The 57671-nt window shown below is 37.6% G+C and carries 39 protein-coding genes (1 of these 39 running past the window's edge); 14 read left to right on the top strand and 25 right to left on the bottom strand.

The window, feature by feature from the left end:
- On the top strand, positions 1-431 hold the final stretch of the coding sequence (locus GVN22_RS16045) for an alpha/beta hydrolase fold domain-containing protein (protein ID WP_370520424.1). Its footprint begins 574 nt before the window's first position; the window shows 431 of its 1005 coding nt (coding positions 575-1005); its start codon lies off the left edge, out of view; it ends in the stop codon at positions 429-431.
- A gap of 83 nt (positions 432-514) precedes the next feature.
- On the opposite strand, the gene GVN22_RS16040 is transcribed toward GVN22_RS16045, so the two are convergent.
- A complete protein-coding gene (locus GVN22_RS16040; RefSeq protein WP_166552026.1) occupies positions 515-1942 on the bottom strand; it encodes a gluconokinase in 1428 nt (475 codons plus the stop codon).
- Between the two features lie 39 nt (positions 1943-1981).
- The gene (gnd, locus tag GVN22_RS16035; RefSeq protein ID WP_166552025.1) at positions 1982-2878 is read right to left on the bottom strand and encodes a phosphogluconate dehydrogenase (NAD(+)-dependent, decarboxylating); all 897 of its coding nucleotides are present in this window, start codon (positions 2876-2878) and stop codon (positions 1982-1984) included.
- A gap of 613 nt (positions 2879-3491) precedes the next feature.
- Between gnd and GVN22_RS16030 the strand changes: the two genes are divergently transcribed.
- From GVN22_RS16030 to GVN22_RS16020, 3 genes are all read left to right on the top strand, one after another.
- Entirely contained in the window at positions 3492-4376 is an 885-nt protein-coding gene (locus GVN22_RS16030; RefSeq protein ID WP_166552024.1) for a helix-turn-helix transcriptional regulator, read from the top strand.
- A gap of 38 nt (positions 4377-4414) precedes the next feature.
- A complete protein-coding gene (locus GVN22_RS16025; RefSeq protein ID WP_166552023.1) occupies positions 4415-5932 on the top strand; it encodes a gluconokinase in 1518 nt (505 codons plus the stop codon).
- A 434-nt stretch (positions 5933-6366) separates the two neighbouring features.
- Positions 6367-7335, top strand: a complete 969-nt coding sequence (locus GVN22_RS16020) for an NAD(P)H-quinone oxidoreductase (protein WP_166552022.1) — start codon at positions 6367-6369, stop codon at positions 7333-7335.
- A 353-nt stretch (positions 7336-7688) separates the two neighbouring features.
- On the opposite strand, the gene GVN22_RS16015 is transcribed toward GVN22_RS16020, so the two are convergent.
- The 8 genes from GVN22_RS16015 to GVN22_RS15980 form a co-directional block, all read right to left on the bottom strand.
- On the bottom strand, positions 7689-8849 hold the full coding sequence (locus GVN22_RS16015) for a glycosyltransferase family protein (protein WP_166552021.1): 1161 nt from the start codon (positions 8847-8849) through the stop codon (positions 7689-7691).
- Positions 8850-8886: 37 nt separating this feature from the next.
- On the bottom strand, positions 8887-9690 hold the full coding sequence (locus GVN22_RS16010; RefSeq protein ID WP_166552020.1) for a UDP-2,3-diacylglucosamine diphosphatase: 804 nt from the start codon (positions 9688-9690) through the stop codon (positions 8887-8889).
- A gap of 504 nt (positions 9691-10194) precedes the next feature.
- Entirely contained in the window at positions 10195-10881 is a 687-nt protein-coding gene (locus GVN22_RS16005) for a response regulator transcription factor (RefSeq protein WP_095163658.1), read from the bottom strand.
- 269 nt (positions 10882-11150) lie between these two features.
- The gene (locus tag GVN22_RS16000) at positions 11151-12227 is read right to left on the bottom strand and encodes an alkaline phosphatase family protein (protein ID WP_166552019.1); all 1077 of its coding nucleotides are present in this window, start codon (positions 12225-12227) and stop codon (positions 11151-11153) included.
- A 163-nt stretch (positions 12228-12390) separates the two neighbouring features.
- Positions 12391-12960, bottom strand: a complete 570-nt coding sequence (locus GVN22_RS15995) for an HD domain-containing protein (RefSeq protein WP_166552018.1) — start codon at positions 12958-12960, stop codon at positions 12391-12393.
- Between the two features lie 280 nt (positions 12961-13240).
- The gene (locus tag GVN22_RS15990; RefSeq protein ID WP_166552017.1) at positions 13241-14713 is read right to left on the bottom strand and encodes a SusD/RagB family nutrient-binding outer membrane lipoprotein; all 1473 of its coding nucleotides are present in this window, start codon (positions 14711-14713) and stop codon (positions 13241-13243) included.
- A 162-nt stretch (positions 14714-14875) separates the two neighbouring features.
- A complete protein-coding gene (locus GVN22_RS15985; protein ID WP_205690924.1) occupies positions 14876-18139 on the bottom strand; it encodes a SusC/RagA family TonB-linked outer membrane protein in 3264 nt (1087 codons plus the stop codon).
- A gap of 281 nt (positions 18140-18420) precedes the next feature.
- On the bottom strand, positions 18421-19716 hold the full coding sequence (locus GVN22_RS15980) for a DUF5690 family protein (RefSeq protein ID WP_166552016.1): 1296 nt from the start codon (positions 19714-19716) through the stop codon (positions 18421-18423).
- A gap of 487 nt (positions 19717-20203) precedes the next feature.
- Here GVN22_RS15980 and GVN22_RS15975 point away from each other — a divergent pair, with 487 nt between their 5' ends.
- The 4 genes from GVN22_RS15975 (at position 20204) to thiD (ending at position 24288) form a co-directional block, all read left to right on the top strand.
- The gene (locus tag GVN22_RS15975) at positions 20204-20944 is read left to right on the top strand and encodes an HAD hydrolase-like protein (RefSeq protein ID WP_166552015.1); all 741 of its coding nucleotides are present in this window, start codon (positions 20204-20206) and stop codon (positions 20942-20944) included.
- A 148-nt stretch (positions 20945-21092) separates the two neighbouring features.
- Complete coding sequence (locus tag GVN22_RS15970) at positions 21093-22247, top strand: TIGR03364 family FAD-dependent oxidoreductase (RefSeq protein ID WP_166552014.1); 1155 nt, start codon at positions 21093-21095, stop codon at positions 22245-22247.
- 581 nt (positions 22248-22828) lie between these two features.
- Positions 22829-23353: a hypothetical protein gene (locus GVN22_RS15965; protein WP_166552013.1), complete on the top strand. Its 525-nt coding sequence runs from the start codon at positions 22829-22831 to the stop codon at positions 23351-23353.
- A gap of 140 nt (positions 23354-23493) precedes the next feature.
- Positions 23494-24288, top strand: coding sequence for a bifunctional hydroxymethylpyrimidine kinase/phosphomethylpyrimidine kinase (thiD, locus tag GVN22_RS15960; protein WP_166552012.1), 795 nt, complete (start codon positions 23494-23496; stop codon positions 24286-24288).
- A gap of 138 nt (positions 24289-24426) precedes the next feature.
- On the opposite strand, the gene GVN22_RS15955 is transcribed toward thiD, so the two are convergent.
- From GVN22_RS15955 to GVN22_RS15945, 3 genes are read right to left on the bottom strand one after another with little or no spacing between them, the layout of a single operon-like run.
- Entirely contained in the window at positions 24427-25107 is a 681-nt protein-coding gene (locus GVN22_RS15955; protein ID WP_166552011.1) for a hypothetical protein, read from the bottom strand.
- A complete protein-coding gene (locus tag GVN22_RS15950; protein ID WP_166552010.1) occupies positions 25104-27335 on the bottom strand; it encodes a hypothetical protein in 2232 nt (743 codons plus the stop codon). Before GVN22_RS15950 ends, GVN22_RS15955 begins: the two co-directional genes overlap by 4 nt.
- Before the next feature lie 40 nt (positions 27336-27375).
- On the bottom strand, positions 27376-27774 hold the full coding sequence (locus GVN22_RS15945) for a hypothetical protein (RefSeq protein ID WP_166552009.1): 399 nt from the start codon (positions 27772-27774) through the stop codon (positions 27376-27378).
- A 712-nt stretch (positions 27775-28486) separates the two neighbouring features.
- Between GVN22_RS15945 and GVN22_RS15940 the strand changes: the two genes are divergently transcribed.
- Positions 28487-28876 (top strand): RDD family protein, encoded by a 390-nt coding sequence (locus tag GVN22_RS15940; RefSeq protein ID WP_166552008.1) that lies wholly within the window; start codon positions 28487-28489, stop codon positions 28874-28876.
- Positions 28877-29179: 303 nt separating this feature from the next.
- Here the strand turns inward: GVN22_RS15940 and GVN22_RS15935 are convergent, their stop codons facing one another.
- Both GVN22_RS15935 and GVN22_RS15930 read right to left on the bottom strand, forming a co-directional pair.
- On the bottom strand, positions 29180-30049 hold the full coding sequence (locus GVN22_RS15935) for a DMT family transporter (protein WP_166552007.1): 870 nt from the start codon (positions 30047-30049) through the stop codon (positions 29180-29182).
- Between the two features lie 237 nt (positions 30050-30286).
- On the bottom strand, positions 30287-30853 hold the full coding sequence (locus tag GVN22_RS15930) for a Crp/Fnr family transcriptional regulator (protein WP_166552006.1): 567 nt from the start codon (positions 30851-30853) through the stop codon (positions 30287-30289).
- A gap of 155 nt (positions 30854-31008) precedes the next feature.
- Here GVN22_RS15930 and GVN22_RS15925 point away from each other — a divergent pair, with 155 nt between their 5' ends.
- Positions 31009-31635 (top strand): chloramphenicol acetyltransferase, encoded by a 627-nt coding sequence (locus GVN22_RS15925; protein ID WP_166552005.1) that lies wholly within the window; start codon positions 31009-31011, stop codon positions 31633-31635.
- A 64-nt stretch (positions 31636-31699) separates the two neighbouring features.
- Here the strand turns inward: GVN22_RS15925 and GVN22_RS15920 are convergent, their stop codons facing one another.
- The 3 genes from GVN22_RS15920 to GVN22_RS15910 all read right to left on the bottom strand — a co-directional run bounded on the left by GVN22_RS15920 (position 31700) and on the right by GVN22_RS15910 (position 34626).
- A complete protein-coding gene (locus GVN22_RS15920) occupies positions 31700-32047 on the bottom strand; it encodes an L-rhamnose mutarotase (protein ID WP_166552004.1) in 348 nt (115 codons plus the stop codon).
- 162 nt (positions 32048-32209) lie between these two features.
- Positions 32210-33487, bottom strand: coding sequence for an L-fucose:H+ symporter permease (fucP, locus tag GVN22_RS15915; RefSeq protein WP_166552003.1), 1278 nt, complete (start codon positions 33485-33487; stop codon positions 32210-32212).
- 374 nt (positions 33488-33861) lie between these two features.
- Entirely contained in the window at positions 33862-34626 is a 765-nt protein-coding gene (locus GVN22_RS15910) for a TerC family protein (protein ID WP_166552002.1), read from the bottom strand.
- Positions 34627-35005: 379 nt separating this feature from the next.
- Here GVN22_RS15910 and GVN22_RS15905 point away from each other — a divergent pair, with 379 nt between their 5' ends.
- From GVN22_RS15905 to GVN22_RS15890, 4 genes are all read left to right on the top strand, one after another.
- Entirely contained in the window at positions 35006-37831 is a 2826-nt protein-coding gene (locus GVN22_RS15905; RefSeq protein WP_205690923.1) for a TonB-dependent receptor, read from the top strand.
- A 207-nt stretch (positions 37832-38038) separates the two neighbouring features.
- Positions 38039-39799, top strand: a complete 1761-nt coding sequence (locus GVN22_RS15900; protein WP_166552001.1) for an Ig-like domain repeat protein — start codon at positions 38039-38041, stop codon at positions 39797-39799.
- Positions 39800-39891: 92 nt separating this feature from the next.
- The gene (locus GVN22_RS15895) at positions 39892-40446 is read left to right on the top strand and encodes a hypothetical protein (protein ID WP_166552000.1); all 555 of its coding nucleotides are present in this window, start codon (positions 39892-39894) and stop codon (positions 40444-40446) included.
- 499 nt (positions 40447-40945) lie between these two features.
- Positions 40946-41485 (top strand): SRPBCC family protein, encoded by a 540-nt coding sequence (locus GVN22_RS15890; protein ID WP_166551999.1) that lies wholly within the window; start codon positions 40946-40948, stop codon positions 41483-41485.
- Between the two features lie 172 nt (positions 41486-41657).
- On the opposite strand, the gene GVN22_RS15885 is transcribed toward GVN22_RS15890, so the two are convergent.
- From GVN22_RS15885 to GVN22_RS15855, 7 genes are read right to left on the bottom strand one after another with little or no spacing between them, the layout of a single operon-like run.
- A complete protein-coding gene (locus GVN22_RS15885; protein WP_166551998.1) occupies positions 41658-43481 on the bottom strand; it encodes a RagB/SusD family nutrient uptake outer membrane protein in 1824 nt (607 codons plus the stop codon).
- A gap of 38 nt (positions 43482-43519) precedes the next feature.
- Positions 43520-46723, bottom strand: a complete 3204-nt coding sequence (locus GVN22_RS15880; RefSeq protein ID WP_166551997.1) for a SusC/RagA family TonB-linked outer membrane protein — start codon at positions 46721-46723, stop codon at positions 43520-43522.
- Positions 46724-46760: 37 nt separating this feature from the next.
- The gene (locus tag GVN22_RS15875; RefSeq protein ID WP_166551996.1) at positions 46761-48218 is read right to left on the bottom strand and encodes a fasciclin domain-containing protein; all 1458 of its coding nucleotides are present in this window, start codon (positions 48216-48218) and stop codon (positions 46761-46763) included.
- Positions 48219-48245: 27 nt separating this feature from the next.
- Positions 48246-49901 carry a fasciclin domain-containing protein gene (locus GVN22_RS15870; protein ID WP_166551995.1) on the bottom strand — a complete coding sequence of 552 codons (1656 nt, stop codon included), beginning with the start codon at positions 49899-49901 and terminating at the stop codon, positions 48246-48248.
- A 35-nt stretch (positions 49902-49936) separates the two neighbouring features.
- Positions 49937-51442 (bottom strand): RagB/SusD family nutrient uptake outer membrane protein, encoded by a 1506-nt coding sequence (locus GVN22_RS15865; protein ID WP_166551994.1) that lies wholly within the window; start codon positions 51440-51442, stop codon positions 49937-49939.
- Positions 51443-51472: 30 nt separating this feature from the next.
- Positions 51473-54751 (bottom strand): SusC/RagA family TonB-linked outer membrane protein, encoded by a 3279-nt coding sequence (locus GVN22_RS15860; protein ID WP_166551993.1) that lies wholly within the window; start codon positions 54749-54751, stop codon positions 51473-51475.
- A 44-nt stretch (positions 54752-54795) separates the two neighbouring features.
- Complete coding sequence (locus GVN22_RS15855) at positions 54796-57060, bottom strand: fasciclin domain-containing protein (protein ID WP_166551992.1); 2265 nt, start codon at positions 57058-57060, stop codon at positions 54796-54798.
- Positions 57061-57671: the final 611 nt, after the last annotated feature.

Genomic DNA, 57671 nt, shown 5'->3' with positions numbered 1-57671 from the left:
ACGAAGGTGTTACGGGTGTTTCGAGCGATGTACAGGCGATTGTTGACATAGATGGTATTGTAGCATTTATTCATCCAGAATCGGGGGAAGGAGACGATTCCAAAAGAACCTCAGCCGCTACCTACTGGTTTGGATACGGTAAGGACGAAAATCCTGCGCTTTGGAAAGAGGGCTCAGCCTTGAGTTATACTGGGAAAAATACGCCACCAACCTTGTTTATCAATAGTAGTGTAGAGCGAATGCACGCAGGAAGAGACGATTATCGTAAAATTTTGGAGGCTAATCATATTTATTCAGAAGTACATACTTTTAAAGATTCTCCTCACTCTTTTTGTTTGTTTACCCCATGGTTTGACCCAACGGTTGAGTATGTTGACCATTTTTTGAAAAAGGTTTTCAAGAAACACAAAGATGTGTTGGCATTTAGATAAAAATATAAAGGCTTAATCGTGAGATTAAGCCTTTTCGTTTATTAGGGGGATAGATAGTGATAGCTAAGTTTGTAAAAAGGTTTTTAAGTTATCGCAATGTTTAGAAATTGCATGTAAACATTTTTGAATCGCTCAAACCCTTGTTGATAGACATGATTATACTGCGTGTTGGGATAAAAAACGATTTCGTTTTTTATATCGTTGTGGTACTCCATCTCGAATGATTGGAAACCTAGTAACACAGCGCCCCATGCCGAACTTTCTATGGTATTACTGACTTCTACTTTCATTTGAAAAATATCAGCAGTCATTTGTAACCAAAAATTACTTTTGGCAAAGCCTCCACTGACCATCAAAGTCATATTGGATAACTTTTCTTTTTGAGGGACTAGTACCTCTGCAATTTGTTTTAACCCAAATAGAATACCTTCCATACTGGCTCGAATGATATGCCCTTGGGTATGTTGCATGTCTAAGCCAATCATGAGTCCTTTGGCTTTGGCATCCCAAATGGGTGCTCTTTCTCCCAAAATATAAGGCACAAATAACAATCCTTCAGAACCAACTGGTACTTTAGAGGCTTTTTCGAATAATTCTTGGTAGGTTTCGGTAGACTCAAGAATATTATTTTTGAGCCATTGCAAAACTACTGCACCATTGTTTACCGCCCCTAATTTGAGATACTCCGTACCATATAAATGATAGCATTGTGTTCTCATCTGGGCGTCGATAAAAGGTTGATTTGAAACCACTCTCACTGCCCCACTTGTGCCTATTGTAAGCGCCATTTTGTCGGGAGTAATTGCTCCAGAGCCTAAATTAGCCAGAATTCCATCGCCGCCACCACTTACTAATTCAAGACCATATTGCTTACAATAAGCTCGATGGGTTGATTTTACTATTATAGACAATTGTGTTTTTTGGATACTAAGATAGTTCAAAATTTCCTCCGACCATTGCAGCGAATGTATATCCATCAAGCCAGTTCCTGAAGCAAGGGTCGTATCAATTGTGTATTCGTGGGTCAGGTGATACCAGATATATTCTTTGGCGCTAATTAGTTTATGCGCCGAAGCTAGTAATGCTGGTTCATGTTCCTTAAGCCATGCAATTTTGGTCATGGGCGAAAAGCTATGAATCGGTATTCCCGAAATGTCATAAAACCGCTGACCAGTTGCATTTTGTTTTAGGTTATCTGCAATATCTGCTGCTCGATTGTCCGCCCAAATCATACAGTCTGTTAAAGCTTGATGTTGTTCATCGACCAATATCAAACTTTGCATTGCTGCGCTGAAACTAATAAAACGTACTTCAAATCTAGCAAGAATATCTTCTATACAATCTTTTGATGCTGTGAGTAAATCTTGAGGGTTTTGGGTGCTCCATTCTGGTTGGGGGTGATACATCGGGTATTCCCGACTCACCTGATACAAAACGTCCCCTTTTTGATTAAAAACTACAGCTTTTGTGGCAGTAGTGCCCAAATCAATACCCGCATAATAATGCGCCATAAGCATTCAAATTTTAAATTCTACGGATGCTTATCACGACTATTTTTTCTCAACGGCATGTCCTCCAAACTCGTTGCGAAGTGCTGCGACTACTTTTCCTGAAAAAGTATCTTCCATTTGAGAGCGATAACGCATCATCACTGAGAGCGCAATTACAGGCGTAGGAACACCCATATCCAATGCCGTTTCAAGTGTCCATTTACCTTCGCCTGACGAGTGCATTACGCCTTTTATCGCATCCAATTGTGGGTCTTTTGCAAAAGCATTGGCTGTCAATTCCATCAACCAACCTCTTACAACTGAGCCATGATTGAATAATTCAGCCGTTTTCTGAAAATCAATATCAAATTGCGAACGCTCAAATACTTCGAAGCCTTCTGCAATGGCCTGCATCATACCGTACTCAATACCATTATGAACCATCTTGGTAAAGTGTCCGCTTCCTGCTCGTCCAGTGTGTAAATAACCGTTTTGGATAGATATTTTTTGAAAAACTTCTTCTACATATTTGAAGACATCGGTATCTCCTCCAATCATGGTACAAGCGCCTTGTAATGCACCACTGGTGCCGCCCGAAGTACCACAGTCAAGGAAGTCGATACCCTTGTCTTTCAAATGTGTGTAACGACGCAAAGAATCTTTGAAAAAAGAGTTTCCGCCATCTATTATTATGTCTGAAGGGTTCAATAAAGGAATTAATTGCTCAATGACAGCATCTACAATTTCGCCTGCTGGTACCATCAACCAGATTACCCTGCGTCCTGAAAGCTGTTTAGTTAAATCTTCTAAGCTAGAAGCTGTAGAAATTCCATTTTGAGCAATTTGTGTTACAAAATCAGGGTTTACATCGTTGGCTATTACCTCAAATCCATTTCTATGTAAATTTAACGCAAGGTTAAAACCCATTTTGCCTAAGCCTACCAATCCAATTTGCATAAGTTTATTTGTTAAAAGTTTCGGGATATTTTGTTTATAAAAATAAGGTGTACTGTACTCAGTAATTTGTAAAACGTTATTCGTGAATTGTATATCCGTTATAAGTATTAGTGCAGAATTATGAGCTGTGAATTGTGAATGTAAAATTTTAATTATAAATACCTTACATCTTTAATTGATTGAATATTATTCTGCACGATTACTTAGAAGAAGTACATATTCATAGTCTGTAAAAGTGTTTCAAAATCCTTTTAACACTCTTTGCCTTGTGCCTGTTGCCTAGTGCCTCAACACATAACTTTAATCTTATTCTGCACGATTACTTAAATCTATAGATCAAATTTCTTGGATTATTTTGCTTAAAACTTTCATTTTTTTTCGGTGTAAAATATTTGAAATATTTCTTTGGAAACTTTTCTATAATTGAAACCTGAACTCTTTAGAAATGAGGGTTTTAGAAAAAACATACTGTAATCTATTGCTTGAAGAATGATGTTTTCTTTCATTTTTAGTAGAAAAGTAAAAAATTGTGCCTCATTGCTGTATCCAAAACCAATGAACCTACCTAAATTACAAGATGGTTTTTTTCTCCGCCATATCTTGTGATTAGCTCATGAATTCCAACTTTTACTATATACAAAACGAATCGCTCGAATTAAAGGAATTTCCTTTTTTGTCTTGTTTGCTTTCTCAGAAAGTACAACAAATCATTCTTGATTCTTGGGAGGTTGGTTTGCGTACGGGAATAGGGATTTTTAGCTTTACCGAAGGCAAATACGAGTGGAGTCTGGAGCATAAAACCTACCCATTATATCCCAACGATTCGTTGATAGTTCAGCCTTGGCAGGCACTTGGCAATCCGAGGGGATATCTGGAGATAGGCGCATTTATGCAACTCAGTATTTTGCCCAACCATTGGACCAAAGATGGACATTTAATTTTGGGCGATTGGAGCAAAATCTCTTACAGTGAGCAGGTGGTTATTTCAAAGCTGTTTTTGTCGAATGCCAAGCCAATCATTCCTCGTAACCCTGCAATCGGTCAGCTAATCATGGAATTGGGGCAGGAGGTACAAGAACAAGCCTTTGGGTATCGTACCAGAGTGCCTCAAATCGTGGATGAAATTTTGATTACTTGGGCGAGAACCTTGGGTAAAACCGAGCGGAATAACCAAGATTTTTCACAGACTTTTCTGCAATTAGAGCAAACCTTGAGAGCCAATTTGGAACACCCTTGGACCTTGGAAGAAATGGCAGGACTATCAGGATTAGGAAATACAGCTTTTTCAGAAAAAGTAAAACGCTTTTCGGGTTTTTCACCTCTCAATTACCTCATCAATATTCGAATAGCAGAGGCTAGTAGATTGCTTAAAAGTAGCGATAAGTCATTGACAGATATTGCTTTGGAAACTGGTTTTTATTCATCACAGCATTTTTCAACTACCTTCAAAAAGCTAACAGGTTATACACCAAGAGATTATCGCAAAATCCATGTATAAACTACATATTCTTTCTCAACAATCGATACTAAATAATTATGGAAGCCATTCTGACAATCGATATTAATACAACCTCTGTAAAAGTTCAGGTGTATGACCTAAGCGGAAAAGCTTTGTATCAAAAACAAGGTTCGTATCCGACTTTTCATCCTGTTGCGGAATGGAGCGAACAAGACCCTGAACAGGTGTATATAACGACTTTATTTGTTGTCAAAACCTTGATTAATGAATTTGTGCTTCCCAATAAAATCAAGATACTTTCCATAGGGTTTAGTGGTTCGATGCACAGTGTTTTGCCTGTCAATGCCAAAGGTATTCCTTTGGGACAAGCAATCATTTGGGCAGATAATCGTGGGCAAAATCAAGTCAAAAAACTTCAAGATATAGGACTTGATACTAGGATTTATGCGCAAACAGGTACACCAATCCACCCCATGTCGCCACTCATGAAAATAGCTTGGCTGGAATCTAACCGTGGTATTTTTATAGAAAAAGTAGCAAAATATATTTCGCTAAAAGAATACGTACTTTTCCAGCTGACAGGGCAATATCGTGTGGATGAAAGTATGGCTTCTTCTACGGGTTTGTTTGATATTACCACCAAAAGATGGTCAAATGAAGCTTTGGATTTTGCGCACATCTCAGCTAATCAGCTCTCCGAAGTGAGTTCGGTAATGGATAATACCCTAACGCTTAAGCCCGAAATAGCAAAGTCTTGGGGGATTTCTACAGATACTCAAGTGATTCTTGGGGCAACAGATGGCTGTTTGGCAACACTCGGTGCTGGGATTATTTCAGAAGGAAAAGCGGTAATTTCGATAGGTGCTAGTTCGGCTGTCAGGATTGCAGGAAAGGAGCTATTAAAAGACCAACAACAAAGGGTTTTTAATTATTTACTGACCGACAACTGTTATATCAGTGGAGGGCCTGGTAACAACGCAGGGGTAGTATTTGAATGGTTTGCGAAGGAATTTGGAGACTTTTCAGAGCATGCCTATATAGAAGAAGTGTTGGATGAAATTTTTCAAAAAATAGAATCAATTCCTTTGGGTGCCGATGGATTGGTATTTTTACCGTATTTGTTAGGCGAGCGAGCACCTGTTTGGAATGCCAATGCCAGAGGCTCGTATTTTGGATTACACATCAATCATACTAAGTCTCATTTGGCGCGTGCTACTTTGGAGGGTATTTTGTTCGGAGTGTATAGTATTGGAAAAATGTTGGCAACCTTTAGGGAAATCGATGAAATTCGGATTAATGGAAGTTTTGCTTCGCACCCTTTATGTGTTCAAATGTTATCTGATATTTTCGGTAAAAGAATTACGGCGAATCTCTCTTACGATGGTGTGGGACAAGGAGTTGCCTTACTGACGCTGACGCAAATGGGGATTTTTAGAAATTTACAAACTGCTACAGAATCATTGAATTTTGACCAAGAATGGTTACCTAATTCAGAGAATCACGCCAAGTATCAGGCGTATTATCGTTTGTTTGAAAGATTGACAGAAAAGCTTGAGGAAGAGTTTGGATATTTAGCCCAACTACGTGATTTGTAGGAAAGCAGAACCCTCTAAAAACAAAAAATCCCAATCATACGATCGGGTTGCAACTCATTTTTACCTCTTAAATCCAGTCATAAGACACTTTGTCATTTTCTGGATGGTGATGCTCGCTTTTTTGAAACGTGTGCATGTAGCGAGGGTTGTCTTGTTTTTTTGCTCTGTGTGCTCGCCAATTTGTGTGACGGTTTAATGCACTCCAACTTTGTTTTGCCATATTTTTATTTGTTTTAGTAAATAATATATGCAAAAGTTGTTTCTGTAATTGCTTATTTTAATGAATTACAAAACACTTTTGCTTTGTATTTGAATATAAAACTACAGGTTTCTTGAAAAAGTTCAAATTATAAGAGATTATTAAATTGTTAAGGAGTAAAGACTAGTTATTTCACTTGAGATCTTTGCTTTTATTCACTTCAAATATCAACAACATGAATGCCGTAAAAATAACTGCGTTTGGTGCCCTTGAAAACATGATTTGGTCCGAATATCCAGACCCTATTTGTGGGGCAGAGGAGGTAATGATAGAAATATTGGCCGCTGGTGTCAATCGACCTGATGTATTGCAACGCAAAGGTCATTATCCTGCACCCAAAGGAGCACCCGCAGATATTGCTGGTTTAGAAGTAGCAGGTCGAGTGATTGAGATCGGTGAAAATGTTAGTCGTTGGAAACTAGGAGATGAGGTTTGTGCTCTGGTCGCTGGGGGTGGATATGCCGAAAAGGTCAATGTTCATGAGTCGGTTTGTTTACCAATTCCTGTAGGTTTCTCAATGGAAGAAGCGGCGTGTTTACCAGAAACAGTTTATACAGTTTGGCATAATGTTTTTCAAAGAGGAAATTTAAAAGCGGGCGAAGGCATTTTGATTCATGGAGGAAGTAGCGGTATCGGAACAACAGCGATTCAGTTGGCAAAAGCTTTTGGGGCAAAGGTTTTTGTAACAGTTGGAAATGAGGAAAAAGGTCAAGCTTGCCTTGAACTGGGTGCAGATAGATTTGTCAATTATAAGGCTGAAGATTTTGAGGAGGTTTTAAATGATGATAAAATCCATGTTATTTTGGATATGATTGGAGGAGAGTATTTCACGAAAAATATAGATTTATTACAAGCCGATGGGCGTTTGGTTTATATTAATGCCATGGGAGGGAAGAATGTTCAGATTGATATTTTGAAAATGATGCAAAAGCGACTGACCATCACTGGCAGTACTTTGCGTGCAAGAGAAATAAGCTTCAAGGCCAGTTTAACCGCCGAAATTTATGAGAAAGTGTGGCCAATATTAGAACAAGGATTATTCAAAGTTCCTATTTTTGCAAGCTTCCCAATGCCTCAAGCATCCGAAGCACACCGATTAATGGAATCATCGGCACATATCGGAAAAATTGTGTTGGTCAAATAAATTTACCAAAAAAGGCTGTGATTATCAATCACAGCCTTTTAAACTAAATTCCATTTAACTATGTAATTAAAATGGACTCATATTGGTGATATTTTGAAAATAGTTTTTTGCTGTTGGCTGTCTGCCATCAGCAAAAAAACTATGCTGTTAAGTCTAATTGATGTTAAATTCGTACGAATATTTTCTGCAAAGTTATAATTCTGTCGATAGGTTCAATATTAAATTTATGGATGGGTCACAAAAAAGCCAACCTCAAAGAAGTTGGCTTTTGGCGATAACTATTCTAAATGCTAAAGATATTGTAACGAATGGTATCTCGTTACGGGATTTTGAGAGAGTGCTAATTATGGTTACTATCTAAAAGCCAACTGTCTCCACCAAGAACCAAGTCTTGAACCTGAAGGTTTGAAAGTGAAAATTTGCGTTGGTTTTTGTGTCAAGGTTTCGAGATAATGCAGGAAAAGGCGATTGGCTTGATGTTGCCAGTCGATAAATTCGTTTTGAATGCTTTGATGTTGAGGTAAATAGGCTAAGAATTTAGAAAAATCAAATTCTGTTGCCGCTATTCCAGCGCCAGCACGTTGCCCGTCGTGCGCGTTTATCATTTGCTCGATATGATTAGGTACAGGAACCATCATAATAGGCTTGCCCAAATACATAGCTTCACAAACTGATTCGAAACCAGCTGTACATACCAACCCCGAACAATTTTCCATCATGGTCAAAAATTTCTCAGCGTTTACCTGATGAAATGTGAGGTTTTCTCTTACTACCCATTCGTCCGAAAAATCTGGATTATTCCAAAAACAATGGATTTGCACATCACGATGATTTTCGTGCCAGTTGGCAATATCTTCCGCCAATTTGTGATGGGTGATATATGCCAAAACAAAGGGTTTGCTGGTCGGATGAAGCTTTTTTACTTCAGTGCGCAATAATGGTGGTACAACTGCAATGTTACGACTTGGGTCATTGTCCATTTTGTCGAATGACAAAGCCAGTTTTTGAGTACTTCCCAAAGCTGTTACTTTGGTATTGAAGTTGAGTAAAAAACGGTCAAACCAATGCTTTGAAATATTGTCGAATTGCTCATGTAATAACAGATACTGATGCGCAATGCAAATACAAGGGATATTGGGACGATATGTACTGAAATACAAACCACAAATCATTTCATAGAAATTAATTACAGCATCGGGCTGATAGTAATCAATTTGCTCTTTCAGATACTTTACACTATTGCAATACAAAGGAAATTTGAGAATATGAGTGCTAATCGTATCCCAAACTCTCAAAGCCTTTCCTTGACCATAAACGAGCGATGGACTAGGAAATGTCTGAATAGGTGCTTGGATAGACTCTTGGAAAAAAGCAGGTAAATTTTGATTATTCCCTTTGCCCACCAATACTGCTACAACTTCGTGACCTGCCGAAGTTAATATTTCTGAAAGAGAGATCGCCTGAGTCAAGTGACCTCTACCTTCGCCTTGTACAACAAACAAAAATTTACTCATTTCGTGGCTTTTGGTATGATGCTTACAGAGCTAAGCATTAGTTTTTGTTCTCGTTTAAAATCAATTCGTTGGTATCTTCTTCGCTTAAAAGCAATGCTTCGTTGGCGTAATACATCAATTCCCATATTCCTTCATGAGTTTCGATGAGTGCACTCAATGATTCAACCCAGTCGCCTGAATTCATATAGGTTACTTCGCCAATGGCTTTAATTTCTGGTTTGTGGATATGTCCACATATAATGCCTTCACAATCGTTTGCTAGGGCTAATTCAGCCAATTTTTCTTCAAAATCCGACACATGATTGACGGCTTTTTTGACTTGCTGTTTGATTTTTTGTGAAAAGGAGTAGTATGGCATACCTCTCCATGCGCGATAACGGTTATAGAGCTTATTAAGGCTCAGAAGGAAGGTATAGCCTATATCGCCTAGGTGTGCCAACCACTTCATATTGGATGTCACGGAGTCAAAAATGTCGCCGTGCGTGATAAAAAACTGTTTTTTGCCAGATTTAAGAATATAGTCTTTTCGGATACTAAATTGCTTTCCTAATTGAAAGGGAATAATCTGGTCAAGAAAATCATCGTGGTTGCCTCGTAAATAGATTACTTTGGTTCCATGTTCTTCAATCATTTTGAGTACTACTCTAAAAAATGCGGTATGCTTCTTTTTCCAAGAACCTCCTTTTTTGAGTTGCCAGCCGTCGATAATGTCGCCATTCATGATAAGCGTGTCGCATGAAGTTGATTTTAAAAATGCCACAACTTCCTTCGCTTTTGCCCCCTCAGATCCTAAGTGTAAATCTGAAATAATAATGGTTTTATATTGAGCTGGTGTTTTCATATATCTATCTATTCCAATTCAAGCAGACAGAAACGATATTTAGGGATAGTCGTTTAGTGCATTTTCTGCCTTGTTTTAACTATGACCAAAATTGAGGAATTACTTTAACCTTATGGTTGTGTGTATATTATGCTTTTGTTAATTGTTATGGAGGAGGTGCTAAAGAAAGAAAACCAACAAATTAGCCAATGAAAATTGGTAGGTTAAATAGAGGAAGACCAGAAAGGATTGGGAAAACGACTGGCTAATCTGTTGGCATAAAAAATTTTGTAAGAGTATGTTTAAATTATTCAAAATGAGTCACTTTTGTTTTATTCTTGTTTTTCTGAAATCCTATTGTTTGAGCCGCAGGCGAGTTTAGGATTTCTTGACTTTCTTTTGTTACTTTTCTTGTGTCAAGACAAGAAAAGTAAGGAGCGTCAAATGAAAAAAACTTTTTTATTATCAAACTTGAAAAGAGATTCTAAACATGCTCAAATAATGGATACTCGGTTTTGTTTCTTTTTAGGCGTTGGCAAAAAGATACCCTACACCTTTGATGGTTCTGATGTAATCATCACCAATTTTTTCACGAATTTTACGGATATGTACGTCAACCGTTCTTTCAGTCACGTGAATACCTCTACCCCAAACATTAGAAAGGATTTCGTCGCGAGAGTAAACTTTGTTGGGATTGGTGACGAAGAACATCAATAAATCAAATTCCTTTTTCGGCAATACCCAAGAGTTGTTATTTACCGCAATAGAATAATTTTGTTTGTTGATGGTCAAATCCTCGATAACGATTTTTTCGGTACCTGTTCCCTCGGCTAACTCACGTTTCAGCATGGCTTTAATACGACTCAACAAGGCTCTTGGTTTTACAGGTTTGATAATGTAGTCGTCAGCACCGATGTCAAAAGCAGCGATTTCGGAGTATTCTTCAGCACGGGCAGTCAAGAACAACAGATACGTTTTGTTTAATTCTGGCATTTGCTTGATGATACGTCCCGCCTCGATTCCGTCCATAATCGGCATCATAATGTCCATCACAATCAAATCAGGGATATGTTGTTTGGCTTTTTCTACTGCAATTTTTCCGTTTTCAGCCGTGAATACCTGATACCCCTCGCCTTCAAGGTTGTATTGGAGTAATTCTAAGATATCTGGGTCGTCATCAACTACCAGTACTTTAAGAGAAATGTCGATCATAAGTAATTAATCTAGGACTAATAATGTTGTCGTTTGAGATGATAAGAAATTGGGTTTCTCAAATTTTGACACAAACTTATCAACCAGAAATTACCTCATCGTTACTCTTATATTAAGTGTAGATTAACATTTTTGAACGGTAAATTATTGGTAAAGAATTTATAAAATCGAGTGGAAGTGGAGTCTCCTATATTTATGATTATAGTTTGAAAACTACAAAAAAAAAAGGTTCAAGTCGTAGACCTGAACCAGAGGTAGGATTTTATTTTTTACTTATTCATTACTTCCTCTATCGGTTTTCCAACCTTGTCATTGGGTGCAAACTTTTCACCCAAAAACTTAGCAAGTGTACTGGCAAACTGTGTTTGATAGTACTGCCCAGCCGTTTTTTGTTCGCCTGTAGCAGGAGTGTCTGGTCCTAATACAGCAAACCAAATTTGGTCCGAATAGGCTGTTCTAAAACCATGATCTGTCCAACCAGATTTAGGATATTGTCCACGTCCATGGTCAGACGTAATGATAAGGGTTGTTTTGTCTTTGTATTCTGGCATTGACTGAACCGTTTTCCAAAGGTCAGCCAAATAACGGTCAAAATTATTGGCAGCTTTGATATAAGCATCATAATTGCCAGCATGTGCAAAATCATCGGTTTCGTCAAAAGCCATAAAAAGTACCTTAGGTTTTTTGTTTACAAGGTATTCCTTGGCAAGATAGTAGGTAATAAAATCGTGACGGTCGGCATTGGCGCTCGGAGTGTTTTCCTGAATTTCGTTGAGTAGTTTTTCTCTTGGATTTGGATTTTTTACCAGTTCCTTTCCTGAATTTACTGGGATTTTACTTCTTTTTTCATTGATAATAAAAGGAAAACAATCCCATGTAGAAAAAGCAGCAATTTTGCCTTTGTAGGCAGATTTTTTATGTAAAAACTCCAAAACGGTTTCATTTGGATTGTCGATATGGTCGTTGCTGGTAATGCGCTCGTCGTCGGGCGCACCTGTCAGTATTTCATTGTAACCAGGATACGAAAACCATTGTTGGTTGGTGATATTGACAAAATTTTTATACTCACGATTGCCGTAAATTTGCCCTTTTGAAGCAATGGTATTCCACAAAAATGGTAATAGTTTCGCACGACTAGCTTGTGGTGAACCTCCAAATCGGTCGATTAAATCGCGTTTACTTTTGGTATATTTTTCTTGATTTAGCAATGCGGTATCTAAGCCATTAAATACCTCTAGCCAACGGAAACCATCGGTAGTAATCAAGATAACCTTTTCGGTTTTGTGCTGCGCTTGAGAGAAAAAAGTACCCAATAATAGGAGGAGGAATACGCTTATTTTTTTCATTTATATAAAGGTTTTTGATTTGTTGACCTAAAGCATTTTATTTCGACTAAGTAGCAGGAAAGATTAAATTAATAGTATATCTGATATGGTATTTGACGAAAGCCTTTAGATTATGATTATATTCTGATAACTGATATACAATTAACCAATAACGTCTTCTTATCTATACTTGTGTAACGAGAAATGCTAATAAAAGTTTTTTGTAAAAATCTAAAGGTTGTACCTCACAGTCGGTAAGTTTAGCTTGTTCATCCCAAGCTCTTAGTTGCAAGCTTTTTTTGAAAAGAGGATGTTTTTCAAAGGCCTCCGCTTCATCTGGAGTCATGACGCCTCCTTGGTATTTGAGGGTTGTTTTACTTGCTTCCGAAAGTTGTTCGTAATATTTGGGATGCTTGTATGTTAAATAGCGTTTGGCTTGCACATGGTTTTTGACCAACATAGCCATGCTTTCAGGTAAACCTTTTGAAACTAAAAAATCTGCCCCAATAACCTCATGTCTCAAATGCCCCATCCCTTCCATATCCTCGGACTCCTGCATAGGAAGAAGATGTCCAATATCATGAAAAAAAGAAGCTAAGACCACCAAAGGTTCTTCATTGGCATCGAGCGCCAATTGACCAGCCTGTAAGCTATGTTCAAGAATAGTGACGGGCTCGCCAATATATTCGTTGCCACCTTGTTGGTCAAACAAAGTGAAAATTTCCTCTACGATTTGTTCTGGGTTGTTTTTCATGTTATTAGTGTGTTGTGAGTTAGCTAATCGTGAATTGGAGAGTAATTTTTATTTCCGAAATCCAACATCCCATATCCGCAATCGTACACCTCTCATTCATCATTTCAATTACCCTTAAAAAGAAAATAGTGAAGCAGGGCTTCACTATTTCTACGCATCATTAACCACTCAGTTGGAGGTTATTACTCGATAACGATTGTTATGCGACATTTTATGAACTCCCAATTTTCCTCCGACTATACTCTTTAGGTTAATGAATTCACCATATAAGAATTTAATACTATTTCAAAATCCAGAAATCATAATTGATGTCATCTTTACCATCTGTGAATTGACGTTTTAAAGCTGCTTCAACGTTTGTTTTGTTGGTAGTAAATTCAGACTGTGGATATTGAAAACGCTTTGGAATTTTTGTGCCATTACCTGTACCTGGTCCAATCAAGAAGCTTGGAATACCGGTACGACGTTGGTTGAAGAATGCTTCATATCCAGAATTTTGGAAGAATGCTACATATTTTTGTTTCAAAATCTGAGTCAAACCGTCAGCATTATTTCCTTTGTATTTTACAGTAGATTGAGTTAAATAATCCGCAGGTAATGCAGCTCCATAAAAGCTCATAGATGATTTGATACCTTGTTCATACCAGCTTTGAGCATCGCTAGTAGCCCACCCACGGTTGATACCCTCGGCAATGTTAAAACACATTTCAGAATAACTCAAAATGAAAGTGTTTTCACCTACATAGTTGCTATAATAGCGTTTACGACTCTGGAATGAATACTCGCCTTTCAATACTTTTGTTGACATATCTGCCAAATCTTCGCCTGAACTAGCACCTTCGTAAGCATTTACACTTGTCGCAGGAATACCAGCTTTGATTTTTGCTTCAGCAGGCTCTGCTACGATAAACAAACGAGGGTCGTTGTTTTCTTTCAAAATGTCGATATAGGTTTTCGACATATTTTCACGTGTTGCGTTGTTACCGAAGTTATCTGGATTACGAGGGTATTTGTTATTGCTACTCCAAACATACTGTAACGCATCGTCATTCGAAGTCATCAATGGATACTTCGTTGGGTTACTGATGGTGTTCGCAAATTGTTGTTTTACTTGCAAATCAGTATCATCAGCTTTTTTGCTCAAATGAATCAAAACACGCAATTTCAAGGTATTAACCGCTTTTTGCCATTTTATCAAGTCGCCATTATAATAAATGTCTCCTGTCAAAGACTTGTCACTCGCCGCAATCAAAGTAGTAAGGTCTGCGTTAGCATCTTCCAACCATTTTAATACTTGTACAAAAACATCCTTTTGTGTGTCGTAAGTAGGTTGGTCAACCGTTAATCCTTTCAATGCATCTTTAACAGGTAAATCACCAACCGCCAAAGTCATTTTTGTATAGTAATAAGCACGCAAAAATTTACCAACGGCCGCGTAAGGGTTTACAGCTTTGGCACCTGAACGAATCGCTTCGCCTTCCATTTTTATCACGTTTTTCAAAGTCGTAAATTGTAGAGAAGCCGCAGACCAATTGTATTCGTTGCTACTATAGTAGTTGTAGTTAGAACAGTAAAATTGGTTACTACGCATGGCGTCGTTCCAAGCGCCTTCGTTCATATTGCTAAGAACTGTTCTGAGGGTAAGCTCTGCGGGAACAGAGGTAGGTAAGTTCGGGTTTTTCTCCAAAACTGCATAATCATTACAGCTCGAAAGTAAACCAACCGCGCAAAGTGCTGCTATATATTTTTTCATTGTTGTAAATGCTAAAGAATTTAAAACTGCTAAAAGTTAGATATTAGTGATGAATTGTGAGTGATGAGTTTAGAGTTCAATTTTTTGAAAATCAGTATTTGTATTTAAAAGTCATCACTCGTTACTCCCAACTCATCACTCATAATCGCTTGTTCCAAGTTTTTAGAATACTAAGTTAAGGTTCACCCCGAAACGCTTCATTGTTGGCGTTTGAAGGCCAGTACTTGTACTCAAACCTGTGTATTGGTCTAAATCTACACCTGAGTGTTTGCTATCTACGAAGTAGAATAGGTTACGACCTACAAATGAAACTGATGCTTGCTTGAATGGAGTGCGGTTCAACAAATGTGCAGGTACATTGTAAGAAATGGTAATCTCACGAATCTTTGAGAAAGTCTTACTCATCATGTTACCTTCTGATGTTGAATAATAACGGCTGATATAATCCTGTACGAATGTCTTAATATCGTTTGAAGCAAACTTCAATTGGTTCATGTTGGTGATTGCACCAGTAGTTGGGTCATAGGTTGGCGTACCTTCTACGATTTTTACACCTTCACCAATGTATGATTTAATGCCTTTTACATCTTGCTCACGAGCAGTACCCAAAGCACCTTCTACCGTTTCGATATTACGTCCACCACGGAATGACTGACGACGGATATAGTCTTCGATTACACCACCTACACGACCATCTAATAAGATATTCATTGACCAGTTTTTGTAACTAAACTTGTTGTTGATACCATATACCCAGTCTGGATTTGCATAACCTTGGAATGTCGATTTTGGTAGTACAATCGGACGACCACCTGCATCGTTGATGATTTTACCATCAGTGGTACGAGCATAAGCCGATACTATTACTGGGTCAATTCTGTCGCCAATGTTAAGGTTGATGTTTGAAGGGTTTCCGCTTACAAAGTAGTTAGATGGCAATGAAGAAATGTTGCCGTAGATTTCTTTCAATACTTCTTTATAAGTTGACCAGTTCAATACGATATCCCATTTGAATGCTTGTGTTTTTACTGGTGTTGCTTTTAACGAAACTTCCCAACCTGTTTTTTGAGTACGAATACCGTTTACGATAGCATTGGTATAACCTGTAGTTTGTGACAAATCACGGTTGAAGATACGCGGACCGTCGTTCGAGACAAAGTAAGTAACTTCACCAGAAAGTCTGTTTTTCAAGAAACTTAAGTCAATACCTGCTTCAATTTGCTCTGTTGAGTTTGGTTTCAAGCTTGCATTATCCAATTTGTCAGAGTAAGACGAAGATGGCAACAAGTTATAGCCTGGAGCGATAGTATATCCTACTGAGTTAGCATAGCTCGGTCCATCATAAGATGAAGCATAGTCAACTCCATAACCTACAGGGAACGAGCCACTTGGCGTAGAGCCAATTGTTGAGCGAGTCAAACCGTCTTTTACGTTGGCATAAGAAGCACGTGCCTTCAAGAATGAGATGGCAGATGGTAAAGTCACATAATCGGAAATTACAGTACTCAAACCGAATGATGGATAAAAGAACGTATTGTTACCTTTTGGTAAAGTAGAAAGGTGGTCAACACGACCTGTTGCCGATAGGTTGATATAGCTTTTGTATCCTAAGTCAGCCGAATAGTAAGCACTTTGTACTTCCATGTCAGAAGCAAAACTATAAGCCTTCACAGGACGAAGTGAGTTAGCAAAAGTATATACACCTGGCGTGTTCAAATAGTCGGTTGTGACAAAGCTTGAACGGTAGCTAAAGCTACGAATGTTGGCACCAGCCCATACTTTTACATCAAACGCATTGTTGTACAATTTGCTATATTTCAACAAGATATCAGTGTTGTTTTCGAATAAAGTACGTTTGTCTTCACGATAGTCACCTTTAGCTTCTTCACGACCATACGTTGTGGCAGAATAAGGCAGTTTCTCATTTCTAAACAAATCATAAGAAGTTACTGAAGTACGACCTGTCAATTCGAAATTGTCGTTGATTTTATAGTTCAATGAAGCATAACCATAAATATCGTTTTTGTAATGACCTCTTGTCCATTCGTAAGCTACAAAATATGGGTTGTTGTAACGTTGGTATTCCGCATAGATTTGTTGAATACCTTCTTTGCCTGGCTGCCAGTAGTTGCGCAATTGATCAACATCCCAGTCTGCACCACCCCAAATTACCATGTTGTAAATCAATGAGTTTGGTCCGTAGTTTACATCTGGTACGTTTGGTGTCGACTGACGGTTGAAGTTGATGTTAGATTCCAAACGAAGTTTTTTAGAGAAATTAACACCTGCCGACATGTTGAAGTTAATCGAATTCAACTGCGTGTTAGGCACGATACCTTTTTGGTAGCTGTTTGATAATGAGAAGCGTAAATCAGCTTTTTCAGTGCTTGAAGAAATGGCAATGTTGTTGTTTGATTGCAAACCATCGCGCAAGAAACGAGTTAGGTTATTTTTACCACGAGCAATCCAAGGAGTACCTTGACGAACACCGTTTACCACTGGCGAGTCGTACTGAGGAATCAATTGACCTTCAAATTTTGGTCCCCAGATGTCGTAGTCGCCGTCATTTTTACCGCCACCACGACCATCTACGAACTCATAAACTCCGTGGTCTCCAGGTCCATACAAATCCTGAACTTTCGGAATAGCGTTGAAGCCACTTTCTACCATCGTTGAAGAGTTAAACTCAACGGAAAAACCACGTTTATCTTTAGAACCTTTCTTCGTAGTAATCAAAATGGCTCCATTTTTTCCACGGAAACCATACAAAGCCGCCGCGTTTGGACCTTTCAATACCGAATAAGTTTCAATATCATCTGCCGAAATATTCCAAGTATCAGAGTTGATAGGTACACCATCTACGATAAATAGAAGATCTGTATTACCACGTAATACTAAGTTTGGACGACCCAAAATTTCTGATGAAGCACCAACGGTCAAACCAGCTACTTTACCACTCAACGAGTTGATAGCATTTGGCTCACGAGCTTTGATTAATTCAACGCCTTGAACTGATTGAATTGAGTTGGTGAGGGTACGTTTGTCTTTCGAAATACCCAAGGCAGTTGTAACAACTTCCTGAAGCATTTTTGATTCTTGTGCTAGGCTAACATTAATAGAAGTTTTGTTGCCTACTGTAATTTCTTGTGAAGTGTAACCAATAAAACTGAAAACCAATATGTCTGTTGGCTTTGCATTGATTTTGTAGCCACCATCAGCACCAGTCGAGCTACCTTTGTCGCTACCTTTTACACGTACCGAAACTCCTGGAAGCGGAGAATTGTCGTCTGCAGCACTTACTTTACCAGTGATTTGTCCGAGTGTAGTCATTGAGCAACAAAGCACTAAAACTGGAACAAACATCGAGGTCATAAACCACGTAAAATTACGTTGAAACCTCCCTAGCATGGGTAAAAGTTTTTTCATTTGATTGTGTGTTTTGTTTTGTGATAGAGGAAAGAAATTGGGTAAAACGAATCAAGGGGTTTGAGTTTTATGGGTTAGGACAAAACCAAGGACTCGTTGAAATCTCCTTTTGAAAAACGATGCAAACTTACAATCAAAAAATAACCCCACCTTCAAGCTAGTATTAAGCTTGATTAAACTTTAGAGGTGTAATATGTGCTATATTCGTTGTTTCTGTTAGTAAAGTATTAAGCGTAGATAAATTACGACAAATCGGCATTTTATTGCCTTGAGAACCAGGTTTAAGCTCCCAAGAAACGTAAACCTGATTTGGTTTTTTGTTGCAAAATTTGGTTAAAATAGAAGTAAGATGATATCACCAAAACAATACAAAGTGTAGGTAAAAGCTGTGCAAAAGCATTGAGTAAGTCAAGCCAAGAAATAGGATTTTTTCCAAAATTCTTCACGAGTAAAACTAGTACGCTTCCTAAATATCCACAGAAATCTGCGGTGTAAAATAAGAAACCAACGTTGCCACGCTCGTTGAGTGCTGCCAATAATCTGTCAAATAGAATGCCATTGAAAGGTACATATACCATATATAAGCCAAGCCCGTTCCAGACCATCCACCAATAGCCAGTAATAGAGCCTCCATTGTACAATAAGGTACCCAAAAGCATAAGAAGGCATCCGCCCAGAATTAATCCATGATTAAACCACAAAGCATTTTTATGATTTTTGATTAGGAATGCTACGCCTGTCATCAAGCTAATAGCTATGCCTATGATAATTTCGGTTTCTGAAAAAATCTTGATGTCAGTCACCCCTAATTCTTGCCAAATTTCAACGCCAAAATTGTCTCGTATATCTCTAAATACAGTCATCAATACATAAATACTGACAAGTAAGACCATTCCCAGACCGTATTTTTTCATAAATTTTCGACGTTGTTTGGCAAACATTGGTACTCTTTCTACACGTTCTAATTTGTCTTGTTCATCGGGTTTTGGTACTAAATTCATACACCAAACAGATATAACTAAGGCAGGGAAAAAGCATAGCCCAACCATAAAAGGCATCCAAAACTCATCTATCCCCAAGGACAATGCCCATCTGGATACCGATTTGATAATTCCTGAAGAAACGATAAAACTAACCGCTAAGCCTGCACCTAATAAATCTGTAATTCTGCGACCTTCTAAATAACTAAAAACCAAACCGAAAATCATTCCTAAGCCCAAACCATTGAGATACATGAACATCCAATTGTCAGGAGCAGGTACAAGCGCAAACATCAATAAACAGATTTCGGAATACAAAATCATACCGATAATGTATAACATTCGCTGATGTGGCTTTACTTCTGCTACCACCTTTATTCCCATGCCTTTGGCGGTAGCATAGCCCAATACTTGAGCAACTACCAAAATAATTTTGTAGTCGATACCCCATAAGGTCAAATCTGAATAAATCGCCGCAGAAAAGGGCTTACGAAAGGCATACATACAGAAATAAGTACTAAATGCCATAGTACCCAAAAATATACCTCTAAATAAAGGAGAACTCTTTTTTAAGAAAGATTGTAAACTAGCACGCATGAAAAAATGTATTTGATAAACTACAGTATGACAAAGGTTCAAGTGAATGTATAAGCAAAGAGTTTGTTTAAGTTTTGTAAATCAGTTTTATGATTTAACATGTTTATTTTCCGAAATCCTATTGTTTGAGCCGAAGGCGAGGTGGGTCGCCACTCCGATTAGGATTTCTTGACTTTCTTTTGCGGCCGCCGCGCGGTTACTTTTCTTGTGTCAAGACAAGAAAAGTAAGGAGTGGCGAAGGGGATTTTTTTTCCCATAAATGCTAAACCGAATTTCAAGTATGCTTTGACTAGCCAAAATTATTTGGCTAGTCAAAGAACTTTTTTTTGGCAAGGATACAAATAAAACTTCTTGTTATTCAGTCTATTAATTAGGCTTAACGGACATTTAATATTTGGTTAAAAGTACTCTTGTTACCTTTGGTTCACGGAGTTGGCGTTGCCATTCTGATATATGTTTATAGTTAATAATAAAATATTTGTCTCGTATGAAACCTATTGAGTTAGTCGTTTTTGATATGGCAGGAACTACAGTTACCGACCGCCATGAGGTAGAAGTATGCTTTATGCAAGCGGCAGCCCGTACAGGATTGAGTGTAACGCCTGAGCGAGTTTTGGCCTTACAAGGTTATGCCAAGCGACAAGTTTTTGAGATGTTGTGGGTAGAATTATTGGGTGAAAAGCACCCAGAATTGTCGGAGTATGTAGACATATCGTACACAGAGTTTTGTTCGATATTGGAGGATCATTATTTGGAACATGATATTTTCCCAACTGAAGGATGCTTAGAAATCTTCGAATATCTGAAAAGTCAAGATATAAAGATTGCATTAACAACAGGTTTTTATAGAAAGGTAGCTAATATCATTTTGGGTAAATTGGGCTGGCTAAAAGGACTCGACCATCAGTATAAGGGCGATGGCTCAGGAATAATCGATGTCTCTATTACACCCGACGACGTGCTAAAAGGTCGTCCCGAGCCATTTATGATTCAGAAGGCTATGGAGGTGCTAGGTGTAAAAGATGCTCAACGTGTAATTAATATCGGCGATACACCATCAGACCTTAAGTCAGGTTTACGCGCTGGAGTACGTTTGTCTTTAGGTGTTACTAACGGTACACATACACGTAGTCAATTAAATATTCATAGAAATGATGGTTTATTGCCTAACCTGTTGGCCTTGAAACCAATCATCGAAGAGATTTCTGAAAAGAGCCTAGCCGTGTAAGTACTTCTGCACAACTATTTAAACAAAAATAAGCAGTAAAAACACTCGGACTGTGAGTTAAATGACAATTTTTTATTTATGCTCTATAAGCACAAAGTGCATGCAAATCACTTTGTGCATTTGACACTTTGTCCCTAAAATACAACTAATGAAAAAATATGATTTGATTGTGGTGGGAGCAGGAAATCTTGGAACGTTCCATGCTTTCCATGCTTTACAAATGGGGAAATCGGTGCTGATGATTGAAAAAGACTCAGAACCGATGGAAGCTACCGTAAGAAATTTTGGACAAGTAGTGCCCTCTGGACAAGCCCTTGATACATGGTTTGAATATGGTCGACGTTCGTTAGAGATATATCAAAACCTTCAAGACTTGACAGATATTACAGCTCGTAAAAATGGCTCCTACTATTTTGCTTCAGATGATGATGAAGCTAAGTTGTTGGAGGAGGCGCGTGCGTTGTTCAAAATTCGAGGATACGCTTGCGAGCTTATGAATAGAAAAGTTTGTTTTGAGCGTATGCCAATGCTTCAAAATGAATACTACAAACTAGGCTTGTTTTTTCCTAATGAATTTTCGGTAGAACCAAGAACAATGGTGCACCGTGTACGAGAAATACTCATCAAAAAATGGGGTCTTGATTTTGTAAATAATACCACAATTGTAGATTGTCAGATAAAAAATGGGATTTGTGAAGTCGTTAGCTCAAAAGATGAAAAGTTTTATGCTGAAAAAGTCGCAATTTGTAATGGGCGAGATTTCAAGGCATTGTTTCCAAGCTTGTTTGAAAACAGCGGCATGAAAGTGAGCAAACTCAATATGATGTCAACTTATCCTTTAAAAGACGTCCAAATTAAAGGAAATATCTTGTCTGGGTTGAGCATTCGTCGTTATGACAGCTTTAAATCTTGTGCCTCATATCCTCAAATATCACAACCAGAATGGCAAAAACCGTATAACGCTTGGGGGATACATATCCTTTTCAAACAAGCTTTCAATGGCTCAATTATTATTGGTGATTCTCACGAATATGCTGGTGTAAACGAAAATGCTACACTTGATTTCGGCATTGATATGGACATCAACCAATTGATATTGAAAGAGGCACAGCGAATTATGAAATTACCAAATTGGAATATTCAAAATTATTGGGCGGGTTATTATTCACAAACTGCCGATGGTGGTATCTACGAGCATCAACTCGAAAACAAAATTTATATCGCTACGGGGATTGGGGGCAAAGGTATGACCACTTCTCCTGGCTATGCTGAAAAAAGGATAAAGGAAGTTTTTTCTCAGTAGGCTATATCAAAAGAATCAATTATCGATAACTAATTTGGGTAAGTTAGTGGGCAAAATTAAAATAATTTTACCCGCCTTAGGCTCTAGGCTTTATGCTGTAGGCTAAAAGTTAAATAGTATTTCTTATGAAATGATTGAGGCTTTTTTGCCTAATGCCGACGGCTTACAGCATAAAGCGTATTAATGCAATTTTATTTTGCATTAATACTTAGTACGAAAGATTTTATGTTGTTCGGGAGCTTTATAATCATGAGCATTTTTGCTGTAGCGGCAACCCTTGCGGTTGCCATGTTGAGTTGGGCAACCGCAAGGGTTGCCACTACAGCAATTTTATTTTTTAAAAAACAACTTAAACCTTTGTACAAGACTAATAACTAATTCGGAATTCCGTCTTGAACTAGTTACGGGTAAGTGCCTTTAAATAACGGATATACCCATAACTAATAAAATCACATTACTCAATATTACCAAATCATTACCAAGTATTCCAATTTTCAAATCTCATTTAACATTCAATTAATTTTTCGTTAATCATGGGTTGAGTTTGGATTTTCACCTTTGTGAAAACAAATTTCAGAACCATGAATCGACTTTATACACTTCTTTTTCTATTTATCTCTTTTCTTTCACAAGCACAAGATGGGGTATTTTTAACGGCTGAAGATTTTATCGAAAATAAAGTCTATCGCCCCGAAGATTCCAAAATTCACGAACGATTTGCCACTGTAAGCATAAAGAATAATGGTTCAAAAATCATCTATTCTTCCGATAATGCCTATGGATATAAGTTCAAGGGTAGACAATGGCGTTTCACCGAAAATCGAACTTATGAAGTAGTTTCAACCGAAGGACTGTGGGTTTACCGAGTGCAAAATGCGACCGACTTGAGTTCTTTTTCCTATTATTTTAGCGATGGTGCTTATGGTGAAGTAAAGCCCTTGACACGACGTAATATCAGAAACTGTTTTTCTTCTAACTCAAAACTGATGGCAGTCTTAAATAAACTTGACTGGCGCATGGATTTGTTTCAGCCAACCAATTTTAGACATTTGCCCCTCATCTCAGCACTATTTGTTCAAGTTGTGGATACTTCCACCATTTACTAATAACGTTTTTCACTTATTGCAGGAAAGATTTGTAAAATAGAGACAACAAAAATAACTTTTCCTAGAAAATAAAACTATCGGAAACAATTAGTGTTACGATTGTGTCTTATGCATTGTAGGCAATTTGTATATTTGTTGTTATGAAGAAAACGTACTTTCCTGTTTTAAGCATTGCTGGTTCTGACCCTTCCTCTGGCGCAGGAATTCAGGCAGATTTGATTACCATTGCAGCACTGGGTGGTTACGCATGTACTGCGATTACTGCCATTACAGTTCAAAATACCCTAGGAGTGAGTGGTATTTATCCTGTACCAGCACAGGCGGTTAGAGAACAGGTTGAGGCAATTCTAACAGACATTAAGCCCCTCGCCATCAAAATTGGTATGTTGCACCGATTTGAAATTGTCAAAGAGGTTGTTGATATATTGAGTCGGTTTCCTAAAGTACCTATCGTGCTGGATCCTGTGTTTTTATCATCTAGTGGTCACCCATTACTGGACGAGGAAGGCATACAGTTGATGATTGAGCAACTTTTTCCGTTGGTAACCGTGCTAACACCCAATCTTACTGAGGCGAGTTGGCTACTAGGAAAAGAAATCAAAGAAAAAGATCAAATGCCAGAAGCGGCTAAGGAGCTTTTGAAATTTGGCGCAAAAAGTGTTTTGCTGAAAGGTGGACATCTAGAAGAGGAAGTACTGTCAGATTGTTTGGTCAAATCTTCTGGAGAAATATTCTTTTTAGACCACAAAAAAGTAAATTCCAACAATACCCATGGTACAGGCTGTACATTATCGTCGGCGATAGCAGTAAATTTAGCACAAGGATTTAGTGTAGAATACGCAGTCGAACGGGCAACAGAATACGTCGTTAAGTCCATCGAAGGAGGAAAAGATTATCAGTTAGGAGGAGGAAATGGTCCTTTAAAGCATATTTGATAAAATAAGCTATATTGTGATTTAGAAATATTTTTCTAAATCACAATATAAACTCATTGAGTCTAAAGAAACCAACTTATTTGAGTTCATCAAATAACCTATACAATATTTCAATCATTTGTTTGTAGAATATCATTGTCAAGCAAAATTCTTATAAGGATTCCAAACCTCAATACTGGGGTACACCGCACAAATACCAAGATTATCGTGAACAAAGGGAACATAATAACTCCGAGTTTTATTGTTTTCATTCGTTCCCATTAAAACACCTAGTACGTCGTTGTTTGCTAAACTAAATACCAAACTTCCTGATTCACCAGGTTCAGAGAAAGGACTGCCAGATAAAGAGGTTACTTCGGAAAGTCCTGTAAAAGCGTATTCATTATCACCTAAGCTAACCAAGTACTCTTTATCGATAAATAACTGACTAACTATCCCTTGTTTGGTTGAGCCGTTATTGGTAACCATATATACCCTTTCGCCTTCTTCGGCCATACGAATTTCTCCGGGTACTGTTTTATCATCTAAGAGCATTCTCCAATAAGGTCTTGCATCTGGGGCTAATTTAAATAATGCGACATCAAGGTAGTTTGTGCTATCGCTATTTATATCTATCCAACATTGAAGCGAGCCTACTACAATTTGAGAACCAGACTTGCATATTTTATCTCCCATTTTACATTGTCCCAGATTTGCCAATACATGATTATTGGATATTCCAAAGATTTCATCTCCGCCAAAAGTAAAAAAACCGCCTAATGTTCCCGGATTAGTTGTTCCTCTTCTAATTATCCGCATTCCATTATAAATATCGCTCATTTCAGTATTTTTTTGGAATTATATAAATGGAAAAAGGTAACATCTACTGCACAAAACACCCCAATACGCCAAGCGTTGTCTTTATATTCATTGCCAGCAACATTCACAGTTCTGAGCGATGGCGTATAATTTATCCCAGCTCCTATTACCAAAGGCGAGTTCTTGAAATGCCTCATTATAGAGAACCCTGGCGACAGCAATTGTTTAAAAGTAACATTGGGGCTAGCTTCTTCATCTTCCTTGCTATTTAATCGGTAGTTCAGCACAGCACCAAAATCTAAAAATTGCAAGAAAAGATTAGTACTTGAAAAACTCTTAGTTGAACCCTTCTTTTTGTTTCCAATGCTAAAATCTATACCCATTGGCATAAAAGCAGATATTGATGAGGCCTCCGTATTTGTTTTAGTTATTTTCTCCCAACCTCCAAAAATACCTGGGTAAGCACTCAATGATATACTAAATGAATGAGTGTTTTTTAGTTGATATAAATTTTTGGGGATTAGTTCTTCTAAGGCTGTCTTTACTTCGTCGGCTGTTTTGGCATTAATGATATTTATCATAAAACTACCATAGATGTGTAATTTAGTTATTACATCAGTTATTTTGCCCTGCGTATCAATTAATCGCATGATGCCCAAAGTACCATCTACCACATCTCCATATTGTTTATTGGCCACGCCTTCAGCTATTTCAGATATGGCTGTGTAATATTCTTTACTGACCTTTTTAAACTTTATAAGTTTTTCAGTATCACCCTTGTTATTCTTAGTAAGGTACGAGAGTATATCTACACTTTGTTCTGTCAATTGAAAGCTCAACTCAAATAGCTTTCTACTATCTTCAAAACTCAGTTTACTTTCTATGTTATTCTCTTCACTATTAATCATTGTTTGATAAGTACTTATCAGCGAGATAGTCTTTTTGAATAGGTTGACAAAATCGTTTACCTCTGCATTTTTGTTGTCTAATAATTTGTTTATAATGTTATTGCTATCATTACCTAAAGCAAATGCTAGTTCTTTTTGGTGCTTAGTATATAATAATTTGATAAATGCTTTCCAAGCATCTGTATCCATTTGTTTAAATCCCTCTACACTTACAGGCTTATACGTATCATTGTCTTTCATTACGCCGCCTGCTTTTAATAGTATATCTGTCAATACTATGGCTTGTTTAAAATAAGATTTGGTGTTAATCGTATTTTGTTCTAAAAGGTAGTCAGTGCTTAAATCACTAACAGAATTTACAAGGTGCTTCTTGAGGTACAAATCATAAACCAATTTGCTACCACCTGATATTATTGGTGCAACTTGTAGGGAATCTGATACTTCTGCCTTTTTTAAAAGGGATGATACAAACGATTCTTTTTGTAAAGCCAACGGTACATTTCGAAAGTCCTCTTGAAAGGCTGATTTCCACTTATCACCAAACCTTGCCATGCTTAGGCTTTGTTCTTCATTAAAAGCTTTTAGGGTTCCTAAGGTTTGGGGTATCAGTTCTTTAATAATTTGTACTGAACCTAGCTTATCATACCATCCAGCCAAATATTTTTCTACCAATTGCTCTTTTGCTCTGCTAATGGTAAAGTCAACTATACCATATATTATTTCTGTTTCATGAAAGGCAAAGTTTGTAGAATTATTACCTGATGTAAAATTCATTTTTTGATCTATTGCCCCATCTTTATCGAAAGCTCCAAATTTTTCAGGGACTTCAGCAATCATACTTTCATCGACATTATTATACTCCATTATATAAAGAATATATCTTAATTCCTTTTTAGCTTCTTTTTCCTGAAGTTGTGTTTCTATTGATAATACACCTTTTGTTTCTTGTGGATCATTTTTGGTAGAAGAGTCGGCTTTGTTCGGTATTGATTCAGGTTGACGTCCAGGACCAGAAGGTGCGCTACCTTTTTTCCCATTAATTGGTTTGGTTAGTGTGTTTGGCACAAGTTTTTTTTCTATTGCTGGCGGATTCACCTGTATAAGTTTCGTATAAATAAGATTAACCGTTGTGGTATCGATTTGAAGATTCTCTTTCCCAGTTTTCTTGTCAATCTCCTTCCCAAATTTTACATTTAGACTTTTATCATTTTTTTTGATAACCTCAATTTTTTTAATAACCTCTGAAATATACTTTGCTTCGTTCAGATAATTAGTCTGGGCATATATGCTTGTATTTGCAATTATGCACAAAAGGGCAATAAGAATAATGTGCTTTTTCATAGTGATATAGAGATTTTAGTAGAAAGAATATAAACTAAATTTATGCGGGCTGTGATGTTCCACCCTTGGGTACTTTAGGATCGGTACTTACTAAAGCTTGTTGTTGCTCAGGAATATACTTTTTGATGAAGCCCTCAATAAAGTCTGTGCCAGCGTATCCAATCCCTAAAAGTGTCATGATTGTTCCTTTCAAGTTTGTGTCAAAGAAATTGTCTTTAAATTCTGATAAAGAGACTATTCCCAGTATCCCAGCCACAAAACCTATAATAAGACTTATAACAAACCTAGTAGTTTGGAACATTTCGGTAAGCGTGACATTTTTATTAGAAGCTTCGTCATTTAGCTTTTTAAGACCTACAACAAATCGTACCATTTGCCCAACTAAGCCTAATAAACCACCAATAAGTAATTGCAAGAGAATTTCTGATGTTGTTGTCATAGTGTATAGCGATTGAAAATTTTGTATTTAATTATTAAATACTCTCTCCGACATAGGTCTCAAATAGTACAGATTGTTAGACCTTCATAAGTGATAGTCTAAGTTATTGATTAAGTATTAGTTATGATGAAAAATGGAAGAATATCTAACCTGTTTTTTATTTTATGGTAGTAAATGCAAGCACTTGAGCGTCATTAAAGGAATGGATGTTGGTTATTTTGAGTTTCTTTATTATTCAGTTCAAAAATTCTACATCATCACCAATACAGGGTGAATAGCTTTTATCTTAATAGACTACAGAAAGGCCGAAAGGAGATTTGTATCTTATCATGAGTTCTATCTTGCCATTTCACTAAATGCTTGGAGTTTTAAGTCTAGTTTTTACAGGTATATGACAAATTGCTATGGATTCTATAATATCCTTATCAAGTATATGTTACGGAAAAATGTTACTTTGATATGGTGCAGAAAACAAATAGGGGTAGTCTTTTATTTTAAGAAACGTGTCAAAAATTAAAATGAATTAATCATATATAAATGATTATTAGTGCAGAAAATAATTGTTATTTATGTTAAATTATTTAGTTTTGGGTAATCGTTTCAACCAACCATAATTAATAAATAACGACACATTTTTAATGAAGTAGTTCCTTATACCAATGATTTTTATTGGAAAATAGGTATATACTTTATTGACTTTTAAACTAAAACTATGAAAGACAACTACCCTTTACTTAGAGAAAGAGTGCAATCCTCTATAATCGACTTAGTGTTCATAATCATCCTAATGTATCTTTTGACACATCTTTTCAGTATTTTTAAAAATGTTCCTGACGAGATTCGTTTAAGTGCATTTCTTTTATTATTTGGAGGTTATGAACCAATATGCACCGCATTTGGCGCCACTTTAGGGCACTATTTAACTAGAATTAGAGTTCGCAAGCTTGCAGACACATCTCAACGTATCAATATTCTACAATCTTTCATTCGCTATCCTATAAAAGTTGCTCTTGGAATGTATGCTTACCTTTCTATTTCAAGAAATTCACAAAGAAGAGCTATTCATGATTTGGCAGCAGGAAGTGTTATGATTAGAGTGTAAACTTAGACATTAAATGAGTTTTCAATCTTAAAATTTATCTACAACCATAACCTATAACACTATGTTCAAAAAAACACTCTATGTTCTTACCTTAATTTCCTTGAACACTTGTCAATCAACTACTTCAAATCAGTCTCATGGAACAGTGGATACTCTTATCGCATAAAGGGTTTAAACGTTGAAACCAAATACTAGAAATATAGAAGTGTCAATCTCTCAAAGAGAAGTTGATGAGCATGACTAAAAAGTTATTACGATAACAAGAGATTGATAGATATATGCTCTATCAATCTCTTGTTGCTTTTATTTTGCTTTTCTGACCGTAATTAAGGTTTGCAAAACCACTGAAAGTATTACAAAAAACAAGCCCACATAAAATGAAGTGTTGACGTCCTTGCCTTCATCGAAGAAGAGAAATGCCATAATAATTGCATAAATAGGCTCCAGATTGAAGGTCAAATTTACAGTAAATGCAGGTATCTTTTTCAGAACTTCAGCAAATGAGACGTACAATCCAACGGTGCAAAAAAGAGATAGAAATAGTAAATAAAAAGTGTCCTTAGCACTAGGAATGATACTTTCTGCTGGAAAATAGTTTAAATATAGTGGCAACAATAAGCCAAGAACAACCGTCCCTCCAAGCATTTGATAATAATTAATTAGCTTACTATCGTAATTGCTCACTAATCTTTCATTATAAATGGTGTATAGCGCAGCAAATGCCGAAGACACCACCCCAAAAGCAATTCCCAACTGATTGGATGTATCAAAATGAAAGATAAGACTAATGCCCAATAGCGTTATTCCACTCAGCAACATTTCAGAGACGACAAAGCTCCTTTTATCAATAATAGGCTTGAATAGTGCCGTAAAGAAGCTTGTCAAACTATAGCATACCACTCCAACCGAAATATTAGAGTACTTAATACTTGCATAGAAAAATATCCAGTGTGTAGTAATAAGTAATCCAATTTTAGCAATATCTAATTTTTCTTTGAAACCGATTCGAGTACTTACTTTTAAAAGCTTTAAGATAACGAAGAGAAAAATAGAAGAAAAGAAAACTCGATACCATGTCAACAATCCTTCGTTTAAAGTGATGAGTTTGCCGAAAATGCCAGTAAATCCAGCAAAAACTACTGCTAGGTGTAGCAATAAATATGATTTTTTCATAACAATGCCTTTCTTGTTCATTTTCAGAACAAGATTTATTAAAACGTTAAAATTTTATCGAAATGAAAAAGTATAACAAATCATCCAATCTACAAATTGGAGTTATACTTCTTTGAGAATCGAAAGAAATATTAAGCGATTGGAGGCGAAAGACAACTGTTAGGAATCATATTTTGGTTTTGTTAAGCCACAAATATAATCGTATACGGCATACAAATGGATAAAGTTTAGGTTAAATTATGAATTCATATTTTTTAAACTCCGATTGAGAGTCCGAACAGAAATACCTAAATAGGCTGCCATTTCTTCTTTTGAAAGTTGAATTTCTTGCTTAGTTTGAAGTTCAAGAAGTTTTGATAGGCTATGTTCTACAGTGTATAATTGTTGAAATGAAGCTCTGCTCGACGTATTTACGATTCTCTCAGCAAAGGCTTCAAGTAGTAACTTGTTTAAATTCAGGTCTTTATTCAATAGTTCTTGAAAATAGGCACTAGGAATAACAAAAGCCGAAACACTCGTGATAGCCTCAATATTACACAAACAAGGCATTTGCCGAATACTTTCTATTTCTCCGACGATTTCCCCTTTTCCCAAAAACTCTACAATAAACTCTTTGTCATTCTCTTCGTTAAAAAAACATTTTGTAAAACCGCTTTGAATAAGCATCACATTGGGCGCTGCTTGGTCTTGGTAAAGTAATTTTTGACCTTTTGCAAATGACTTTAGGACAATATTATGGCGATTTTGCTCACTGTCGTATATGCCTTGAATGAAGTCTAAAAACTTTTGATTAGTTCGTAACATCTTGACTTGGGACAAATGTCCTTTTTAATGTTTTTTCTTCTTCAGATTTTTGCCAAAGAAAAACAAAGTTAGCGGAAAAGGCTCTAAAGATTGGTACTAACCAGTCTGCTGAATGGAAAAAATAAGTCTTTGAGACAATTTTAAGTCAAAAATCAATGAAACAATTAATTAACTTAGAGGAGTGGGATAGAAAGGAGCATTATCTTTTTTTCTCAAAATTTGAAGAACCATTTTACGGAGTAACAGTAAAAATAGACTGCACAATTGCCTATCAAAAAGCAAAGGAGAATGGAAAATCGTTTTTCTGGTATTATTTGTATCGTTCTTTAAAAGCAGCCAATGAAATAGAAAATTTTAGATATCGAATCATTGACCATAATCCTTACAGCTTCGACGTTATAAACGCTTCTCCAACTATTAGCCGTCCTAATGGTACTTTTGGATTTGGGCATGTTTATTATGATGAGTCAGAAGAACAGTTTTATCAAAACGCGAAGAATGAAATTGAGAGAGTTCATAGTACTACTGGATTAATGCCTGCTGTTTCGGGTGAGAACTTGATTCATTACTCTGCCATTCCTTGGCTTGATTTTACGTCTATATCTCATGCAAGAAGTTTTTCTTTTCCAGATAACTGTCCGAAAATATCTTTTGGCAAAATGATAGAAACGGATGGACAAAAAAGTATGAGTGTTTCCATTCATGTGCATCATGCCTTGGTAGATGGCTATCATGTAGGTCTATATGTAGACCGTTTTCAGGCATTGATGAATGAGTTTTAATGCATTAAAAACAAAAGTCACCCCTTGATTCTATCCAAGGGGTGACTTTTGGCGTAATAAATGGCTATTTTAACTGCGCTTTCAAATCAAAAATCTTATCCATCAGCAACCATTTTTCGCCAGGTTGTGCCATTGGCAAGGCATCTTGATATTTCCACATTAGTTTTTCCCATTCTTGAACTTTTGGATTTTCAGCATCCATTTGTCCTTTTCTTTCGAACGAAAAAGAATCATCGACTTCCATAATCATAAACAAGCGGTTGCCCAGTCGATAAATTTCCATTTGGGTAATACCTGCTCCAGCAATACTTTGCAATATTTCGGGCCAAACTGCCTCATGGTATTTTTCGTACTCAGCTATCAACTGTTCATCGTTCACTAAATCAAGCGCCAAGGCAAATCTCTTATTCATGTTTTACTATTTTATGTTTGTCAACACGACGACGAATCGTGTAAAGTAGTCAAAAGTTTATTTTTAATTTGGTCTGTACCTAAGCTTGAATTTTAATTTCGGATTTTTTAATCATTCTCGAAAAAACTTAATCCAAAATCAAACATCCCAAATCTGCAATCATTAGTGTCCTGCATTTGCAATGGCGCCCTTCGATGATTTTGTTTTTAGTGCAAAGAAAAGTACTACTACAAAACATGCCAATGGAACAATATATGCCGTTTGGATTGAACTAATGTCAGAAATACGTCCCATGATAACAGGGAAAATAGCGCCTCCAACAATTGACATAATCACTAAAGATGAACCCAACTTAGTTTGTGAACCCAAGCCTTGAATACTCAATGAAAAAATGGTTGGGAACATAATAGACATAAAGAATTCAACGCCAATTAATGCATAGATAGAGGTAAAGCCACCAATCATAATTGCAACCGCCAAAAGACCGATATTGAAAACACTATAAACCGCCAACAAACGATTTGGTGCGATATATTTCATCAAGAAAGTACCTAAAAAGCGTCCTAACATGAAGCATAACAAAGCAAAAGCCAAATAGCCAGCAGCCTCTTTTTCACCGATTCCAGCCGTTTTACCCAAGAAACGAATAAAGAAACTCGATACACAAACCTGTGCTCCCACATAAAAGAATTGTGCCAGAACACCCAACATCAAATTAGTCTGTTTGAAGATACTTCCTTTTTCTGTTGCGCTATTTTCGTCAGTACTTTCCTTAATTTCAGGCAAGTTCGTTTTCCATAAAATCGCCGCAACACTTAATACTACTAAACCAATAACGATATACGGAATTTGAACACTTTGAGCTTCGTGTGTCAAAAGTGCGTCTACTTCACTACTCGATAATGTTTTTAATTGCTCTTCAGAGATAGTAGTATCTGTCAAAATAAAAAATTTGCCAGCCAATGGTGCTAATGAAGCCGCCAAACCATTGAACGATTGAGATAAATTAAGTCTTTGCGTAGCTGTATGCTCATCGCCCAAAACTGTTACATACGGGTTTGCTGCCGTTTCCAAGAAAGTCAAGCCACTCGCAATAATAAACAAGGCAAAAAGAAACAAACCATAAGTACGTGTTCCTGCCGCAGGATAAAATAAAAATGCCCCTCCAGCAAAAATCAATAGACCTAGAATAATCCCTGATTTATAACCGTATTTGTTCATCACCAAACCCGCAGGAATGGCCATCACAAAATATCCTACAAAAAAGGCAGAATCAATAAAAGCAGACTGAAGGTCGGTAAGTTGACAAGCTTTCTTTAGATGCGGAATCAAAATTGGGTTGAGATTGTGTGCAAATCCCCACAGAAAAAATAATACTGTTATTAATATAAAAGGGATTAAATAGGATTTCGTGGAATCGTTTGTTTTCGGCAATGCCATAAATGTTTGATTTAAGTTATTTAACTGTTGTCAAAAGTCAATTTTTTAGAAAAATACTCATACGGCAAAAATATGAGACATTCCTTAATTTAGCGATTATGTTAAAATTTGTATTCTAGCAGAGAGACGCAATGATTGCATCTAAAGAGGTATCATTTGAAAAATAGTATCAAACATGATTCATCCCGAATTATCGGATTGGGATTATTCTTCAAGTTTTCATCAAAAAAGCGGTCGGAAAATATTTTCCGACCGCTTTTTTGATGCTATCATACTAGATTTCACTCGGCTTTAGACGCAATGATTGCGTCTCTACTAGTAAAATACCTATTAAAAATAATCACTCATTCGTTAAATTAAAGATGACTCAACTTTTACTTTTCATGTTTAGGGAAATTAAACAAAGAAGAAGTAATAATCGGAATCGCAAAGATGGCTACTGTCAAGATAGAAATATAAGAATCTGCTGTTTCGCCTTCCATGAAGTGACAGAACGCATTGTCTGGATACAAATGACAAACGGCTGAAAGCGCTAATTTTACACCAAGTACCCCAATTACGATAAATGCTGAAGTTTCAAGAAAAGGATAACGCTCCATCAAGCGCACAAAAGCTTGGGCAACAAATCTCATCGCCAAAATCCCGATAAATACCCCAATCCAAATAAGGTAGATATTGTCTGTAAAAGCTACTGCCGCAAAAACGTTATCAATCGAAAAGGCTAAATCCATTACTTCCACCATGATAACGGTAGACCAGAAAATGCCAAAGCGACCAATGGTATGTTTATAAACCCAATTTTCTTTCTTATTTAAAGTATCATCTTCATGCTCTGGTGTTTTTTCTGTTTTGAAATAATCATAGCACAAATACAAGAGATAAAGTCCACCGAGAGGTTTGAGCCACCAAACTTTCACGAGCATTGCTGCAAATAACAAGCAAATACCACGGAAAATATACGCGCCAATGATACCATACTTCAAGGCTTTTTCTCTTTGGTCTTTAGGCAAGTCCATCACCATGGTTGCCAAAACGGCAGCATTATCTACCGATAGTAAGCTTTCAATTAATACGAGGTTTCCAATAATCAAAAATGCTTTTCCTAAATCATCCCCAAGGATGTGATGCAATAATTCCATACTGTCTGTTTAATTTTTTTCAAATTTAGGCATAAAGAGGTCTAAAAATGCCCTGCACAAGTATTTTCTTTTTAACGGCAAATAATTGGTGTAAATGGTTAAAGACATTTTCTATGGTTTTAGTAGGGTATTTTCTATTCTTATCATTTAATAGACTACCTGAAAAAACATCAGACGATGAGAACCTAGGATTCCATTCTCTCCTAAGGGTATAATTATAAAATTAACATTGATAATATAGGGATAACAATAAGTTCAATCATGTTTAATCGGTAGGTAATATTGCGGTTAAATGACCGACTTACTTTTGTGCCATCATTCAAATAGAAACGTAGGAATAAACCACATAACTCAAAATCGTTTCTTAATCAATTCCAATATGAGGCACAAATTACTATTTACTGCACTATTATTCTTATCGAGTTTTACTTTATCTCTTGCCCAGCAGCTAGGTACTATTCGTGGTACTATCAAAGACGCCGTTACTAAGGAAGACCTTGTAGGGGCAACTGTCATTATTGAAGGACAAAATAAAGGTGCTGCGGCTGATATCAACGGATTTTTCTCTTTGAATAGAGTTCCAGCAGGTACATATACATTAAAGGTTTCGTTTGTAGGTTTTAATGTAAAGGTGATTGAGAAAGTTCAAGTGTTGGCTGAGAAGGTAACCGAAGTAAATGTTTTACTTCAAGAAGAAGGTTCAACTTTGAGCGAAGTAAAGGTAGTAGGACAAAAATTAACGAATACCGAAATTTCAGTTATTTCAGAAATTAAAGCGGCACAACAAATTGTAAGTGGTATTTCTTCAGCACAAATTGGAAAAACGCTTGACCGAAATGCTGCTGAGGTAGTAAAACGTGTACCGGGTGTAACTATTTTTGGCGATAGATTTATTAACATTAGAGGCTTGAACGAGCGTTATAACAGTGTAATGCTGAACAACACTTTTACGCCTTCGATGGAAACAGACGTACGTTCGTTTTCATTTGATATTATTCCTTCTAACCAAATTGACCGTATTTTGGTATTCAAAAGCCCTGCGGCCGAACTCCCTGGAGAATTTGCAGGTGGTGTTGTGAAAATTTTCACAAAATCTATTCCTGAACAAAATAGCATTACCATTGATTTTGGAGGAGGTTATAGAGATGGGACTACTGGAAAAAACTTCTTTTCTCCACAACATGGTTCAAGTTACTGGACGGGCTTCAACGATGGATATAGTGATTTGCCAAAATTCTTCCCAGCTACTCGTCAGGAGTTGATTAGCGCAAACCCAACTCGTTTGCAACAAATTGGTCAGTCTCTTAAAAACAACTGGACGCCAGTTCAATCTACAGCTTTACCAGATTTGAGATTTACTTTGACTGGCGCGTTCAAAATTGAAAAAGAAAAATACAGAATTGGTAATATTACGGCGATTAACTACTCAAATACAAGAACGCTGTACAACATGGCTCGCAATGACTACGGATACAGTCGTATTCAAAGCACTGGAGAGCCAGATCCGATTTTTAACTTTCAAGATACACAATATAGCAACGCCATTCGCTTGGGTGTAATGCACAACTGGGCAGTGAAATTTGGAGAAAACCATACGATTGAATTCAAGAACTTATTCAACCAAATGAGCAATTCTCAGTTTGTTGATCGTATCGGTTTCGACAACGGTACAGACTGGAATATCCGTTCATTTGACCAAATCTACCGAGGTATTTACACAGGACAATTGGTTGGTAAACACCAATTTAATAACAAAAATACACAAGTAGATTGGGTAGTTGGTTATAATCAATCATTCCGTGATCAACCTGATTACAAGCGTTTTAGATATAATATTTCGAACGGACAAAGAAATTTATTAGTACCACAAGGAGCAGCTCAAACCTTCAATTTAGGTCGTACCAACATCATTATGGACGAAAATGCGATAACAGGTGGAGCTAATTTAGTTCAGAAAGTCGTTTTGCAAAAAGGAGCAAAAGCTGAAGATAACAAGGAGTTGGAATTGAAAGCTGGGGTTTATGTCGAAAGCAAAGAACGTACATTCAAAGCTCGTAACCTTGCGTATGTGCAGGCAAACAGTTCATTGTTTAACATTGGAAACTTACCTATCGAAGAAATTTTTGCACCACAAAATATTAATAGTACAAACGGGGTAAAAATTGATGAGCAAACTAACCCGAATGACTCATATACTGCCAACAACCATTTGTATGCAGCCTATGTCTCAGGAAACTATTCATTAACGAAAAAATTCAATGTGATTGCAGGTTTGAGAGTTGAAAACAACGCTCAGAAATTAAATTCTTACGACTTAGTGGGTGCACCATTAAATTATAACAATACGCAGACAACGTTGCTTCCATCGGTAAACATGACGTATAACTTTTCTGAAAAAGCTTTATTACGTTTAGCCTACGGAAAAACAATCAACCGTCCTGAGTTTAGAGAAGTAGCACCGTTCTCATTCTATGATTTCGTAAACAATCGTAATATTTCAGGTAACCCTCAGTTGAAGAATGCCAACATTCATAATGTGGATTTCAGATATGAGTTCTATCCAACACCAGCAGAGGTATTGAGTATTGCAGCATTCTACAAATACTTCGAAACACCAATTGAGGTTGTATTTGCAAGTGGTTCAAACCCGAACTTGAGTTTTGACAACGCCAAAAGTGCTTACAGTGCAGGTATTGAATTAGAGGCAAGAAAATCATTAGAAAATGTTTCAAAATCTCCTTTCATTCAAAAACTCAACTTAGTATTTAACGCTGCGTTTATTCATAGCCGTGTGTCATTGAATCCATCAACAGCTTCTACACAATCTGATAATCGCCCATTGCAAGGACAGTCGCCTTACATTATCAATGCAGGTTTGAATTACAACGATACCAAGAAGAACTTACAAGTTAACTTGTTATTCAACGTAATCGGAAAACGTATCTATGCGGTAGGTAACAACTATGGCTTTGCCTATCCAGACTGGTACGAAATGCCTAGAAACGTAGTTGACTTAACTTTCTCGAAAGGCATCGGGAAAAACTTATTAATCAAAGGAGGTATTACTGACATCCTAAACCAGACAAATTACATCTTACAAGATGGAAATCAGGATAATAAGTTTGATAAAAACGAAGACCAGATTATCCAATCTTACAAACCTGGAAGTGTTTACTCTCTGGGTGTAGTATATACAATTAAATAGCAATCAGCTATAAACTATCGGCATTCAGGGAAGAAAATATTTGAGAATTTTTTACTTGAATGCCGATAGCTCAAAGCCGAAAATTTTTCTGGCATAACTACTTTCTTTCCCTAGACATTGGTGGGATGCCTTTCTTTAAAACGGTGGCAACGTTACTCGCTTGCCCTTATAAATCATTCAATTTTAAACACATAATTTTACCAAAAAATGAGACTCTTCAAAATGAATGTAGTTAAGGTATTTGCCTTAATGCTCTCAATGGCTGTTTTGACAAACGCTTGTAAAAAAGACGAAGAAATCGGGCCAGCTCCAACTTTGACTGTTGCTTCTAACTTGGCTGGTACTCCTGGTACTACAGTTCAATTGAAAGCATCTATCAACGCTCCAGAAGGTATCAAATCTATCACAGTTTTGAAAAACGGTGTAGCATTTGATGTAGTAACAAAGAATGGTGAGAAAACTTTCGAATATGCAAAAGACTATCAAATTGATAACCTTGCAGCTAATTCGGTTGTAAACTTTACAGTTTTGGTAACAGATATGAAAAACCAAAACTCTACGTTGACAACTTTACCAGTAACAGTTACAGCAGTTCCACCAAAAACTATCGTTGAGGTAAAAGGTACTTTGGAAGGTAACATTACATGGGATGCTACTAAAATCTATAAATTGGTTGGTTTTGTAAGAGTAGGTGAAGAAACTACTTTCGGTAGCATCACTAAAACTGCTACCTTGACTATCCCTGCTGGTACAGTGGTAATCGGTGACCGTGCTACTAAAGGTGCTTTGTTGGTTCAACGTGGTTCTAAATTAATCGCAAATGGTACAGCTACAAACCCGATTATCTTTACTTCTGAAAGAAATGTAGGTGAGCGTGAAGCTGGTGACTGGGGTGGTATTATCCTTTGTGGTAAAGCTCCAAACAACTTGCCAGATAATGGAAACGACAGACAGTTAGAAGGTGGTTACGGTGGTTTCCACGGTGGATCAGATGCAGCAGATAACTCTGGTTCATTGAAATATGTTCGTATCGAGTATGCCGGTGTACCAATCAACCCGAACCAAGAGGTAAACTCTTTGACAATGGGTTCTGTAGGTAACGGTACTACAATCGACTATGTTCAGGCTTCATTTGGTTTGGATGACTCATTCGAGTGGTTTGGTGGTACAGTAAACTGTAAGCACTTGGTAGCTTACAAAGGCTTAGATGATGACTTTGATAACGATAATGGTTTCTCTGGTTATGTTCAATACGGTATCGGTATTCGTGGTACTACACAAGCTGACCAATCTGGTTCTAACGGTTTTGAGGTTGACAACGATGCTAATGGTTCAAACAACACACCTTATACTTCAGCGATTTTTGCTAACATGTCAATCATCGGTGCTAAAGGAAATGCTGAGACTTCAATCTCTACATTGTTCCAAAATGGTGCTCAGTTGCGTCGTAACAACAAATTGAAAATCTACAATTCATTCTTCACAGGTTATCCATTCGGTATCTACATCGATAGCCAAAGAGGTAATGCTAAAGGTAACGCAGCTAACGGTGATATCGTATTGCAAAATATCGTATTGGCTGGTGTTGCTAACTGGGGTACTAACAACTGGGGAACTGGTGCTGCTACAAACCCTAAAGGTTTCCCAGTATCTGATACAGAACAAACTACTGCTGCTCCAGCAATTTTGATTGGTACTCAAACGCCAACTGACTGGTTCAAAGCTCAATCTGGTAACAAAATCTTGACTGATTTCTCTAAAACTGGTATCAGTACAACATTGTGGTCTACTGGTCGTCCAACATTTACTTTGACAACTGGTACTGCTGAATCATTAATCGGTTTCAACTTGCCTTCAACGCTTCCTTCATTCTTTGACAAAACTGACTACGTTGGTGCATTCAAAGATTCAGATTGGACAGCAGGTTGGACTGAGTTTACTCCACAATCAGTTGTTTATATCAAGTAATCTGAAATATTAAGGATTTCAAATTTCTGAATACTCAAATAGTACATCCCGAGTCAATACTTTGACTCGGGATGATTTAAACAAAAACCAATATGAAACATTTATTTGCCTTCACATTTATTCTTTTATTCTTTACACAATGCGGTTCTAAGAAAGAACCATTACAATATTTCTCAGAAAGCGAAAGAGACTCTCTCCTGACTGATATGATTACCTATGTGTACGTTCCTGCGCCCTATTCCAATAATCAAACCAAGTTTGATGCTAAATACAGACCTTTCTACATCAAAAGTTTACCAAGTTTTTATCTACAAAATTACTTCGAAGCCGATAACGGATATGCCTACTTTTTTATGATTAGACCCGTAGGTTCGAGTCCAGTGTACCGAAGAGGTGTGTTAGGGAAAATGAAATTAGACCCTAAAACGCACAAGATTACCGAGTTTGAAGAAATTGTAAATACCCCACACATGAAAGAGGAGGAGGTAAGAGAAAAAGGTCAATTTCTTTTTAATAAACTCATTGAAAAAGGAAATATACAAGAGTATTTGGGCATGAATCAATACATTCAATGGCCAGATAGCACTTTAAAATATGACAAACCTACCCATACGTGGGTAAGTGTTGGAAGCTTTACTATTAAATAAACTATGTAAGGGCAATTCCCTCACCTTTGGTGGGGGAAAGTCCAAATGGATTTTCATATTGGTGCAAATAAGCAAAGGTCATGGTAATCATCATGACCTTTCTGGTTTTGTGGAAGGTATAAAAAAATAAGATTTTTGCTTTGAGATATAATTTAAAATAGTCAATTTAAACATTGTTATGCTAACCGAGTAAATAGGAGCGGAGAATGCAGTGTTATGATTGTAGGAAGAATTTTTGACTATTGCGGATTTGTGATTTCTGATTTCGGAAATGAATAAAGTGCTTTTTTAGAAAATGTTATTTAAAAAGTAGATTATACTTCCGAAATCCATCATCCGAAATAAATGGTTTTTACAATTCTTCGTATACTTCTAATGCAGAGTTTTGAATTTAAAACCTTCCCTGCGATTCACAAATACTTGTTTCGGATTATTGACGCATAACCTCAAACCTCTTTTTGATTATATAATAGCTTTTCACCCAAATAATAATTGCTTTATGGAAACCTTAACTACTATCCTGATTGGCTTAGCCACTTTCTTTGCACTCTGGCTAGGTCTTGCTTTGTTAATGAAAACCGAATACACCGTTTCTCGCTCGGTAATCATTCACAAACACCTTGAATCGGTTTTTTCGTATCTGAAATTGCTCAAAAATCAAGACAATTTTTCTGTTTGGGCAAAAATGGATCCCAATATGACCAAAACCTACAAAGGCACCGATGGTCAAGTGGGTTTTGTATCAGCATGGGATAGTCCTATGAAGAATGTAGGGAGTGGAGAACAAGAGATTTTGGAGATAGAAGAAAATGTAAAAATTGTTTCAGAATTACGTTTTTTGAAACCTTTCAAAGGTGAGGCTACCGCTCAGATGATCGTCAAAAATGTAGGAGAATCTCAAACTAAAGTCTACTGGCAATTTCATGGCAAAATGAAATATCCGTTTAATTTGCTCTTAGTTTTTTTAAGAATGGATAAAAAAATCGGTGGAGATTTGGCAACGGGTTTACATAATTTTAAGGAGATTTTGGAGAAATAAAGTTGAATTTTTAGCACTCAAAAAAATACCCCCAAACACATTACGTGAATGAGGGCTTTTTATTTAGGGTTGGTAATTAGGTTTAGAGATGAATATCTTAATGCTACTAGTCCGAGACTAAGTCTCTAACTTGGCAATAAAGCAATGTTTTTTGCATGATAATGAATAACATCTACTGAATTCTGAATGGAAGGAACCAATTATCCTTGTTCATCAATCTAGATCTAACAGCTTCCGCATTCGGGTTGTTCGACTTGCGAAGTTTGTCATAAACCTTATTTGCCAAGAATGAAGGGTCATTTCTTCTAATCGCTACACGAACTAAATCGCCCCAACGGTGTCCTTCAAACGCTAATTCTAAAGCGCCTTCTTGAATGATAGAGTTTTCAATAGCCAAAGTACTGTCACCTTCTACGGTATTACTTTTGACCATCGCACGTCCACGAATCCCTGTTGCCAAGTGCCATGATGAGCGATAGCGAGTGGGAGCGTCGCCATTACGAGCATCAAAATCATAAGGAGGTGAATCGAAGGTATTCATCAAGTTGGTTTTGTCCGAAATGGCAGTGTTGTTGTATGTACTCGCAACGCCTGCGTTCACCAAGGCATAAGCCAACTTGCGACGACCATCACGATTGGCAGCTTCAGCAAATTTTAAGTGAACATTGGCTGCACGGTTCAAAAACCAACGTCCGTTTTTCTCTTGCAAACTTTTTCCAACCAATGAATAAATAGAGCCAGCGGAGTTTGGATTCATGAAATTGTACAAATACTTAAATACCACAGGATTGCCATTAATGTTTTTGTAAGACATCACACCACGAGCATCATAGGCAAAATTGTTGGTTTGCGTTTGTCCATTCCAATAATCAATAGCTGCTTTTGAAGGCTGTAATAAATATTTTCCTCCAACATTCGAGAACAATTCTACAAATGGATTTTCAGGTAAAAACTTACTGTCAAAAGGCAGCAACCACAACCATTCAGGATCACGAGAAATACTCGAAGTATTTGAGATACTATTGTAGTTGGTATTTGAACGGTCACGGGCAAAAATTGAGCGCCAGCCTGTTGTATTGTTATCCAATAAGTTATTAATGTCGTTGATATCAGAGTTATAGCTGACCGCAATTGGACCCATTCCTGATGAGATTTGTCCTCTTGTGATTTTGTATAAATGATACCAAACGTTAATATCAGTGGCTTCAAATCCCAATCGGTCAGAGGTTGTCATGATATACTTGTACATCGATGCCGCTTTGGTGTATTGCTGATCCCAAAGGTATAAATCTCCCAACAACAAGTGTTTTTCAATGAAAAAAGTCGTCGGAGAATATCCATCCACGTTCGCCGAAACCAAGGTATTATCTAAGGTATATGGGTCGAGGTAAGTAGCTGGAATAGCTTCCAATTCTTTAATCAATTGTTTGATAATGTCTGCCAAAGGCACACGAGCTTTCGTTGCCAACGATTTAACATCATCTACTGTTTCCACACTTTCAGTTACATAAGGTACACTACCATAATGGATACCCAACTGGAGATAAATCCAACTACGAAGTGCCAATACATCTGCCGAACGTTGGTAATACTCAGCACGTTTGATTTTGTTTTGATCTAGCATGATTTTGAAGTTTTTCAAAATATCATTACAGTTCAAAATTACCTCATAATAGGCTCTTGGATTAGCGTATTCGTTGGTTTCAGAAACAGCGTGTGCATTGATTTCTCGTAAAGACAAGTCAGCATTGGTAGTTACATCTAGCAAATCCCCGCGTAATTCATTGAGGATAACATATTGCTTGGCCAAGGTCGAGAATTTTCCATAAAGACCAATAATGGCTGCATCAGCATCATAGATGTCACGATACATCTGTTTGGTACTTAATGCCTCCTCTGGTGCCAAATCAAACATTTTCTGACAACCTGACATACCCAAAAGCACGCCAGTAGCTAGTCCAATGTTCAGCGTTATTTTTCTTATCGTTGATTTCATTTTTTGTCAAATTAAAATTTTCCCAAAAGGTAATAAGGTTACAAACCGAGTTTTACGCCCAAATTGAATGATTTTTGAATCGGTTCAAGCGTATTGTCAACTCCCTGACCAATCACAGAATTGGTAGCACTAAACTCAGGGTCATAGCCTAAGTATTTGGTGAATATCAGTACATTGTTGGCATTGGCATATACGGTTAAGTATTTCAAGATGCCTTTGTCAACATTGAAGTTGTACGACAAACCCACCGAGCGTAGACGGATATAAGAACCGTCCTCAATCCATCTGCTAGAGAAACGGCTGTTTTGCAATGGGTCACCATAGGTAGCTCTTGGGATATTTGTTACTTGACCATCGCCTCTCCAACGACCTTCTACAGCACGTGATTGGTTGTTGTAAGAATCTCCCGACTCGATATTGCGACGAGTATAGTTATACACATCATTGCCTGAAACAAAACTTACCAAAGCATCCAAGGTCCAGTTTTTGTACACAACTCTGTTGGTGATTCCACCATAAATAGTAGGGTTGGGATTACCTAAAATGGTACGGTCTTTATCATCGATGATTTTGTCACCGTTCAAATCAGCAAATCTTGCATCACCACCTTGGAAAGTGCGAAGTGTTCCATCAGGTAAACGAGTTTGTAAACCTTCGGCGGCTGCTTCAGCATCAGTAGCATATACGCCTTTATAGGTGGTTCCGAAGAAAGAGTTGGGTGCATCTCCTACACGAGTAACAATATTACCAGCTCCGATATTAGTAACGATGTCAGCGTTGCCGTTAGGTAATTGGTCGATAGTAGACTTGGCGTGTGCAAGGTTTACGCCCAAATCCCATTTTACTGAAGATTTGTTTAATACCTTGAAATTGATGCTTGCCTCAAAACCTTTGGTTGTCATAGCACCACTATTCGTTAAGGCATATCCCAAACCAGCCGTTGTAGGAAGTACTTCAGCGACAATCATATCTGAGGTTTTGTTTTGGAAAACATCCACACTCAAACTGATTCTTTCTTTCAGTACTGCCACATCTAAACCTAAATTAGATTTTGCTACAGTTTCCCATTTCAAACTTGGATTTGCAATATTTCCACGTATCAATCCTTGTAAACCCAATAAATTTTGACCTACATAGAACTGTTTTGAAGAATAGTTACCAATGTCATCATTACCAACTTGTCCAATTGAACCGCGAAGTTTTAGTAAATCAAATGGACCATCAGCTAAAAACGGCTCTGCCGAAAGTAACCATGCTGCCGAAAGTGATGGCATAATGGCGATTGGAGTACCACCTACTTTGAAGGTTGAGGCTTCTTTTCCAAACCTTGAAGAAGCATCCATACCAACGTTTAATCCTAAGAAATACTTGTCTGAATATGAATAGTTTACGGAACCATAAGTATTCATCCAATTATAGGTTCCTATTCCTCCTTCAATATTGTTGTACAATACTAAGCCATTGCCAACACTGATTAATTGGTCAGTAGCAGAGTTATAGGCCAATAACTTATCTTGCTCCACTCGTGAGCTGATAAACCTTACCCCCAAACGCGCTGATAGTTCATGAACGTTTTTGAAGGTTTTATCATAACTCACAAAAGTTTCGTTCGAAATATTGAAAAGGCGCTTGGTCTGTGAGCTCAATTGGTTGAGCGCCAAGGTATTTTTCAGTGTATCAGCTACCAAACCATAGTTCGGAATAAATCTGTTTTCTTTGATTTTGTCAAAAGTAACAGCGATGTTAGTTCCTACTTTGAGGTTTTCATTAAACGCATATTTGAAATCTAATACCCCAAAAAAGCGGTATGCTTTGTTTCCACCCAAGGTATTTTTGGCGGCTACAATAGGGTTGCCAATATTGAATACATCGTGATCCGCATAGTCAGGTGAGAAAATCCCTTGTGATGAAACACGATAGTCCGTCAAAAATGGTGCTTTTACCAGAGCCAAATAAATGGGGTTTGTTTTAGAGGCAAATCCAAAATCCTTTGTCTCGGCTTCATTGTAGGCAAAACTCAAGTTGGCAGCAGCGGTAAGTTTACGACTCAGGTTCATATCAGCGTTGAAACGAGTGCTATATTTCTCCAAAGTAGAACCAATTACCCCATTTTTATTGCTTAAATAGTTGACAGAAAGGGCATATTTGGCAATGTTATCACCCCCAGTTACTTTCAAAAACATATTGGTAAGTGGACTACTTGCATATACTTTCTTTTGCCAATCTGTATTATTGTGATAGGTATAATAATCTGGATTTGAGGTATTATCGTTCATGTATGGCAAGGCCGAAATCTGATTACTATTCAATCCTTGGCTCAACAACAAATCAGAAAGGTAACTTTTGTAACCATTTACACCCATGACAGGTAAGTCTTTCGGTGCCATATTGACGCCACCATATAGGGCAAAGTCGATTTTAGTTCCTAATTCTTTAGCTCTAGAGGTCGTAATCATGATTACACCATTCGCACCTTTCGTACCGTATAATGCCGCTGCTGAGGCATCTTTTAATACCGAAATATTGCTAATATCTCTGATATCGATATAGCTTAAAGGGTTATCGAAATAATTGCTATTTAACGAATTGCCATAAATGCCAGAATCGTAAATAACATTGTCAACCACGATCAAAGGACGATTAGTCGCCTGAAGGGAATTATAACCACGAATCGTAAAAAACGAACCTATATTAGTTGAACCAGAAAAGCGCGTGCTATTTAAACCAGCAATTCTGCCTTGCATATAAGTATCAGCAGATTCAGTTAGTTGAGACCATGCTTCTGCCGCAGCCGAGGAGGCTACTGCTCCTAAAGAACGTTGCTCAGAAATAGTACCGGTTGGGAGGGTAATATTACTTTCGGTTCCTAAGACATCTTGCAAGTAGACATTAAACTTGGCACGTTTTGCCACGGGGATTTCCACAGAGGCAAAACCTGGGCATTCAACATTTACGGCCACCGATGAAGATGGTACAGTTAATTGAAACTTACCATCTTCACCTGTAATGGTTGAGGTCATATTTTTATAAAAAACACGAGCTCCTAATACAGGCTTGCCAGTAGCAGTACTGATGACCACCCCACTGATTTGTGTTTTGTATTGCACATGCACTTTGACCACCTCTGTAGGCTTTTTTTCCTGTGCTATGGCATCGAAATGTGCGAGCATAGTCCCGTAAACCGTCAGTGCCATGAGGGTCACTTTGGGAATTGCTGCGAATGGATTTTTGATATATTTCATGGATAAATGTCGTTATCGTCAAATGAGTTAGTTCCAATTAGAGTGAAGGAACCAATTTGATATAGTCCAAACTCATGGCATTGGTACCGTTGGCAACCAAGTACATATTAAGCTTTCCGAAAGAGTTAACCGTATATTCGCCTAGCAACTGTTCGGTGTAGGTCTTCACGGGAAGAGCCGCCGCTGGATAGGCAAAAGTGGTTGCACTCAAAGACGCCATGGCTAGCTTTTGGTTAATATTAAAGGTTGCTGCCTCTGCCACTGCTGTATTTGTGTTATACAAGTCATTGATCACCACCCAATACACTTTGTATTTGATAGATGGTACATCGTTGAGCTGATAGCGTAACCAAAAACCTGAGTTACCATGACCGATAACTGATACGGAGTTTGAAGTAAGGTTAGTTACAGGATTCAAACGGTTACGAACTGCAATGACAGCCGAGCCAATTGAAACAGGCATACGCTCTACGAAGTTTTCGCCCTCAACCACAAGGGTAGGGAATTTTTCCGTAGGAATTACCGTGATTTTGTCTAACACATACACGACACCATTACTCACTTTTATGGTTTGACTAATTGATGATTTGTCGATAGTAACATTTACACCAAATTTTGATTTCAATACAGAAGGAATTTGGTCAATCGTATAATTACCTTCAAATACTAAATCTTTGATAGTTGCAAAAGCCGATTGACGATAGGTACTATCAGCAGTACTTGTTTTGAAATAAGGTTTCAACTTTTCAACTTCTGCTAAAAAAGAAGCATCCTTCAACTGGAAGTAGGTATATTGTTTGGTTTCCAAGTTGAGGTCATATACATTTTGCGTAAATGCATTAACCGTTTCAAATCCTGTTCCTGGGCGATAAATTGGCTGACCAGTCGTTGCACTAATACTATCAATGGTAGCTTTACTAGCATTGAATACCTGAAAAGTCAAGTTGGCGATTGCCGTATTTTGTGCCGAGCCTGTTTGGTTTGTACTAATGTATTTCCACAAAGATGGTAGTACAGTGATTGATTGCGAGAGAGTATGCAATACACCGTTACTAGCAAAGGTATTGGCAGAAGCAATCGTGGCTGTTCCCAAGGTTGTTTTGCTCAATTTATAAAACTTGCCATTTACCATTTGTAAAGATTCAGAAGTGCCATCGCTTACAGGAACATTGTGACTCATGAGTGCAATATGGTTACCTACAAAGGCTTTCAATTGTGCTGTATCACTTAAGATGGTTGTACTCAAACCATTTAAGGCATCGTTACTTGGCGCAAAAACAGTATAGTTGGTTGAAGAACTCAACACTTTGTCATAGCCTGTTTTGATAAGTAAATCTTTGAAAGTGCTCAGATTACCTTGTGTGCTAATCTGCTCAAAAAGATTTTTCCCCAATGATTCGGTAGGAGAAACTAGACGGTCATCCCAATTTTTACAGGCGACCATCCCTAAGCTCCAAACCATGAGAAAAAGGATATATATATTTTTTGAACGCATTTTTTTACAAGTTAAAATGTTGGAAAATTATTCATTAATCAGAGAGCCATCAGGCAAATGACGTGGTGAAATCTGATTTTGAGTAACTGGGATAAACTGAATCATGTCAATGTTGTTCGGTGAATGCGTACCGTTGATAGCTTGCAATCTGAACATGTGACGGTCAGTCGTTTTAATGTCCACCGTTCCCAATAATCTACCCGCCATGTTGATGTCTGTACCTGGAGACATATAGATTTTCCAACCTAATGATTCCAATTCACCAGCACCTAGCGTTGGCACTTGGTCAATAAATAAGAATGGTCTTGTCAATACCTCACCATCAATCGCACCTGTACAAGTAATCGTAAAACTGTTTGAGGTACGTTGACGACGATAGCACATCCAAACTTTATAGCGACCTTTTGGAATAATTGGAGTTTTCATATCTAACCAAAGGTTACGGCTAGGAACACCCATTGGAACTTGCAAATAGTCTTTTTTCGCAGCAACCGCATCAATCACATAAGTAGGAGGGAACGAAGCATTTGCCCATTGAATATCCTGAATCACCGTACCAACAGGGAAGCTGTAAGTTTTCTTTCCATAATATGCTGAAAGCTTTTTCATTTCAGGGAAATCACAAACATCCCAGTCAATTCTTGTAGGAAGACGCAATTTGATATTATAGTGTCCTGACGCAGCGTGTAATACGCCATTGGTGGCTGTATTATCACTTTCTGTACGAACCAACTCAATACCGGGTTCACGAACCCCATTGAATACATCATCATTCAAAAGAATGGTTTGTCCGTCTAACTTTGAACTAACTACGGTTGGTTCAGTACTTACTTTGGTCAAATGTGAACTTGCTGTGATAATGTCTCCAAGGTATTTGGCACCAACCAAAATGTGATATGCCACGTAGATATTCAAACTATCGGATTTGAGTTTAGGGTTGCCTGTTTGCGAAAATCTTGCTTTTAATTTGGCAAAATCAGTGTATCCTGCTTTACTCAAAACAGTATTAGACTCAGCAATCAATGTGGTAAATCTTTTATCCAAATTGTCGTTCAGTACATTCAAACTATCATAATAGCCAGTTTCTTTAAGGGCTTGGGCAAAAATGGAATAGTTAGAATTGGCTGCTACCAACTCCGCAATGGATTTGGTGGCTGGTGTTAATACTGCATCTACAGCATGTAACATACCGTTACCAGTTTTCACATTGGTTTCAATGACATTCGCCTGACGGTTGAGCGTATAGCTTGAACCCGCAGTAGAATTGCTCACACCTGACAAAAGGTATTGTCCGTACATGGTTACCAAAGGAAGCTTCCCATCTTTGAACGAACTTGTGGTCAAAGTATCTCTAATGACATGAAGTTTCACAATGCCCTGAGCTTCTTCTTTCGTCAAACTTGTAGCCTGTTTTCCAACAGAAGTCAAGTATTTCTGCACTGCCTGATTGTTTGGTGCAAACATGGTGTAGGCGCCATAAGCATCTAGGAAGCTATCGTAACCCGCTTTTTCTACAATTTTAGCAAAGTCTCCATATTTGTCTGGATACTTGAGTAGGTAACTATAAAGGTTGGCATCGCCAGTGGTTGTTTCAACGATAGTAATATCTGCACATCCCCACAGGCCGATTCCTAACATGATGGTTAGGATAAATGCCGAAATTGATTGTATGATATTTTTCATAATCTCAATAAAATTTTTTGTGAGTGACAGACGCATTATTTATAGAATGGATTTTGAACCAATAATTTATTCGTTTGAATTTCGTATTGGTAAATCGGTAAATAATGGCTGTTAGGGTCTTTGATTTTTGCAATAGCTGATTGCTGACGTTCTGAAGGAACACTTCTTGCCGTAAGGTTTACCAACAAATCGATTCGTTTATAGTTGGCACGTTTGGCATTTCTAAGTACATCAAACCAACGCTTTCCTTCAAAAGCAAATTCGCGAGCTCTTTCATCCAAGATATAGTCGAGAACACCGCCTGCACCATCGATATTCGCTGGGTCTGGTGACTGCTCTGTTTGAACAATCGCCCATGCTCTGGTACGAATTTGTTTGACAATAGCGAGCGCTTCTGTACCTCTATTCAACATCGCCAACGCCTCCGCTTTCATTAATAAAACATCTGCATAGCGATACATGACTACATTAAAGGGTGTTTCGCCAGCGGCACGGTCATATTTTCTAATAACCCCAGTAGTCATAGTCAAAGAGGACTCATCCGCACGTGTATCGTAGTTGGTTGGGTCGAGCAAATCTTCCGTAAAGATTTCTTCATTCACATACGCTGACGCTTGGTATCTTCTGTAGGCAGAAGAGTTGCCAAGTCCAAAAATAGCGTACATAGGATAGTTGGTAATCCCGAAACGAATGGTATAATCACTACCATAAGCTAATTCAAAAATACCCTCTGTAGAGTTACCTGAACGAACTGTGCTAAACCAAGCATTGCTTCTTGTAGCTGGGTTTGAAACTAAACCAAATTTGGCGCTACTAATCACTTTATTGGTTGCTGCTAATGCTTCGGTTGGTTTTTCCATCCATAAATACACATCAGCTTGAAGGGTATTTACCATGTATTTAGTTACACGACCATGGTCTTTTTCCTTTGTTCCGTAACTGGTGGGAGCATCGGGTTCAGCTTCAAGTAAATCTTTCTCTATTTGAACAAGAATTTCTTTTTGAGTCGACTTGGCAATCGGTACAATTTCATCGTCACTACTAGTTGCCGAAGTTTTTAAAGGAGCATCGCCATATAAGCGTACAATGTAAAAATACATCCAAGCACGAATAGCTTTTGCTTCTGCCACATGTGCTTTCAAAGCATCCTGTGTATAGGTTTTATCCTTGTCGAGTACTGCAGGCGCAAATGAAATAACCGTGTTACAGTAGTTGATAATTCTGTAAAAATCTCTCCAGTCTGTCAAGGCATTGGTTGGCAAAATGTTTGAGTTGAGGATATCCAATTCGTTGTTGGTAATACGAAAAGATGGACTTATCATATCGGCACGAATTTCGCCCATTACAAAAACTTTTTCAGGAATCACATCGATTACTGATGCGTAAATACCGCCAACTGCTGAAGCAACTTGTTCTTTATTGTTCCAAAATCTATCTTGAACAATACCGTCTTGAGGTCGCAATTCTAACCAACTATCACAAGAGGTAGTTAGTAAAAGAGCACTCAGGGCGATGGTTTGTATAAAAACTTTTTTCAACATTTTTCTATATAATAAAGGGTTGAATCTACTTTAGAATGTTGCTGCAAAACCAAATGTGACTGTTTTTGCAGGTGGTGTCATCGAGTTGTCCGTTGCTACTCTGAATGGATCACTACCTCTCATTTGAACCTCTGGATCTTGGCCTGTGTATTTAGTCCAAGTGATCAAGTTTTCCACGGTTGCGTAGGCACGAAGTGCGGTAAAGTGCAAGGTCTTCAGCACATTTTTCGGGAAAGTATAGCTGAAAGTAGCGGTACGAAAGCGAACAAACGATGCATCTTCTACATAGCGACTTGAACCTAACCAGTTATAACCTGAGTTATAAAGCGCTCTTGGAACCATTGTAACATCTCCTTCTTTTCTCCAACGAGCCAAAACTTCTGTACTTTGGTTACCAAAACCATACATATTGGTAGTGTTCATTCTGGTGGCGTTTACTACATCATAGTCGCTACGGAAGTTGAAGAAGGTTGTCAATTTGAATGACTTGTAAGAAACACTTCCTCCAAAACCACCTGTGAAAGCTGGGTTTGAGTTGCCCAAATACACTAAGTCCATATAGTTGATGTTACCATCTTTGTTAACATCCTCATACATAGCATCACCTGGCTGGAAGGTATAGTCGGTATTAGGGTAGTTAAAACGCATATAAACCGATTGCCCGTCTGGTGTTACGATTGGTTCGCCACTTTTGCCTTTGGCTACTGTAGCAGATTTGTCTTTATAAACACCCAAATAACGGTATCCATAGAATGAACCAAATGGGTTGTTTACCTGCATATAGGTCATATAAGCCCCGTTCAAAGTAGCATTCCCACCCGTACGAGGATACAAATCAGAAATTTCACGAATTACGTTGGTGTTACGAGCAATGTTAAAGTTGAAATCAACACTCCAGTCTTTGGTTTTGTATGGATTATACATCATGTTTAATTCCCAACCCATATTATCCATTGTACCAACGTTCATTTGGACATTACTAAAACCTGTGTAAGCAGGAATTTGTAAGTTTTCGAAGAAAAGGTCTTTTGTACTGTTTTGATAAAATTCAGCATCTAACGTAAATTTTCTTTTCGAAGTAATAATGTTTACCCCTAAGTTGCGACCGATGATTCTTTCCCAACGAAGGTTGTTAAGTTGCATCGTTTGTGGCACAACCGCTGCATCGCCCAAATACGACCATCCCAAGGTATTGTATTTCCCATAATACAAATAGTCATAACGAGGCGCATTACCACTTTGACCATAACTAGCACGGATACCAAGGTGCTCAAAAATATGTTCCAAAGGACGCATAAATGGCTCGTCAGATAGAATCCATTTAGCCGAAATACTTGGGAACAAACCATAACGGTAAGCAGGGCCAAAGCGTGAGTTTCCATCTCCTCTAAGACCCAAGTCAATGATATAGCGGTCTAAAAATCCGTAGTGAACATTCCAAAGTAAACCTACATTACGTGTTTGAGATACACCAGAAGCAAGTCTTGAAGTAGTCAAACGGGCAGGATTCGAGGCATCTGTCAAATCGGATGAAGCAGTGTTGGTTACATAAGATTCCTGCCAAACTGATTTTACATCGGAAGTATTCAAAGCCCAAAGAGAAGTGAAATCATGCTTCGTGTTTTTGATTTTGGGGGTATAAATCAAAGTCGATTTTGTAGTAACCGCAAAACCATCAGCATCGCCGTCTGTGGCTACGTTTACAAACGAACTTGTAAAGGCTTGTCCAGTGGCTACTTGTGGTAAAAACGAGCTCGTCTTGTTGTTATTGATGTCAAACTGAACGTCAAAAGTTGCTACCCATCTACCTGGTGCAAGGTCATATTGCACTTGAAAGTGCGGAATAATACGTTCCGAAGTAATAATGTTTTTCGCAGATTTTACCATTGCTACAGGGTTGTAAGTGGCATTGGTCAAACCCGTAAAAGTACCTTGAATGTTGGTTAATGGAGAGAAAAAGTTCCCTGTCAATTGTCCCAAATCATTGTATTCATAGATACTCATGTTCGGCATTTTACTGTAAGCTACCGAACGTACTAAATCTTTATTGCTTGTTAAAGATGACACGTAGTTACGATTGTTTACTGAGTGCGTAAACGAAAGGTCAGTTTTAAAGCGAATCCTGTTTGATACGTTATAGTCCAAGTTGATACGCGTGTTAATACGATCTAATCCTGTTCCAATGGTTGTACCTACTTGGTTGAAATACCCTGTTGAAGCATAATACTTGGCTTTCTCTCCACCACCCATAATCGATACGTTATGGTCTTGAGAATAACCCAATTGCGTAATAGCATCTACCCAATTGACATTCTGGCTATAGTTGTTGTACCAGTATGGGTCGTTGGGGTCATATTGAAATTCTTTTATGTTTTGGGTATTTAATGGTATACCATTTCTATTCATATAAGCTTCAGGAATCAACATCGAATATTGGTCACCCGAAAGCATTGGAATGGCATTAGGTTGTTTTGATAACGATCCTTTAAAAGTATAAGTTACCTTTGGAGTACCAATTGCACCACGTTTGGTATTGATAACCACAACCCCATTGGCAGCACGTGAGCCCCACATAGCAGTAGCAGCGGCATCTTTCAATACGGCAATATTTTTAATATCCGAAGGAGCAAGGTTTAATAAAGAAGCGTAACCCATTTCATCGGCAGTACCAAAGTTAAAGTCAGACGGAATGGATGTTTCGTAAGGCATACCATCAACTACAATCATCGGGTCAACAGAAGAGTTGATAGACGAAGTACCACGAATACGAATTTGCATCCCTGTACCTGGGTCACCAGAAGCAGCAGTAATATCTACCCCCGCCAAACGTCCTTGTAGCATTTGGTCGATAGACGTTCCTTGCATATCTTCTAATACCTTCGCATCAATTTTTGCTACTGCGATGGTCGTATTTCTTTCAGAAACTGTCATTAAACCATTATCTGTTGGCTTGGCAGTTACCACAACTTCATCTAAGTCTGCTGAACTCGATTCCATCCAGATTTTGATATTGCTACGACCTTTAATGCCCACTTTCTGAGTTTTAAAGCCAATACTTGAAAATGACAAAGTGTTATTTTGGTTGGAAACTCTAATGACGAAGTTCCCCTCTACATCGGTCGTTACTCCTTTAACTATACGATTATCTTTGTCAAGCTCGGCGACTGTAACGCCAATTACAGCCGAACTATCTTTTGCTTCAACAACTTTCCCTCGCACCGTAAAAAGGTTAGGGCTTTGGGCATGGCTCCAGCTAACTCCTGTCAGCACCAAGCCACATATTAAGAGTATTTTGGTTAATATTTTCATTGGCTGTGAACATAGTTAAACACTATGTAGGTTTGGTTGGAGAATTAGTTCGACTTTAGGTAATTGTCAATTAAGTGAATCACGGCGCGGTTCGACAAGTTGTTACTTTTGTTGACAATCACCGTTGCTTTGCGCAACTTGGCATCTGATAAACTCATGGCACCTTTGCTGTTCAAAACAGTGACATTTACAGCATCTCCGTTTCCATCTTTTAGGAGTGTTTCCATCGCACCTGACTCTTTACCATCCGTTGCCACAGCCTTTTTATTCAAAATATGATAATTGATAAAATCTTCTACCTTTTTCTTATCCAATAAACTCGTTGGGTTGTAGACTGGCGTCTTCGTTGCACCCGTTCCAGTACCAGGTAAAACACCATCATTCACGGCTGCCTGAATTGCAGCATTGTTTGGAATAAACAATGTGTAAAATGTGCCTTCGCTTACATTGGCAATAGCATTTGTTGCTGCAGTGTACACGGTAGAGTTTTTCAAATATTCGAAAAAGTAGCCAAAATCAGACGTTAGGGTAGGAGCCAAATTTGCCAAATCTTTCCCGATTGGGTCTGCTATTGTGGTATTGGCAGGTGCGAAATTAAGGACGCCATTGGTGTAATACACTTTGCCATTAGAAGCAGTCTTGCTACTCAGAATAGTCAATGGAGCCGCTTTTGTACCTGTTGAATAGACTTTATTCCCATCAAAGCGAATGTATTCACCATTAATCGCATCGATAACACCTGAACCAGAAAGATTATCCAGTTCTTTGTTTGGAGTATATACTACAGAGGTAGCAACAATACGCTGAAGGTTAGCCAAAATAGAAGTCCCAGAAGTACGCGTTGTAGTGCCAGGTGCCGTATATCCCCACTCACTGTTCGCAACGTTCGCTACCGACTTTGATATATCGTAATCATATCCAGCCGCTTTGAAAAGGTCATCGCTAATCATAAACAACACGTAGTTCACTCTCGGATTTAGGATCGTGTTTTTCCAGTCCATATCCAAAATACGTGTCATCATTGAGTATTTAGGATCTAAATATGATTTTGAGTAAACAGATGAGAAAAGGTTAGATTCCTGAACTTTGTTGGTTCCGTAGAACATCGCATTACTCAAGATTTTCTTCTCCACCACGTTGGCATTAGCATTAAAACGAGCCTCTTCGCCTAAAGCATTGAAGGAGTTTTGGAACTTGGTTGGCCAAACGGTTGACGGAAACAAATGCGCATTAATCAAGTCGATGATAATACCTGGAGGCATTGCATCTAATGATTTGTAGTTTTCTAACAACACACTATTGATATAAGGAGTAAGTACATCGTTGGTAGGAACAAAAATACTCCACATATCTAACTGAGCATCATTTTCTGCATTTTTCAAGAAGTTTTCACAGTTGGGAGCAAACGTTAAATACTTACCCGAACTAGCTTGTTTATTGTAATTTTTCACATAAACTTTATCGCCTTTTCCAGTCAAGTTGGCATACTTAATCGTCATGGCATCGTTCAAACCGAAGGTTGCCGCATACTTCTCAATAAGGTTACGGAACACGCTATACTCTGGTTTGTTTCTGATGAATTCGTCAATCGAAGGTTGTACTGTGGGTACATCATCAATTTCATGAATCATTCCATTTTCAGCAAAAATATCAGCATTGACTACTTTCGAGTTCATCACGTTGAAGCCGCTATAGCTTACATTAGGATAGAAATAATTGTAGTCAGTGGCAGTTAGTCCACGAGCGCTCAGGTATTCATCCGTAAAGTACGCAATGTGCTTATTGTTGTTGTCGCCCACAATGTAATTACCGTTCTGACGGTTGGTAGCAACAGATTTGAATGAATTTCCATCAAAGGATTTTTCATCGTAAAATCCTGTATAATAGGCTGTCTTACGTCTAAATGAACGAGAATCTTGCCATCCAGCAGGAGCTTGATAGTCTGCCAAACGGTTTTTGTCAAAAGCATTAAATACCAATAAGCCCTGAACAATCTCACGGGCTTTGGTTGAATCCATAGCGTTGAGGCTTTGACCCGAAGCGGTAAAATACTTATTGAAAGCGTCATCATTTGGAGCAAAAAAAGTCCAGTAACCTGCACTTGATAGCGTACGTTGGTAACCACTTTTGTCAATGACACCCAGTAAGGTTTTGAAATTACCCCGTTTCGTAAGCACTTGATAAATAGGAGGTTCGAGTGTCTCAGGACGTTTGTAGATATCCAACTCTTCTTTGGTACAACTACCTAGAAAAGTACTGATGAGCACACTCAGTACCAGCCAGTAGCGAATAGAGTATCGATGCATCATGCGTTGTTGTTTAATTTGAGATTTACTGATTTAATATATTAGTCCTATCGGATTTATTGGTTTACTATATGATTCTATGTTGGTTTGTTAATTATGCTGGCAGGTAGGTTGTGCCATAATTTGGAGTTTTATTAGGTTTTGAGTTAAAACAAAAAGTGTTAGATTGACACATTTATCTTGGTTTTACTTTTTTCAAGTATTGCGCAACAAACGTGTTAATCACAGAAAAAAATTATGAAAAAATGAAGTTAAAGATTGGTTGCACGTCAAATCAGAGAGAATTGCTTGTTAGTATGTGGTAAACAAAAGACGTGCGGATTCATTAAAGGTATATATTTTTCCATAGGATTAAATTGGTTTTTTAAAGGTTATAAATCAGTTTGTATCGGGATGGTTAGGTAATACTTTACCTGTATTTTCGATGTAAAATAACAAGAAGTCCAATCTATAACCATCATGCTTCATCCTGTTAGTGATGAAAAATATTGAAATAGTTCAATAATGATTTTTGATTTCAAACTACTCTACCCAGCTTTTTTTAGGATCTGATAATGAGTGACTTGTAATTTTATCCACCTAAGCAATTTAATTAGGGTATGTTCCATTGCCAA

This window comes from Cellulophaga sp. BC115SP (genome assembly GCF_009905545.1).
Classification (GTDB): domain Bacteria; phylum Bacteroidota; class Bacteroidia; order Cytophagales; family Spirosomataceae; genus Flectobacillus; species Flectobacillus rivi.
The sequence above is the reverse complement of the archived record's forward strand: the minus strand, read 5'-3'. Positions and strand labels throughout refer to the sequence as shown.

Bases quoted from the DNA above. Each gene is read 5' to 3' on its own strand.
- GVN22_RS16040 (WP_166552026.1), bottom strand. From the start codon at position 1,942: ATGGCGCATTATTATGCGGGTATTGATTTGGGCACTACTGCCACAAAA.
- gnd (WP_166552025.1), bottom strand. From the start codon at position 2,878: ATGCAAATTGGATTGGTAGGCTTAGGCAAAATGGGTTTTAACCTTGCG.
- GVN22_RS16030 (WP_166552024.1), top strand. From the start codon at position 3,492: ATGAATTCCAACTTTTACTATATACAAAACGAATCGCTCGAATTAAAG.
- GVN22_RS16025 (WP_166552023.1), top strand. From the start codon at position 4,415: ATGGAAGCCATTCTGACAATCGATATTAATACAACCTCTGTAAAAGTT.
- GVN22_RS16020 (WP_166552022.1), top strand. From the start codon at position 6,367: ATGAATGCCGTAAAAATAACTGCGTTTGGTGCCCTTGAAAACATGATT.
- GVN22_RS16015 (WP_166552021.1), bottom strand. From the start codon at position 8,849: ATGAGTAAATTTTTGTTTGTTGTACAAGGCGAAGGTAGAGGTCACTTG.
- GVN22_RS16010 (WP_166552020.1), bottom strand. From the start codon at position 9,690: ATGAAAACACCAGCTCAATATAAAACCATTATTATTTCAGATTTACAC.
- GVN22_RS16005 (WP_095163658.1), bottom strand. From the start codon at position 10,881: ATGATCGACATTTCTCTTAAAGTACTGGTAGTTGATGACGACCCAGAT.
- GVN22_RS16000 (WP_166552019.1), bottom strand. From the start codon at position 12,227: ATGAAAAAAATAAGCGTATTCCTCCTCCTATTATTGGGTACTTTTTTC.
- GVN22_RS15995 (WP_166552018.1), bottom strand. From the start codon at position 12,960: ATGAAAAACAACCCAGAACAAATCGTAGAGGAAATTTTCACTTTGTTT.
- GVN22_RS15990 (WP_166552017.1), bottom strand. From the start codon at position 14,713: ATGAAAAAATATATAGCAGCACTTTGCGCGGTTGGTTTACTTTCGAGC.
- GVN22_RS15985 (WP_205690924.1), bottom strand. From the start codon at position 18,139: ATGAAAAAACTTTTACCCATGCTAGGGAGGTTTCAACGTAATTTTACG.
- GVN22_RS15980 (WP_166552016.1), bottom strand. From the start codon at position 19,716: ATGCGTGCTAGTTTACAATCTTTCTTAAAAAAGAGTTCTCCTTTATTT.
- GVN22_RS15975 (WP_166552015.1), top strand. From the start codon at position 20,204: ATGAAACCTATTGAGTTAGTCGTTTTTGATATGGCAGGAACTACAGTT.
- GVN22_RS15970 (WP_166552014.1), top strand. From the start codon at position 21,093: ATGAAAAAATATGATTTGATTGTGGTGGGAGCAGGAAATCTTGGAACG.
- GVN22_RS15965 (WP_166552013.1), top strand. From the start codon at position 22,829: ATGAATCGACTTTATACACTTCTTTTTCTATTTATCTCTTTTCTTTCA.
- thiD (WP_166552012.1), top strand. From the start codon at position 23,494: ATGAAGAAAACGTACTTTCCTGTTTTAAGCATTGCTGGTTCTGACCCT.
- GVN22_RS15955 (WP_166552011.1), bottom strand. From the start codon at position 25,107: ATGAGCGATATTTATAATGGAATGCGGATAATTAGAAGAGGAACAACT.
- GVN22_RS15950 (WP_166552010.1), bottom strand. From the start codon at position 27,335: ATGAAAAAGCACATTATTCTTATTGCCCTTTTGTGCATAATTGCAAAT.
- GVN22_RS15945 (WP_166552009.1), bottom strand. From the start codon at position 27,774: ATGACAACAACATCAGAAATTCTCTTGCAATTACTTATTGGTGGTTTA.
- GVN22_RS15940 (WP_166552008.1), top strand. From the start codon at position 28,487: ATGAAAGACAACTACCCTTTACTTAGAGAAAGAGTGCAATCCTCTATA.
- GVN22_RS15935 (WP_166552007.1), bottom strand. From the start codon at position 30,049: ATGAAAAAATCATATTTATTGCTACACCTAGCAGTAGTTTTTGCTGGA.
- GVN22_RS15930 (WP_166552006.1), bottom strand. From the start codon at position 30,853: ATGTTACGAACTAATCAAAAGTTTTTAGACTTCATTCAAGGCATATAC.
- GVN22_RS15925 (WP_166552005.1), top strand. From the start codon at position 31,009: ATGAAACAATTAATTAACTTAGAGGAGTGGGATAGAAAGGAGCATTAT.
- GVN22_RS15920 (WP_166552004.1), bottom strand. From the start codon at position 32,047: ATGAATAAGAGATTTGCCTTGGCGCTTGATTTAGTGAACGATGAACAG.
- fucP (WP_166552003.1), bottom strand. From the start codon at position 33,487: ATGGCATTGCCGAAAACAAACGATTCCACGAAATCCTATTTAATCCCT.
- GVN22_RS15910 (WP_166552002.1), bottom strand. From the start codon at position 34,626: ATGGAATTATTGCATCACATCCTTGGGGATGATTTAGGAAAAGCATTT.
- GVN22_RS15905 (WP_205690923.1), top strand. From the start codon at position 35,006: ATGAGGCACAAATTACTATTTACTGCACTATTATTCTTATCGAGTTTT.
- GVN22_RS15900 (WP_166552001.1), top strand. From the start codon at position 38,039: ATGAGACTCTTCAAAATGAATGTAGTTAAGGTATTTGCCTTAATGCTC.
- GVN22_RS15895 (WP_166552000.1), top strand. From the start codon at position 39,892: ATGAAACATTTATTTGCCTTCACATTTATTCTTTTATTCTTTACACAA.
- GVN22_RS15890 (WP_166551999.1), top strand. From the start codon at position 40,946: ATGGAAACCTTAACTACTATCCTGATTGGCTTAGCCACTTTCTTTGCA.
- GVN22_RS15885 (WP_166551998.1), bottom strand. From the start codon at position 43,481: ATGAAATCAACGATAAGAAAAATAACGCTGAACATTGGACTAGCTACT.
- GVN22_RS15880 (WP_166551997.1), bottom strand. From the start codon at position 46,723: ATGAAATATATCAAAAATCCATTCGCAGCAATTCCCAAAGTGACCCTC.
- GVN22_RS15875 (WP_166551996.1), bottom strand. From the start codon at position 48,218: ATGCGTTCAAAAAATATATATATCCTTTTTCTCATGGTTTGGAGCTTA.
- GVN22_RS15870 (WP_166551995.1), bottom strand. From the start codon at position 49,901: ATGAAAAATATCATACAATCAATTTCGGCATTTATCCTAACCATCATG.
- GVN22_RS15865 (WP_166551994.1), bottom strand. From the start codon at position 51,442: ATGTTGAAAAAAGTTTTTATACAAACCATCGCCCTGAGTGCTCTTTTA.
- GVN22_RS15860 (WP_166551993.1), bottom strand. From the start codon at position 54,751: ATGAAAATATTAACCAAAATACTCTTAATATGTGGCTTGGTGCTGACA.
- GVN22_RS15855 (WP_166551992.1), bottom strand. From the start codon at position 57,060: ATGATGCATCGATACTCTATTCGCTACTGGCTGGTACTGAGTGTGCTC.